The following is a 53,416-nucleotide window of genomic DNA, read 5'->3' as shown; positions in this document are numbered from 1 at the left end:
TTCATTCAAAAATTGTAAAACTTTTTTTGCCTCATCGTTCAGTTTTCAAAGACCAATCGTTGTCGTGTTAGCGACTTTTTAATAATAGCGATTTGACTTATTAAAGTCAACCACTTTTTATTATTTTTTTCGCTTCCTGAAGTTTGTTTCGTGAACAATATCAGCGACGTTTATTAATATATCAGCATCCTAAAAAACCGTCAACTATTTTTCTAAAAAAACTTTAATTTTTCTTTGTTTTGTTGAAATGAATAAAAAATGGTTGGCGGATCACCCAAAACACTTCGGATTATCCACACAACCATTTACTTTTTACGATGATTTAGACGACATCTGTTTCTTCGTTTTTTTCTTTCTAACTTCGGGTGAAGCGACTTGAACCGCTTGTCCTGTCTGTTGGAAGCGATGAAGCATTAATACCTGATAAGCGTTCGCAAACACCAATGTGGCTAGTGCCGGCCAGAGCAATGGAATCTCGTCCGTTGTTTGCAGAGCTGGAATCCATTCAATTAACGTAATGACAGTCATTAAGAAAAGTGTCGGGATGAAAGCACTCCTATTTGTTTGTTTCGCCTTACTCGCAGCAACGACCCAAGCGACAATGAGTAACACAAGCATCTCACCGATATAACGCCACATGTGATCATTACCGAATGCGAGCATCCGTAAGTAGACGGCATCAAAAATCGCAAAAGCGATTAGTAACACTTGAACGCGATTCCATAGACGTGGCCCTCTAAACAAGTCGAGTCCGACTCGATGAATAATCAAATAGGCAAAGAAACCCATCATGCTGATTCCCGTCCATGTACTCGAATAACTAAGCGCCGTGACAATTGCCTCCCAGGACTGACTGACCAAATAACCCGGGTTCGCCAATAAATTCATCAGGAACCCGAACAACGTCCCGAATACGAGCGTTGTCCAAAACAAACGTAAAAAACCTTGTACTTTCATCTCTCACCGATTCACCCTTCTATTTGTTTAATGACTGCTTGCGCCAACTCATCATACGTATGCTCGAACGGATGTCCATCCCGATAGACAGAAGGTGCAAAGTCCTCTTCATTGTCGTACGGTTGGCCGAGCGGGATTTGAGCAAGTAGCTTACTCTTCAATGCTTCTGAAAGCTTTTCTCCACCACCGTAACCGAATACGTATTCTTTTTCACCAGTTAGCTTACTTTCGAAATAAGCCATGTTTTCAATGATACCTAATAGTTTGTGGTTCGTTTTGATTGCCATCGCTCCGGCACGAGCCGCAACGAATGCTGCTGTCGCATGAGGTGTCGTGACAATCAATTCCTGACATGATGGGAGCATCGAATGGATATCGAGCGCGACATCCCCCGTTCCCGGCGGTAAGTCGAGCAAGAGATAGTCAAGATCGCCCCACTCGACGTCATTGAAGAAGTTATTTAACATCTTCCCGAGCATCGGTCCACGCCAGATGACCGGCGCATTGTCTTCAACGAAGAATCCCATTGAGATGACTTTTACGCCAAAACGCTCGACTGGAATGATCTTCTCGCCGCGAACAACCGGTCGTTCCTCAATACCAAGCATATCTGGAACACTGAAGCCGTAAATATCCGCATCAATCAACCCGACCTTTTTACCCGCTCGCGCAAGCGCGACAGCCAAGTTGACGGATACTGTCGATTTTCCTACGCCACCCTTACCAGAAGCGATAGCGATAAACGTCGTCCCTGAGTTTTCACGGAGGATTGCCGGTTTCGTCGCCTCTTTCAAACTTTCATCATTCAATGCCTCAAAGCGAAGCCCGACCGTCTTAAAGCCTTTCCCCTTGAGCAACGTGACGATTTCTTGTTGTAACTGAAGCTGTTCCCCGCTCCCTGTTTGTCCGAGTGCCACTTTTACACTGACATAGTCTTCTTTGATTCGAATGTCTTTTACTCCTGCTGTATCTCCAAGCGTTCGGTTGATCGTCGGATCAACAAGCCCCGCCAATTCCTCGCGTACTTGCTCTACTGTAAGCATATTGCTTCCCCCTTCTAACTGTTTCGATATCAGTATATCAAAAAAAGCGTTTTCTTGACGGGTTCGGAATCGACTATTTCAAACAAAAAACTCTCCACCCGAAAGGATGGAGAGTTCGAACCACATCGCGAAGATTAACGCTTCGAGAATTGTGGTGCGCGACGTGCTGCTTTAAGACCGTATTTTTTACGTTCTTTCATACGAGCGTCACGAGTTAAGAAGCCTTTTTCTTTGAGGCTTGGACGGAATTCTGGGTCCGCTTGAAGAAGCGCACGTGATACGCCGTGGCGAATTGCTCCAGCTTGTCCAGTGTATCCACCACCGTTAACGTTAACGATTACATCGTATTTACCTTCTGTTTCAGTCAATACGAGTGGTGATTTAGCCATCATGATCAAAGTCTCATGACCGAAGTATTCTGAGATATCGCGGCCATTTACAACAACTTTACCGTCACCTGCAACGAGGTGAACGCGAGCCACCGAGTGTTTGCGGCGGCCTGTTCCGTAGTAACGTACATCTGCCATCGTTTAGTTCCTCCCTGTGTCTCGATTAACCGCGAAGTTCGTAAACTTCTGGTTTTTGTGCTTCGTGCTTGTGTTCAGCTCCAGCGTAAACGTGGAGTTTGTTGAATTGTTGACGACCGAGTGATCCTTTTGGAAGCATCCCTTTGATCGCGAGTTCAAGCATACGCTCTGGACGTTTTGCGAGAAGCTCTTTTGCAGTTTGTGATTTCAAACCGCCTGGATGACCTGAATGACGGTAGTAGATCTTGTCATTCAATTTGTTACCAGTCAATTTGATTTTCTCAGCGTTGATGATGATGACGTGGTCTCCGCAATCAACGTGTGGTGTGAAAGTCGGCTTGTGCTTACCGCGAAGAAGTGAAGCTACTTCACTAGTCAAACGACCAAGTGTTTTGCCTTCTGCGTCGATAAGGAGCCATTTGCGTTCTACTTCAGATGCTTTAGCCATGAATGTTGTGCGCATGTGGAATACCTCCTAGAAATGTCTGTTCACTTAATTTTTTGATGCTTTATCATAATCCTAGTTTACGGGGCTAAGATTGTGGTTCATCTCTAAATTTGAAAATGAAATGCCAATGAATATAATACGATTTTATAAGGGGAATGTCAATCTACTTTTTCATAATTCACATTCCACAAATACAAACCGTGTGGGGGGGCGGTAATCCCCGCTACGCGGCGGTCCTTCGCCTCTAGCATTTGTGTGATATCTCCGGGCTGATACTTGCCTCTCCCTACCTCGATGACCGTCCCTACCATGATGCGGACTTGGTTGTATAGAAAACCTGATCCAACGAAACGGAATATGATCTCGTCTCCCATCTCGAGCACTTCTGCTTCATAGATGGTACGGACCCGATCTTCGACTTCTGCCTTTGTCACAGAGAACGACGTAAAGTCGTGGGTCCCAATCAACCGCTCCATCGCTTGACGCATCGCCTCAAGGCTCAGCTTATACGTCACGGTCGCAGCATAGTGCCGACGAAACGGATCCTCGGTCTGACGGATATGATAGCGATACTCTTTTCGCTTCGCACCGTAACGTGCGTGGAACGTATCGTCTATTTCTTCCGCCTGTTTAACGAGGATATCGTCTGGTAGCATGGCGTTTAACGCTTTGACGAAGCGCTCAGCGGGCATCTCTAACGACGTGTCAAAGTGAATCACCTGTCCTAAAGCATGGACGCGAGCGTCTGTACGACCTGAGGCGACGATTTTTACCGGATATCGATGCATACGTGCCAAGACAGATTCAATCTCCGCTTGAATGGTATTGCCATTCGGCTGCACTTGATATCCCGCATAATGTGTCCCATCATAGGCGACAATCAGTTTAATTCGTCTCATCCAATCCCTCTCAATCCAAACAAAATGAGCGTCAACGCGATAAAGATGAGTAATACGGCTGTGTCACGCATTTGCCATTCCATTTCACGCAACCTCGTCCGCCCTTCTCCCCCTCGGTAACCACGGGCTTCCATAGCCGTAGCGAGGTCCTCAGCACGCTTAAACGCAGAAATGAACAATGGAATCAAAAGAGGGATAACCCCTTTTAGACGGGATTTCCAAGGTCCACTCATCAAATCGACCCCACGCGCCTGCTGAGCTTTCATGATCCGGTCCGTCTCATCCGCAAGCGTCGGTAGGAAACGGAGTGAAATGGAAAGCATCAACGCAATTTCGTGGGCCGGCACACGAATCCGTTCGAATGGCCGTAGCCCCGCTTCAATCGAATCGGTCAATTCCATCGGTGTCGTCGTCAACGTCACGAGTGTCGTCAACATGACGAGATAAAAGAAGCGAAGCGAGACAATCAGTCCCATTCGAATTCCTTCCGAATAAATCGCAATCGGTCCTAATTCGAATAGAAGTGTGCCGTCTCGATTGAATAACAGTTGTAAGATCAACGTGAAGACGATCAAAAATAAGATCATGCGAAGACCATTCCATAAATAGCGCCACGATAACTGTGACAGTTTGACCGCAAACAACGTGAACGCGAGTAAAAATAAATTCGTCCATAAGTTGTCAGCTAAAAAAACAACTGGGATGAACCCTAAAATGAAGAGCGTCTTGGCACGCGCATCAAGGGAATGAAGCCATGAATGTCCGGGTATATATTGACCGATAATCATGTCGCTCCCCCTTTCAGCCGTTCCGCCACCCAATCCGCCAGCTCGCCCTCGGTTCGTACGAGCGGGATGGACGTTTCTCCAAGAACCGGTGCCATGTCACGAGCGAATCGTAAGACGTGCGGGATGTCGAGCTGGAGACGTCGCACCAGTACCTCGTCTTGGAACAATTCAAACGGGTCCCCATCAAACGCCACCTGGCCACGCTCCATCACGATGACGCGCTCCGCATAGGCGAGTACATCATCCATGTCATGCGAGACAAGGATCAACGTAAGGTTCAACTCTTCTCGTAAACGTTTGAATAAGGCGAGCATGTCTCGTCTCCCAATTGGGTCGAGACCCGCTGTCGGTTCATCGACAATGAGCACATCAGGCCGGCTCGCTAAAACACCTGCAATCGCGACACGGCGCATCTGCCCTCCTGAAAGATCAAACGGCGAACGGTCCCATAACGTTTCATCCAAGCCGACGAGACGAAGGGCCTCGTGGGCTCGCTCTTTCGCTTCGGCATCTGTCGCGCCAAAGTTGCGCGGACCGAACATGACGTCGCGTTCGACCGTCTCTTCAAACAATTGGTGCTCTGGATATTGAAAGACGAGCCCAACGCGACGCCGAAGCGGCAAAAGATTCTGTTTCTTGTCACGGCGCGTCCGAATCGGGGTGACAATGATATCATCGACCACCACACGTCCGTCAGTCGGGCGCAATAAGCCGTTCATATGTTGAACGAGTGTCGATTTCCCTGAGCCAGTATGCCCAAGAAACGCAACAAGCGCTCCCGACGGAATGGTTACATTCACATCGCGCAGCGCGGTTCGTTCAAACGGAGTATTCATTTGGTATTGATATGTTACTTCTTCAATGCGTATCGGCATAGATGGTTCACCAACTCCGAATGTTGTAGCATCAGACGATCGAGTGGAATGCCACGTGCCTTCAGTTCGAGTTGCATCCGAACGATAAACGGGACATCTAGTTGAATGTCACGAAGCGTATCTGGATGTTGAAACACGTCTTCAGGTGTGCCGGTCATCGCAATCTTGCCTTTCGACAATGCAATGATACGGTCAGCAAACAACACTTCGTCGAGCTCGTGTGTAATGGCGACAACGGTCATCCCTTCCGAGACGAGCTGTCGTACCGTTTGTAATACCTCTTGTCGCCCAATCGGGTCGAGCATGGAGGTCGCTTCATCGAGCACGAGGACACGCGGGCGCATTGCGAGAGCCGCAGCTATCGCAACGCGCTGCTTTTGTCCACCGGATAACTGATGCGGTTCACGGTCCGCTAGTTCCGATAATCCAACGCGCGCTAGACTGTCATCAATTCGACGAACCATTTCTTGACGTGGAAGTCCCATGTTTTCGAGAGAAAATGCCACATCATCGCGCACGGTCGCCCCGACAAATTGATTGTCGGGATTTTGAAAGACGACCCCGATTCGCGTTCGAACGTCCCACACGTCTGCGGCGTTCGACGGATCGAGTGTCTCGACGCGAACTTCCCCCTGTTCAGGAATGAGAAGTCCGTTCCACAACTTCGTCAGTGTCGACTTGCCAGAACCATTATGGCCGACAATCGCAAGCCATTCCCCTTTATATACATCGAGCGATAGGCCGTTAAGCGCCGGCTCAGACTGTCCAGGGTAATGAAATACGACATCCCGTACCATAATTTGTGATTCCATAGGTCGACTCCTTTCTGATGTGGAAACAGGGCAATACGTCACCGCATGCCCTGTTGACTGCCTAATGAATTAGACGAGTTCGATGATTACAACTTCTGCACCATCACCGCGGCGTGGGCCGACTTTCATGATGCGCGTGTATCCACCTTGACGTTCAGCGTAGCGTGGTGCCACGTCTTCGAACAATTTTTGGATTGCGTCTTTTTCTCCAGCGTTCTCCTTGCGAACGAATGAAGCTACTTGACGACGGGCATGAAGATCGCCACGTTTCCCAAGAGTGATCAATTTTTCAACGACTGGGCGAAGTTCTTTCGCTTTTTGTTCAGTTGTTTGAATGCGCTCGTTGATGATTAGGTCAGTTGCAAGATCACGCAAAAGCGCCTTGCGTTGCGAGCTTGTACGGCCAAGTTTCGAATAAGCCATTACATTTCCCTCCTTCGGTTGAACTTAGTCTTCTTTACGCAAGCCCAAACCGAGTTCGTCCAACTTGTGTTGAACTTCTTCGAGTGATTTACGTCCGAGGTTACGAACTTTCATCATCTCTTCCTCTGATTTGTTTGCGAGTTCTTGAACAGTGTTGATGCCAGCGCGCTTCAAGCAGTTGTACGAACGAACTGAGAGATCGAGTTCTTCAATCGTCATTTCGAGTACTTTTTCTTTTTGGTCTTCTTCTTTCTCGACCATAATTTCTGCGTTGAGAGCCTCATCTGTCAAACCAACGAAGATGTTCAAGTGTTCAGTCAAAATTTTAGCCCCTAATGATACAGCTTCTTCCGGACGAATTGAACCATCTGTCCACACGTCTAACAAAAGCTTATCGAAGCTAGCGTCTTGACCGACACGTGTTTTATCTACTTCGTAGTTCACGCGTTGAATCGGTGTATAGATCGAATCGATTGGAATGACCCCAATCGGCATATCATCACGTTTGTTATCTTCTGCCTGGACGTAACCACGACCACGGCGAGCAGTCAAACGCATGCGAAGCGTCGCATTGTCAGCGAGAGTCGCGATGTGGAGCTCAGGATTCAAGATTTCAACGTCGCTATCATGGGTAATGTCTGCCGCAGTGACAGCACCGGCACTTGAAACGTTAATCTCAAGCGTTTTCTCTTCTTCCGAGTACACTTTGAGTGCCAACTTCTTGAGGTTGAGTACGATTTGAGTGACGTCTTCGACAACACCGTCAATCGTAGAGAACTCGTGAAGCACGCCATCGATTTGAACCGCTGTTACCGCTGCACCTGGGAGCGATGACAATAGAATTCGACGTAGTGAGTTACCGAGAGTAGTGCCATATCCACGTTCAAGCGGTTCTACTACGAATTTACCAAACGTAGCGTCCTCGCTGATTTCGACCGTTTCGATCTTTGGTTTTTCAATCTCGATCATCTGAACCCCTCCTTGAGTATATCCTGCCGTGCAGTTTGAGCTGCTAAAGTATAAGCTGTCGTGCTAGGTAAACCCCTCACACGCTCAAGCGATTATACGCGGCGACGTTTTGGAGGGCGGCAACCGTTGTGCGGAACTGGAGTTACGTCACGGATTGCAGTAACTTCGAGACCAGTAGCTTGGAGCGCACGGATAGCCGCTTCACGTCCAGCACCAGGACCTTTAACGTTAACTTCTACTGTACGCATACCGTTGTCCATTGCAACTTTCGCTGCAGTTTCAGCAGCCATTTGCGCTGCGAACGGAGTCGATTTACGTGATCCTTTAAATCCAAGGTTACCAGAAGTAGCCCATGAGATCGCGTTACCTTGCGTATCAGTGATTGTGATAATTGTGTTGTTGAATGTAGAACGGATGTGTACCACACCGACTTCAACATGTTTTTTAACTTTACGTTTAGAACGTACGTTTTGCTTACGTTTCGCCATTGTTCAATTCCCTCCTTTACTTCTTCTTGTTCGCTACTGTACGGCGTGGGCCTTTACGAGTACGCGAGTTGTTCTTCGTGTTTTGACCGCGAACAGGGAGACTACGGCGATGACGGATACCGCGGTATGCGCCGATCTCGATCAAACGTTTGATGTTAAGTGAAACTTCACGACGAAGGTCACCTTCAACTTTGATTCCGTCAATTGCTTCACGGATACGGTTGAGTTCATCTTCAGTAAGGTCGCGTGTGCGTGTCTCTTCAGATACGTTAGCAGCCTTCAAAATTTCTTGTGCTTTTGTTTTACCAATACCATAGATGTATGTGAGCGAAATAACGATACGTTTTTCGCGTGGAATATCTACACCAGCAATACGTGCCATGTGTGCACCTCCTCTGAAATTAACCTTGTTTTTGTTTGTGTTTCGGGTTTTCGCAAATTACCATTACTTTACCCTTACGGCGAATAACTTTACATTTTTCGCAAATCGGTTTTACCGACGGTCTTACTTTCATGAGTATACCCTCCTCCTGGAAAAATCGGAGTTACTTATAACGGTACGTAATCCGCCCGCGAGTCAAGTCGTATGGAGACAACTCAACAGTTACGCGGTCACCTGGAAGGATCCGAATGTAGTGCATCCGAATTTTCCCTGAGACGTGCGCGAGCACCGTGTGGCCGTTTTCTAACTCCACTTTAAACATTGCGTTCGGAAGTGGTTCGACAACAGTGCCTTCCACTTCAATGACATCTTGTTTCGCCATCATTTATTCCCCTTTCTATATGAAAATCTTTAGGAGCACAGACGATCTATTGCCATCTACTGTGAGAGAAGGATCCAGAACGGATCAGTATGAAACAATAGAGCCTCATTCACCGGAATCGAGTTTCGTTAAAATCTCGTATCCATCGTCTGTGATGGCGATGGTGTGCTCAAAGTGGGCGCACATGCTACCGTCCACGGTGACAACTGTCCAGTTATCAGCCAGTGTTCGAACATAGCGTTGACCAGCATTAACCATTGGTTCAATGGCTAACGTCATCCCAGTCTTCAGGCGTGGCCCTTTCCCCGGTGGACCATAGTGTGGAATTTGCGGTTCTTCGTGCAAATTTTGTCCAACACCATGACCGACGTATTCGCGGACGACAGAAAAGTCATGTGATTCGACATATGCTTGAATCGCATGGGAAATATCTGTCAATCGCCCTCCAGCCTTGGCGTGCTCCAATCCTTTATACAGACTTTCTTCGGTTACGTCAAGTAGCCGCTGTGTCTCTTCTGTGATTGTTCCCACTGGATAAGTCCAAGCGGAATCTCCATGGTATCCATTATAGTAGGCACCGATATCGATTGAGATAATATCTCCATCTTTCAATACCCGTTTTCCTGGAATGCCATGAACAAGCTCTTCGTTCACCGAAGCGCAAACACTACCGGTAAAACCGTTATAGCCTTTGAACGATGGCGTCGCACCTTGGCTGCGAATGTAATCTTCCGCAATCCGGTCGAGCTCAAGCGTCGTGATTCCTGGTTTAATGTGCTGTTTGAGCACCTGGTGCGTTCGAGCAACAATTTGCCCAGCCTCACGCATAATCGCAATTTCACGAGGCGTCTTCGTGATGATCATTCAGTATCACCGAGTAATGCTTTGACATCGGCATATACGACATCGATTGGACGATCTCCATCCAATGTACGAAGATACCCTTTTTCAGCGTAAAAGTCAATGAGTGGTTTCGATTGCTCGATGTTGACGTCAAGGCGACGGCGAACCGTTTCCTCTTTATCGTCTTCACGTTGCATGAGTGCCGACCCATCCACATCACAGATGCCTTCCACTTTTGGTGGGTTGAAGATCACGTGATATGTCGCACCACACGTTGGGCAGATCCAACGACCTGTCAAGCGTGGAACGAGAATTTCCGCATCCACATCGATGTTGACGACGTGGTCAATCTGTTTCCCCAAATCTTTAAGCAAACTTTCGAGTGCCTCTGCTTGAGCAACAGTACGCGGGAATCCATCGAGTAAGAAACCTTTTTCTGTGTCATCTTGGCTAAGACGTTCACGTACGATTCCGATTGTTACCTCGTCCGGTACGAGTTCACCTTTATCCATGAATGACTTGGCTTCTTTACCGAGTGGCGTTCCGCCTTTGATTGCCGCACGAAACATGTCGCCTGTCGAAATGTGAGGGATTTGGTACTCTTCTACGATTTTAGCAGCTTGAGTCCCTTTCCCAGCACCCGGTAAGCCCATGAGTACTAGATTCATCTCGGTTAGCCTCCAGTTTTGATTTTCACGAAGGGCTTGTAAACACGACAGGAAGGAAGGGTCAACCCTTCCTTCCGCTTTAACGGATAAAGCCTTTATAGTGTCGTTTTACAAGTTGACTTTCGATTTGTTTCATCGTTTCGAGGGCTACCCCGATGACGATCAACAAGCTCGTTCCTCCGATTTGAACGGAAGTTGGAAGACCGGCAAGCTTAATGAAGATTGTCGGCATGATCGCCACGAGCGATAAGAAGATCGCTCCGAAGAAAGTCAATCGATACAGCAACTTCGTGATGTACTGTTCTGTTTGCGCCCCAGGACGAATCCCAGGAATATAACCACCTTGCTTCTGCAGGTTTTCTGCCATTTGCTCAGGGTTGACCTGAATAAATGTATAGAAGTAGGCAAACGCAATGATTAACGCAACGTAAATCGACATTCCGATTGGCGCCGTCGTGTCAAAGTACGTCTGTAATTTTTGCGTTGTCTCCGGCGAAGCAATGAAGCTTGCAACAGTTGGTGGTGTTACCATGAAGGAAATCGCGAAGATAACCGGGATAACACCTGCTGCGTTTAGTTTGATTGGCAAGTGCGTTGACTGACCGCCCACTGGGGTACGGTTCGCCGTGCGTTTTGCATATTGGATTGGAATTTTGCGTGCCGCTTGTTGAACATAAATGATCCCAACCGTCACAGCCAAAATAACAAGTGCCAATACAACCAAGTAAACGATATTAATGAACAATGCATCTCCAGCGTTTTGGAGTTTTGTTTCATAAATCTGCGTGAAGATTCTTGGGAACCCGGCGACGATACCGGCGAAGATAATGATGGAAATACCATTCCCAACACCTTTCTCCGTTGTCATTTCACCAAGGAACATCAAGAACGCTGTACCCGCAGTGAGTACAATCGCGATCACAAAGTAAGTTGCCGTTCCCCACGTCTCATTGACGAGACCTGGGTAGAGGCGGTTAAATCCAAACGACAGTGAAGTCGCTTGGACAAAGCCTAAGATGATCGTCCCATAGCGCGTGACCGTCGCTAACTTTTTACGGCCCGCCTCTCCTTGTTTAGCCCATTCGGCAAACTTTGGAACGACGTCCATTTGTAAAAGTTGCACAACGATCGATGCCGTAATGTACGGCATGATCCCCATTGCGAACAAGGAGAAGTTCTGTAAAGCATTTCCTCCAAACAAGTTCAAGAAGTCAAGAAGACCTCCTGAGTCAAAACGCAACACATCCGTATTCACCATCGGCACCGGGATATGAGCCCCGATGCGGAAAATGATGATGATTGCGAGTGTGAAGAGAATACGCTGTCGAATATCTTTCACGCGCCACATATTGGAGATCGTCTGAAACATCAGATCACCTCAACTGTACCGCCAGCTGCTTCGATTGCTTCTTTCGCTGCACCCGAGAACTTGTTGGCTTTTACAGTCAATTTAGTTTCAAGCTTGCCGTTAGCAAGGACCTTGATTCCGTCTTTAGCAGAGCTGACAACACCAGTCTCGATTAAGAGTTCTGGAGTAACTTCAGTACCTGCTTCGAAACGGTTAAGCGTGTCTAGGGAAACAACCGCGTACTCTTTACGAGTTGGGTTGTTGAAACCGCGTTTTGGAAGACGACGGTAAAGTGGGTTTTGTCCACCTTCAAATCCTGGACGAACGCCACCGCCCGAACGAGCTTTTTGACCTTTGTGTCCACGACCAGAAGTTTTACCGTTACCAGTCGCCATACCGCGACCGACACGGTTACGTTCGTGACGTGAACCTGGAGTTGGCTTCAATTCATGGAGTTTCATAGTGGCACCTCCTTATTTATTAAAATCTTTATTATTCGTTGATTTCTTTTACAGTCACAAGGTGCGACACTTTATTGATCATACCGCGCATCGCGACGTTGTCTGGGACAACGACCGTTTGATGCATTTTGCGAAGACCGAGTGTACGTACAGTAACACGCTGACCTTCCGGACGACCAATTGTGCTGCGTGTGAGGGTGATTGCGAGTTTCGCCATGTCTAGTTCCCTCCCTTAGTTAAGAAGTTCTTCTACGCTTTTACCACGTAGTTTAGCAACTTCCTCTGCTTTTTTGAGCTCAGTCAAGCCCTGTACCGTCGCACGGACGATGTTGATCGGTGTGTTTGAACCTAGCGATTTCGAAAGGATGTCACCTACACCTGCAAGTTCGAGCACCGCACGAACTGGACCACCAGCGATAACCCCAGTACCTTCAGAAGCTGGTTTCATGAATACACGACCTGCTCCGAATACTCCTGTGATTTCGTGTGGAATTGTTGTACCAACCATAGGTACTTGTACCATGTTTTTCTTAGCGGCTTCAATAGCCTTGCGAATCGCTTCTGGCACCTCTTGTGCCTTACCTGTACCGAAACCGACGTGACCATTTTTGTCACCTACGACTACGAGAGCAGCAAAACGGAAGCGGCGGCCACCTTTTACGACTTTCGCGACGCGGTTTACGGTAACAACGCGTTCTTCAAGTTGTTCCATGTTAACGTCTAACTGGCGCATCGAGTGTCCCCTCCTTTTTATTAGAATTTAAGACCTGCTTCACGAGCTGCTTCTGCAACAGCTTTGACGCGGCCATGATAGAGGTATCCACCACGGTCGAACACAACTGTGTCGATACCTTTCTCGAGTGCACGTTCTGCAGCAAGTTTACCAACAGCTTTCGCTGCTTCAACGTTACCGCCATTTGTAAGATCGAGAGCTTTATCTTTCGAAGATGCAGACACAAGCGTTGTTTGTGCCGCGTCATCGATAAGTTGAACGTAAATGTGCTTGCTCGAACGGAATACGTTCAAACGTGGACGAGCTGCTGTCCCCGTGATCGTACGACGTACGCGAGCATGACGTTTTTTACGAACTGCATTTTTATCTGCCTTTGTGATCATTTATGCCACTCCTTTCCGTTCATTTCGTGACGAATTACTTACCAGTCTTACCTTCTTTACGGCGAATACGTTCATCAGAGTAACGAACACCTTTACCTTTGTAAGGTTCTGGAGCACGGTACGAGCGGATTTGAGCAGCAACGTGACCGACGCGCTCTTTGTTAATCCCTTTTACGATGATTTGCGTGTTTGAAGGAACTTCGATTTCGATACCTTCCTCAGCAACGTACTCGATTGGGTGCGAGTAGCCGAGGTTGAGGACGAGTTTGTTACCTTGCTTCGTAGCACGGTAACCAACCCCCGAGATCTCAAGTGTTTTTTGGAATCCGTTCGACACACCTTGTACCATGTTGGCAATAAGGGCACGTGTCGTACCGTGAATTGTACGGCTTTCTTTCGATTCGTCTGGACGAACAACCGTCAATTCGTTCTCTTCAACTTTGATTTCCAATGCCGGGTTAGCTGAAAGCGAAAGTTCACCTTTAGCACCTTTTACTGTGACCGTGTTGTCATTAGCAACTGTTACAGTAACGCCAGCAGGAATCGTAACTGGTTTTTTACCAATACGTGACATTGATTACACCTCCGTTCTTGTTAGAAAAGTGACTTACCAGATGTAGGCGAGCACTTCGCCGCCGACTTGTTGTTGGCGAGCTTCTTTATCAGTCATAAGACCTTTAGATGTCGAAAGAACTGCGATCCCGAGTCCTCCGAGTACTTTAGGTACTTCATCAGCTTTTGCGTATACGCGAAGACCTGGTTTCGAAATACGTTTGAGACCAGTGATTACACGTTCGTTGCTTGCTCCATATTTAAGGAAAAGACGAAGTGTACCTTGTTTAGCGTCCTCGATATATTCAACATCGCGAATGAAACCTTCACGCTTAAGGATTTCAGCGATCTCACGTTTAATGTTCGAAGCTGGAAGCTCCATTTTTTCATGGCGAACCATGTTAGCGTTACGGATACGTGTAAGCATATCTGCAATAGGGTCTGTCATTACCATGCGATGTACCTCCTTTCACACTGTTAGTGGATTACCAGCTTGCTTTTTTAACACCAGGGATTTGACCTTTGTATGCAAGATCACGGAACTTGATACGGCTGATCCCGAATTTACCCATGTAACCATGCGGACGACCTGTGATGCTGCAACGGTTGTGCAAGCGTACAGGTGACGAGTTACGTGGCAATTTGCTGAGTCCGATATAATCGCCTTCAGCTTTCAACTTCGCACGCTTTTCAGCGTACTGGGCAACGAGTTTCTCGCGTTTAAGTTCGCGATTCACCATTGACTTTTTAGCCATGTTGTCGACCTCCCTCTAGATTATTTTTGGAATGGCATACCGAGAAGTGTGAGCAATTCACGTGCTTCTTCGTCTGTGTTTGCTGTTGTAACAACAACGATGTCCATACCGCGTACTTTAGATACTTTATCGTAATCGATCTCAGGGAAAATAAGTTGCTCTTTCACGCCAAGCGTGTAGTTACCGCGTCCGTCGAATGCTTTCTTCGATACACCGCGGAAGTCACGTACACGTGGAAGTGAAACAGTTACCAATTTGTCGAGGAAATCGTACATGCGCTCGCCACGAAGTGTAACCTTCGCACCGATTGGCATACCTTCACGAAGTTTGAAACCAGCGATTGATTTCTTCGCTTTCGTTACGAGTGGTTTTTGACCTGAAAGAATTGTTAATTCTTCAACTGCCATATCAAGTGCTTTCGAGTTCGAAACAGCGTCACCTACACCCATGTTGATGACAATCTTTTCGACTTTCGGTACTTGCATGACCGAGTCATAGTTGAATTTATCCATCATCGCTTTCACGATGTCGCTTTTATACTTCTCTTGCAAACGGTTCATAGTCGAATGGACCTCCTTTCGTCACGTTCTTCTTATTTATCGAGTGATTCGCCCGATTTCGCGACACGAACTTTTTTACCATCGACTACTTTGAAACCAACACGAGTTGGTTTGCCAGTTTTAGGGTCGAGTGGCATTACGTTCGAGACGTGAATTGGTGCTTCGATCTCAAGGATCCCGCCTTGTGGATTCGCTTGTGAAGGTTTCGCGTGTTTTTTCATCACGTTTACGCCTTCAACCACTACGCGGTTTTTGCTTGGCATAGCTTTGAGGATAACCCCTTGCTTGCCTTTATCTTTACCAGACATTACCTGGACTGTATCGCCTTTTTTAACATGCATCGTTTGCGCACCTCCTTATAGGATTGAAATTGGAAATTAAAGTACTTCCGGTGCCAACGAAACGATCTTCATGAATTCTTTTTCACGAAGTTCACGTGCAACTGGCCCGAAGATCCGTGTGCCGCGTGGGCTCTTGTCATCTTTGATAATGACTGCTGCGTTCTCATCGAAACGGATGTACGAACCATCTTTACGACGAGCGCCGCGTTTTGTACGAACGACAACTGCTCTGACAACGTCACCTTTTTTAACAACGCCACCTGGTGTTGCTTGTTTTACCGTTGCGACGATGATGTCACCGATGTTTGCAGTCTTACGACCAGAACCACCGAGGACTTTAATTGTCAACAGTTCACGCGCGCCAGAGTTGTCTGCTACTTTCAAGCGAGATTCTTGTTGAATCATGCGAGTGTACCTCCCTCCGGATGTTTAATAAATCCGAACTGTTATTAGATGATTACTGATTCTTCTACTACTGTTACAAGACGGAAACGTTTGTCTTTAGAAAGAGGACGTGTTTCCGCGATGCGAACGATATCGCCCACTTTAGCGACGTTGTTCTCATCGTGTGCTTTATATTTCTTCGTGTAGTTTACACGTTTGCCATAAAGTTTATGACGAACCTTTGTTTCTACTGCGACGACGATCGTTTTGTCCATTTTGTCAGACACGACGCGACCAGTGAACACTTTACGGTTGTTGCGTTCCATGAGTGTTACCTCCTCTCAAGAATCCGATGTAATTAGCCGTTGTTGATGCCGAGTTCGCGTTCACGAAGAATCGTTTTAGCACGCGCAATCGACTTGCGTACTTCACGGATACGAGCAGGATTCTCAAGCTGACCTGTAGCAAGTTGGAAGCGAAGGTTAAAGAGTTCTTCTTTCCACTCGCCCACTTTACCGTTGAGCTCTTCAGTTGTTGATTGACGGAGATCAGTTGCTTTCATTCGTATCACCACCATTTTCTTCACGTTTCACGAACTTACATTTTACTGGAAGTTTGTGCGATGCAAGACGAAGTGCCTCACGTGCCACTTCCTCAGATACACCTGCGATTTCGAACATTACTTTGCCAGGCTTAACTACAGCTACCCAGCCTTCTGGAGCACCTTTACCCGAACCCATTCGGACTTCGAGAGGCTTTTTAGTGTACGGCTTGTGTGGGAAGATCTTGATCCACACTTTACCACCACGTTTCATATAACGTGTCATTGCAATACGTGCTGATTCGATTTGACGGTTTGTAATCCAGCTCGCTTCGAGAGCTTGGAGACCGAACTCACCGAAGTGTACAGTTGTGCCGCGTTTAGCGTTCCCGCGCATTTTACCACGGTGTACACGACGATATTTCACGCGTTTAGGTAACAACATAGTGTGTTGCCTCCTTCCTGAAAGAGTGTTTATTATTCAGCGTTTTTCGCTGTGTTGTTTTTTGTTGGAAGAACTTCACCGTGGTATAACCAAACTTTTACGCCGATTTTACCGTAAGTTGTGTCAGCTTCAGCTGTTCCGTAGTCGATGTCGGCACGGAGTGTGTGAAGTGGAACTGTTCCTTCCGAGTACTTCTCTGAACGAGCGATATCAGCGCCACCAAGACGACCAGAAACTTCTGTTTTGATCCCTTTGATGCCAGTACGCATCGAACGTTGAATAGATTGTTTCATTGCACGACGGAATGATACGCGACCTTCCAATTGACGAGCAATGTTTTCTGCTACAAGCTTCGCAACAGCGTCAGCGTTTTTCACTTCAACAACGTTGATGTGAACGCGTTTTCCGTCAGCGATTTTTGTAATGTGTTTACGGAGTGATTCGATTTCAGAACCACCTTTACCGATTACCATACCTGGCTTCGCAGTGTGAAGCGAAATGTTCACGCGGTTTGCAGCGCGTTCGATTTCAACTTTAGAAACACTAGCATCCTTCATTTTGTTTTCGATGTATTCACGAATAACGAAGTCTTCATGAAGGAGATCAGCGTAGTCTTTCTCAGCGTACCAACGCGAATCCCAGTCTTTGATAACACCAACGCGAAGACCGTGCGGATTTACCTTTTGACCCACTACATATCCCTCCTTATTTCTCAGTTACCACGATGTGGATGTGGCTTGTGCGTTTGTTAATACGGCTTGCGCGACCCATCGCACGTGGGCGGAAGCGTTTGAGTGTTGGACCTTCGTTTACGTAAGCTTCTGTTACAACGAGGTTCTCAATGTTCATATCGTAGTTGTGCTCTGCGTTAGCAATCGCTGATTTTAATACTTTTTCAACGACTGGCGATGCTGCCTTGTTCGTGTGAGCAAGGACAGAGAGCGCTTCGCCGACTTGTTTCCCGCGAATTAAGTCTACAACGAGACGTGCTTTGCGAGGAGCAAGACGGACCATATTAGCTGATGCTTTAGCTTGCATGGATTTGACCTCCCCTCAAATTACCGTTTCGTTTTCTTGTCTGATCCGTGACCTTTGTACGTGCGTGTTGGAGCGAATTCACCAAGTTTGTGACCAACCATGTCTTCTGTCACGAATACTGGTACGTGTTTACGACCATCGTGCACACCGAACGTGTGACCCATGAATTCTGGGAAGATCGTCGAGCGACGTGACCAAGTTTTGATGACTTGCTTCTCACCAGATTCGTTGAGTTTGTCAACTTTAGCGAGTAAGTGGTGATCTGCGAATGGACCTTTTTTCAAGCTGCGACCCATGTTAGAACCTCCCTTTGGAATGATTCGGGAACGGCCCTTTCGAACCGCCCGAGAATCATGTAGTAATTATTTCTTACGGCGACGAAGGATGTACATGTCGCTCGATTTGTTTTTCTTACGAGTCTTAAGACCAAGAGCTGGTTTACCCCAAGGAGTAAGTGGGCCCGAACGACCGATTGGCGCACGACCTTCACCACCACCGTGTGGGTGATCAACCGGGTTCATTACAGAACCACGTACTGTTGGGCGTTTGCCTAACCAACGTGAACGTCCTGCTTTACCGATGTTTACGAGTTCGTGTTCTTCGTTACCAACTGAACCGATTGTCGCGCGGCAAGTGCCGAGGAACAAGCGTGATTCACCTGATTGAAGACGAACGATGACGTACTTGCCGTCACGTCCTTGGATTTGTGCCGATGCACCAGCCGCACGAACTAGCTGACCGCCTTTACCAGGCTTAAGCTCGATGTTGTGGATTGTTGTACCGACAGGGATGTTTACGAGTGGAAGAGCGTTCCCCACTTTGATATCCGCTTCAGGACCAGACATGATTTCCATGCCTACTTTGATGCCCTTAGGAGCGAGGATGTAACGTTTCTCACCATCTACATAGTTGATGAGTGCGATGTTTGCTGAACGGTTTGGATCGTATTCGATCGTTGCTACGCGTCCTGCAACGCCATCTTTGTTACGTTTGAAATCGATGATACGGTATTTACGCTTGTGACCGCCACCTTGGTGACGAACAGTCAAGCGACCTTGGTTGTTACGTCCGCCTTTTTTCGAAAGCTTTTCAGTTAACGATTTTTCAGGGCGATTCGTTGTGATCTCTGCAAAGTCGAGAGATGTCATGTTACGACGACCGTTAGTGGTCGGCTTAAACTTTTTGATTGCCATCGAGGATTCCCTCCTTTTCTTCTAAGGTAGTTAATTAACCGAGGAAGTCGATTGTGTTGCCTTCAGCAAGGGTTACGATCGCTTTTTTACGACGAGCTGTGTAACCAGAGTGACGACCGACACGTTTCGCTTTCGGTTTGTAGTTCATTGTGTTTACCGAAGCAACTTTCACGTTGAAGATTGTTTCGATAGCGTGTTTCACTTGCGATTTAGTCGCTTTTACGTCGATTTCGAAAACGTATTTGTTAGCTTCCATGAGGCTAACTGAACGCTCAGTGATGATCGGACGTTTGATGATATCGTATGCTTGAGCCATTATGCAAGCACCTCCTCTACCTTCGCAACCGCATCTTTAGTGAAGATGACTTTGTCGTTAGCAACGAGGTCAAGAACGTTTACGCCTGCTGCGTCGATCACAGTCACTCCTGGGATGTTACGAGCTGCGAGAGCGATAGTCTCATTGTAGTCCGCTGTGACTACAAGAGCCTTACGTTCTACTGATAAGCTGTTGAGTACAGCAGCCATATCTTTTGTTTTTGGTGCATCGAAAGCAAGGCCTTCGAGGACGATGATTTCGTTGTTTTGTACTTTCGACGAAAGAGCCGAGAGAAGTGCTAAACGACGAACCTTCTTAGGAAGTTTGTAAGAGTATGAACGTGGTGTTGGACCGAAGACTGTACCACCACCAACCCATTGTGGTGAGCGGATAGAACCTTGGCGCGCACGACCAGTTCCCTTTTGTTTCCATGGTTTACGGCCGCCACCGCGTACTTCCGAGCGACCTTTCGTATCGTGAGTACCTTGACGGCGTGATGCTTGTTGCATGACGATTGCGTCGTAAAGTACTGATTCGTTTGGCTCGATTCCGAAGATGGCTTCTGCCAATTCGATTTCGCCAACTTGTGAACCTGTTTGGTTAAGCAAAGCTACTTTAGGCATTCGTAATTCCTCCTTTCCGTGCAGTTAATTAGTTACCTTTGACCGCTGATTTGATGATGACGTTCGATTTACGAGCGCCTGGGATAGCACCTTTCACGAGGAGAAGGCCACGTTCCACATCAACTTTAACGACTTCAAGGTTTTGAATTGTTTTACGCTCTCCACCCATTTGACCAGGAAGAAGTTTCCCTTTAAATACGCGGTTAGGAGCGACAGGACCCATCGAACCAGGACGACGGTGGTAGCGCGAACCGTGAGCCATTGGTCCACGTGATTGTCCGTGACGCTTGATCGCACCTTGGAATCCTTTACCTTTCGATGTACCTGTTACGTCTACTAATTCACCTGCAGCGAAAATGTCTGCCTTAATCTCTTGACCGATTTCGTATCCTTCTACTGAAGTACGAACTTCTTTGATGAAGCGCTTAGGTGTCGCGTTTGCTTTCGCAGCGTGACCTTTTGATGGTTTGTTTTGACGTGATTCTTTGATGTCTCCGAAACCAAGTTGAACTGCTTCGTAACCGTCTGTGTCAACTGTTTTAAGTTGAAGAACGACGTTACCTTCTACAGCAACTACTGTTACTGGTACAACTTCGCCTGCTTCGTTGAAGATTTGAGTCATACCAAGTTTTGTTCCTAAGATTCCTTTAGCCATGAGATACACCTCCTGTTAATAATTAATTGTCTCTTCTGGCTAGTATCTACTATATGAAGAATTAAAGTTTGATTTCGATGTCTACACCTGATGGTAACTCGAGACGCATAAGCGAATCGACTGTTTTCGGTGTTGGGTTTACGATGTCGATCAAGCGTTTGTGTGTACGCATTTCGAACTGCTCACGAGCATCTTTATACTTGTGAACCGCACGAAGAATCGTGTAAACCGATTTTTCAGTTGGGAGCGGGATTGGACCCGATACCTTTGCACCTGAACGCTTCGCAGTGTCAACGATCTTCTCAGCTGATTGATCGAGAACGCGATGGTCATATGCTTTTAAACGAATACGAATTTTTTCATTTGCCATGTTTGTTTCCCTCCTTTGTCGCCTACTTTAAAAATAGACAATTCTCCGCGGAAATTTCCACACCGGCCATGGCAATGCTGCCTGGCGTGTCATAACCTCCCGCTTCAACGCAGCGTGCTTGTGTCAGCAGAGGCATCCGATCATTGCAAATCAACGATTGGACCCGTTTTCTGCTGTAAAGTCTCTCACCACTCGCACAAACACTTAATCATTATATCTAATCTGGTCATGGAATGCAAGATTAGATTTTTGAAGTTGCTGATTGTCTGATGAGTTGCTCAACGTTCCCTAATGTAACAAGATTCGCGAGCTTTTGCAAGCAAAAATTCATTCTTTTATTGAACTATTTTTTAAACGAACTCCCATGTCAACTCGACCTAGCGTTCCATCACCTCTCCAAAACGCTCTGTCACCCCTTCTATGACCGATTGTGGCGCTCGTTTTAAACAGTCTTGAACAATTCCTTCATTAACACTGTGCGTCTTGAAATAGCGGAGCAATGACGCTAATTTATCCTCTCGTCCGATGACCGTGTAAAGGACGACCCACTCTTCTAGGTGCATCCATTGTCCATCTGGTTCAATGAAAGGATGCGTATAGATTCCGTCGGTACACTTCATTCGGAAACTAGACATGACGTCCACATCTGTTCCCTCGAATATATACTCTCCAAAGTAGGTCGTTACGTATGCGTCGTGAGGGTCTGATGATTTCTTCTCCCCGGCGCGACTGAGTACGCGATCCATTTTTTCAAACTGGTCCGGTTCAACAAAAACATCGATGTCATTCGTTACCTCGACGATGCCATGATGCTTTAACAGCTCAGAACCGCCAATGCGATACGCAATCCCATTCAAGCGACAAATGGTCTCTAGTTGCTTCAACATGACGCCACTCCTTTCTCGTATGCCTCATCTTAACATGTTGTGATGAAAACACAAAAAAGCAGCCCGCATATTGCGGACTGCTTCATGTTGTTCAGTTGAACCAATCGATTACTCGATGATTTCTGTTACTGAACCAGCACCTACAGTACGGCCACCCTCACGGATAGAGAAACGTGTACCGTCTTCGATCGCGATTGTAGAAATCAATTCGATCGTCAACTCGATGTTGTCTCCTGGCATTACCATTTCAGTACCTTCTGGAAGGTGAACGATACCTGTTACGTCAGTTGTACGGAAGTAGAACTGCGGGCGGTAGTTCGCGAAGAATGGCGTGTGACGGCCACCCTCTTCTTTAGAAAGAACGTAGATTGATGCTTTGAATTTAGAGTGTGGTGTGATTGAACCTGGCTTAGCAAGTACTTGTCCACGCTCGATGTCGTCACGTGATACACCACGGAGAAGTGCACCGATGTTGTCGCCAGCTTCAGCATAGTCAAGAAGCTTACGGAACATCTCTACACCAGTACATACAGTTTTCTTCGTTTCTTCTGTAAGACCAACGATTTCGATCTCGTCGTTGACGCGGAGAACACCACGCTCAACACGACCAGTCGCTACAGTACCACGACCAGTGATTGAGAATACGTCCTCAACAGGCATCATGAAGTCTTTTTCAGTGTCACGAACTGGTTCTGGGATGTACTCATCAACAGCGTTCATGAGTTCCATAACTTTTTCTTCCCACTGAGCTTCACCGTTAAGTGCGCCAAGTGCAGAACCTTTGATTACAGGGAGGTCGTCGCCTGGGAAGTCATATTCAGAAAGAAGTTCACGGATTTCCATTTCAACGAGTTCGAGAAGCTCTTCGTCGTCTACCATGTCAACTTTGTTCATGAATACTACGATGTAAGGAACACCTACTTGACGTGAAAGAAGGATGTGCTCACGTGTTTGTGGCATTGGGCCATCTGTTGCAGATACAACGAGGATCGCGCCGTCCATTTGTGCAGCACCAGTGATCATGTTTTTAACATAGTCAGCGTGTCCTGGGCAGTCAACGTGTGCGTAGTGACGCTTGTCAGTTTCGTACTCGATGTGAGCTGTTGCGATTGTGATACCGCGCTCGCGCTCTTCTGGAGCACCATCGATTTGGTCGAACTTAGTAGCTGCTTTACCTTGTGCTTTTGAAAGTACAGCAGAGATTGCTGCAGTCAAAGTTGTTTTACCGTGGTCGACGTGGCCGATTGTACCAACGTTAACGTGCGGTTTAGAACGGTCGAATTTTTCTTTACCCATTCTAGATTCCTCCTCTATTAAACGATTAGTTTTATTTAACTAGGAAGACGTAGGCTACTTTTAACATACGTCCTCCTTAGCTTACAACAATCAATCTAGCGATACAACCGTTATTAGCCGTTCGCTTTTTTGACGATTTCTTCAGCGATTGATTTCGGTACTTCTTCGTAGTGATCGAAGTGCATCGAGTACGTTCCACGTCCTTGTGTACGTGAACGAAGTGATGTTGCGTAACCGAACATTTCTGAAAGTGGAATCATCGCTTTAACGACTTGTGCGTTACCGCGAGCTTCCATACCTTCTACGCGTCCACGGCGTGACGTAACGTCACCCATGATGTCACCCATGTATTCTTCTGGGATAACAACTTCAACACGCATCATTGGCTCAAGGATGACAGCTTTCGCTTGGTCCTTAAGTTGTTTAACCGCCATCGAAGCAGCAACTTTAAACGCCATCTCGTTCGAGTCGACATCGTGGTACGATCCGAATACGAGACGAGCTTTAACGTCTACTACTGGGTAACCAGCGAGGATACCGTTTTCGAGAGCTTCTTCAATCCCGTTTTGAACAGCAGGGACGTATTCACGTGGTACAACACCACCGACGATCTTGTTCTCGAACTCGAATCCAGCGCCTTCTTCGTTCGGCTCGAATTCTACGACAACGTGACCGTACTGACCGCGTCCACCAGACTGACGAACGAATTTCGAATCGATCTTCGCAGCGCCACGGATTGTTTCACGGTAAGCAACTTGTGGTGCACCAACGTTAGCTTCTACTTTGAATTCGCGACGCATACGGTCAACGAGGATGTCAAGGTGAAGCTCACCCATACCAGAGATGATCGTTTGACCAGTCTCAGGGTTTGTTTCAGTGCGGAATGTTGGATCTTCTTCTGCGAGTTTCGCAAGAGCTTGACCCATCTTATCTTGGTCTGCTTTCGATTTAGGCTCGATTGCAACCGAGATAACTGGTTCTGGGAACGTCATTGACTCGAGAACGATGTTATCTTTCTCAGAGCAAAGCGTGTCACCAGTAGTCGTGTCTTTGAAACCAACAGCAGCGGCGATGTCACCAGCGAATACCATTGGAATCTCTTCACGGCTGTTTGCGTGCATTTGAAGGATACGACCGAGACGCTCACGCTTCCCTTTAGTCGAGTTCTTCACGTATGATCCCGCTTCAGCTGTACCAGAGTACACGCGGAAGAACGTCAATTTACCGACGTAAGGGTCAGTCATAACTTTGAACGCAAGTGCTGAGAATGGAGCTTCGTCAGAAGGCTCACGTGTGATTTCTTCTTCTGTATCGAGGTTGATCCCTTTGATTGACTCTACATCAACTGGTGATGGGAGGTAATCAACAACGGCGTTAAGCATGAGCTGAACACCTTTGTTCTTGAAGGCAGAACCAACGAGTACAGGGTAGAATTCAACGCTAAGTGTCGCTTGACGGATTGCAGCTTTCAATTCATCGATTGAAATCTCTTCACCTTCAAGGTACTTCATCATCAACTCTTCGTTGAAGTCAGCAACACCTTCGATCAATTGACCGCGAAGTTCTTCAGCTTGGTCAGCCATGTCAGCTGGGAAGCCATCTGTTACTTCGATGTCAGTACCGAGGTCGTTGTTGTACATGTAAGTCTTCATTTCAACGAGATCGATGATCCCTTTGAAATCGTCCTCTGCTCCGATTGGGAGTTGGATCGCGTAAGCGTTCGCTTGAAGACGATCGTGGAGCGTCTTCACAGAGTACAAGAAGTCTGCGCCGATTTTATCCATCTTGTTGACGAATACGACACGTGGTACACCATATGTCGTCGCTTGACGCCATACAGTTTCTGTTTGTGGTTCTACACCTGACTGAGCGTCAAGTACAGCAACCGCACCATCAAGTACACGGAGTGAACGTTCAACTTCTACAGTGAAGTCTACGTGTCCAGGTGTATCGATGATGTTTACACGGTGGCCATTCCACTGTGCAGTTGTCGCAGCCGAAGTGATCGTGATTCCACGCTCTTGCTCCTGCTCCATCCAGTCCATTTGTGAAGCACCTTCGTGCGTTTCACCAATTTTATGGATACGACCTGTGTAATAAAGAATACGTTCAGTTGTTGTCGTTTTACCGGCATCGATGTGAGCCATGATCCCGATGTTACGAGTATTCTTTAGGGAGAATTCTCTTGCCATACTGGGTATTCTCCTTCCGCATGTTTGATTTTCGTGTGCGCGCACACGATATGATTATACCCGAAAGCCACTCCGTTAAGCCATGCTTGGCGGAGTGGACTTTACGATTAAATTACCAACGATAGTGAGCAAACGCTTTGTTAGCTTCTGCCATCTTATGCATGTCTTCGCGTTTCTTAACAGATGCACCAGTGTTGTTGGCTGCATCCATGATTTCGTTCGCGATACGTTGCTCCATCGTTTTTTCGTTGCGGAGACGAGCGTAGTTCACGAGGTAACGAAGACCAAGTGTTGTACGGCGCTCTGGACGAACTTCTACAGGAACTTGGTAGTTAGCTCCACCTACACGGCGTGCTTTAACTTCAAGTACAGGCATGATGTTGTTCATTGCTTCTTCGAACACTTCCATAGGCTCTTTGCCTGAGCGTTCAGCGATGATGCCAAATGCGTTGTAAATGATAGTTTGAGCTGTACCTTTTTTACCGTCTAACATGACACGGTTAATGAGGCGAGTTACCAATTTCGAGTTGTAGATCGGATCTGCGATAACGTCACGACGTTCTGCACGGTTTTTACGCATCCGAGTACCCTCCTTTCAAAATTTCAATTGTAGTTTAGTTGGCGAGAATTACTTCTTCGCAGCTTTCGGACGTTTCGTACCGTATTTAGAACGGCCTTGCATACGTCCATCAACACCTGCAGTGTCAAGCGCACCACGAACGATGTGGTAACGTACCCCTGGTAAGTCTTTTACACGTCCTCCACGGATAAGAACAACGCTGTGCTCTTGAAGGTTGTGGCCAATACCTGGGATGTACGCAGTCACTTCGATTTGGTTAGTCAAACGAACACGAGCATACTTACGAAGCGCCGAGTTCGGTTTCTTCGGAGTCATTGTACCAACACGTGTACAAACACCACGTTTTTGTGGTGAGCTCACGTTTGTTTGTGACTTGATGAAACTGTTGTAACCTTTGTTAAGTGCTGGAGAGTCAGATTTCACGACTTTCGATTTACGTCCTTTACGGACTAACTGGTTAATAGTAGGCATCTTTGAAGATCCTCCCTTCCTGAATGTTGCTATTTTCTAGTCCCACCGACCCGGGTGGTTCATTTAAGGTCATAACGAAACGTTTTTACGAGGCGTAGGCATTCCATGACCTCGCAAAAACGTGAGTTATACCTTGAAAGTGGCAATTGTAGCAGCCAAACCTTCCCGTAGAAAGTTCGGATGGACGTCCAAGTAGCTTGCCGACTGCTGGACATCGTTGTCATCGACAACAACCGATTGGCGGCACTAAATCATAGTAGCACCGCCAACCTGCGCTGTCAAGACGTATTTTACTCGACTGTTGTATCTTCGAGCGCAACTGGCGCCTCATCTTCTTTGAGTTCCACATCACGGTAGACGGCCATTCCAGTACCAGCTGGAACGAGTTTACCGATGATGACGTTCTCTTTGAGTCCGAGGAGATAGTCACGTTTCCCTTTGATTGCTGCATCTGTCAAGACGCGAGTCGTTTCTTGGAACGAAGCCGCTGAGAGGAACGAATCTGTCTCAAGTGAAGCTTTCGTGATTCCGAGAAGGACTGGTTTCGCAGTCGCTGGGTGTTTTCCATCACGAATCGCATCTTTACACGCTTCTTTGAAGACGCTGATGTCGACGAGTGATCCAGGGAGAAGTGGTGTGTCACCTGATTCGATAACTTTGACACGACGAAGCATTTGGCGAACCATGACCTCAACGTGCTTATCACCGATTTCTACCCCTTGCATCCGGTAAACTTTTTGAACTTCTTGGAGAAGATAGTTCTGAACACCAGATACACCACGGACGGCGAGCAATTCTTTCGGATCGATCGAACCTTCCGTGAAGACTTCACCGGCTTCTACTGTGTCGCCGATTTGAACGCGGAGACGCGCTCCGAATGGAATCGTGTATGAGCGAGTCTCACTGAATCCTTCGACCGTGAGTTCACGCTTGTCACGCGATTCTGTGAAGTCGATGACCGTACCAGAGATTTCCGAGATGACCGCTTGACCTTTCGGGTTACGGGCTTCGAATACCTCTTGGATACGTGGAAGACCTTGTGTGATATCGTCTCCGGCAACCCCACCTGTGTGGAAGGTACGCATTGTAAGCTGCGTTCCTGGCTCACCGATTGATTGTGCGGCAATGATACCGACGGCTTCCCCGACTTCAACATTTGATCCAGTTGCCAAGTTGCGTCCGTAACACTTCTTACATACGCCGTGTGACGTGTTACATGTGAAGGCTGTACGGATTTCAACTTTTTCAACACCCGCATCAACGATGATGCGCGCGATGTCTTCTGTGATCAATTCGTTCTTATCGATCAACACTTCGCCCGTTTCAGGGTGTGTCACCGTTTCGAACGATGTACGTCCGACGAGACGGTCGTACAAGCTTTCGATTTCTTCCGTACCTTCGCGGAGTGCAGAAACACGGATCCCGCGGTCTGTTCCACAATCTTCTTCACGGATGATGACATCTTGTGCTACGTCAACGAGACGACGTGTCAAGTAACCTGAATCGGCTGTCTTCAAGGCTGTATCGGCAAGACCTTTACGAGCCCCGTGAGTCGAGATGAAGTACTCTTGAACCGTCAGACCTTCACGGAATGACGATTTGATTGGAAGTTCGATGATGCGACCAGATGGAGCGGCCATCAAACCACGCATACCCGCAAGCTGCGTAAAGTTCGATGCGTTACCACGGGCACCTGAGTCAGACATCATGAAGATCGGGTTCAAGCGGTTGAGGGATTTCATCAATCGAGATTGAATTTCATCCTTCGCTTCGTTCCAAGCACGGACAACGCGCTCGTAACGCTCATCTTCAGTGATGAGACCACGACGGAACGACTTCATGATTTGGTCGACTTGTTTTTGTGCTTCATCAAGGATTTCTTGTTTATCCGGAAGTACGATGATATCGGCAATCCCAACCGTCACACCCGCTTTTGTCGAGTGCTTGAAGCCAAGATCTTTCATCCGGTCAAGCATGCGGCTTGTTTCCGTCGTTTCAAACTTCTGGAACACTTCCGCGATGACTTTTCCAAGGAACCCTTTTTTGAACGGGTCGATGATTGGACGTGATGCGATTTCTTCCGCAACGTTCGCCCCTTTGTCGATGAAGTACTTATCAGGCGTTGCTTCCTGTAAGTTTTCCATCGTCGGCTCGTTCAAGTATGGGAACGTATTTGGCAAGATTTCGTTGAAGATCATCTTACCAACTGTCGTAATGAGCAATTTCTCGTTCTGTTCGTCTGTGAACGTCGGGTTGTTGAGCGTACGTGCCGGAAGTGCCACACGCGAGTGCAAGTGGACATAACCGTTTTGGTAAGCAATCAACGCTTCGTTGACGTTCGAGAACACTTTCCCTTGACCGACGGCATCTTCACGTTCGAGTGAGATGTAGTAGTTACCGAGGACCATATCCTGCGATGGTGTAACAACTGGTTTTCCGTCTTTCGGGTTCAAGATGTTCTGCGCAGCGAGCATGAGAAGACGTGCTTCCGCTTGTGCTTCTGCAGAGAGCGGAACGTGGACGGCCATTTGGTCACCATCGAAGTCGGCGTTGTATGCCGTACATACGAGTGGGTGAAGGCGAATCGCACGACCTTCAACAAGAATCGGTTCGAATGCTTGAATACCAAGGCGGTGAAGTGTCGGGGCACGGTTCAAGAGGACCGGATGCTCACGAATGACTTCTTCAAGGACGCCCCAGATTTCAGGTTGCATCTTCTCGATTTTGCGTTTGGCGTTCTTGATGTTTGAAGCGATGCCGCGACCGACAAGCTCTTTCATCACGAACGGTTTGAAGAGTTCAAGCGCCATCTCTTTTGGAAGACCACACTGATACATCTTCAAGTTCGGACCTACGACGATAACCGAACGTCCTGAATAGTCGACCCGTTTACCGAGAAGGTTTTGACGGAAACGACCTTGTTTCCCTTTCAACATGTGTGAAAGTGATTTAAGCGGACGGTTACCAGGACCTGTTACCGGACGACCACGACGACCGTTGTCGATGAGGGCGTCAACCGCTTCTTGAAGCATACGCTTCTCGTTTTGCACGATGATGTTCGGCGCGCCGAGGTCGAGCAAACGTTTGAGACGGTTGTTCCGGTTGATGACTCGACGATACAAATCGTTCAAGTCAGATGTCGCAAAGCGTCCACCATCAAGCTGTACCATCGGGCGAAGCTCTGGTGGGATGACAGGAAGTACTTCAAGGATCATCCAGTCTGGATTGTTTCCTGAAGTGAAGAATGCATCGAGAACTTCCAAGCGCTTAATCGCACGTGTACGACGTTGACCTTGGACTGTTTTCAACTCTTCACGAAGCTCGCCTACTTCTTTTTCAAGATTAACGTCTTGAAGAAGTGTACGGATGGCTTCAGCACCCATGTCTGCTTTGAAGTCGCTACCGTATTTTTCACGATAGAGACGGAATTCTTTTTCCGAGAGAAGTTGTTTCTTCTCAAGCGGAGTATCACCTGGCTCTGTGACCACGTAAGATGCGAAGTAAATGACTTCTTCAAGCGCACGTGGTGACATGTCGAGAACAAGCCCCATGCGGCTTGGAATCCCTTTGAAGTACCAGATGTGCGAAACTGGTGCCGCGAGCTCGATATGGCCCATTCGCTCGCGACGCACTTTCGCTTTCGTCACTTCAACGCCACAGCGGTCACAAATGACTCCTTTATAACGGATACGTTTGTATTTCCCACAGTAACATTCCCAGTCTTTCGTAGGACCGAAGATTCGTTCACAGAATAATCCGTCCTTCTCTGGTTTAAGTGTACGATAGTTGATCGTTTCCGGCTTTTTGACTTCACCGTAAGACCACGAACGGATCTTCTCTGATGAAGCCAAGCCGATTTTCATATATTCAAATCGATTAACATCTACCAAGGGGCCGACCTCCCTTTTCGCCTTATTCCTCTTCCGTAACAGTCGGTTGAACGACTTGTTCTAACGCCGATGTTGCGTTCGGGATGTTGTCGTCATCTTCATCTTTCATTTCGACTTCTTCATCATCCGCTGACATCATCTTGACTTCCATACCGAGCGCTTGAAGCTCTTTGATCAAGACGCGGAATGATTCAGGAACGCCCGCTTTCGGAACGCTCTCGCCTTTCACGATGGCCTCATATGCTTTCACACGACCGACCGTGTCATCCGACTTGATTGTCAAGATTTCTTGGAGCGTGTAGGCTGCACCGTACGCTTCAAGAGCCCAAACTTCCATCTCCCCGAAGCGCTGACCACCGAACTGTGCTTTACCACCGAGCGGTTGTTGCGTAACGAGTGAGTATGGTCCTGTCGAACGAGCGTGAAGTTTGTCATCAACCATGTGCGCGAGTTTGATCATGTACATGACACCGACCGAGACGCGGTTATCGAACGGTTCACCCGTACGACCGTCATAGAGACGCGTTTTCGCATCTTTATCCATACCAGCCTCTTCAATCGTTGCCCATACGTCTTCCTCACGCGCTCCATCGAATACAGGTGTTGCCACTTTGATACCGAGCTTCTTCGCCGCCATACCAAGGTGGAGTTCAAGTACCTGACCGATGTTCATACGAGATGGTACCCCAAGCGGGTTGAGCATGATGTCAACCGGTGTACCGTCTGGCATGTATGGCATATCTTCTTCAGGGAGGATTCGCGAGATAACACCTTTGTTACCGTGACGTCCCGCCATCTTATCCCCTTCGTGAATCTTACGTTTTTGAACGATATAGACACGTACCATTTGGTTGACGCCTGGAGACAACTCGTCACCGTTTTCACGGTCGAACACTTTGACATCCAAGATGATTCCGTCTCCACCGTTTGGTACACGAAGTGACGTATCACGTACTTCACGTGCCTTCTCACCGAAGATTGCGTGCAAGAGACGCTCTTCCGCCGTCAATTCTGTAACGCCCTTAGGTGTTACTTTACCGACGAGGATATCGCCATCCTTGACTTCAGCTCCGATGCGGATAATTCCACGATCGTCCAAGTTACGAAGTGCGTCATCTCCGACGTTTGGAATATCACGTGTGATTTCCTCTGGTCCGAGTTTCGTGTCGCGTGACTCTGACTCGTACTCTTCGATATGAATCGACGTGTACACGTCATCTTTCACGAGACGCTCACTCATGATGATCGCATCCTCATAGTTGTAACCATCCCATGTCATGAAGGCAACGACGACGTTACGGCCGAGCGCGAGCTCACCCATATCCATCGATGGACCGTCTGCAAGGATTTCTCCTTTTTCGACACGGTCACCAGCTGCGATGATTGGTTTTTGGTTATAGCATGTCCCTTGGTTCGAACGGACATATTTTTGAAGTTTGTAACGGTCAAGGTCACCTGAAACCTCAGAACCGTTCACGTCAGACGTGCGACGGATCAAGATTTCACGCGCTGTGACGCGTTCGACGACACCTGGGTATTTCGCAACAATAGCTGCCCCAGAGTCTTTCGCAGATACGTACTCCATGCCGGTACCGACAATCGGTGAATCCGGTTGAAGGAGTGGTACTGCTTGACGTTGCATGTTCGCTCCCATGAGGGCACGGTTCGAGTCATCGTTCTCGAGGAACGGGATACATGCCGTTGCGGCAGAAACAACCTGTTTCGGCGAAACGTCCATGTAGTCCACTCGGCTTGGCTCGACTGACAAGTTTTGTCCGCGGAAACGGCAAAGAACTTGTTCGTCTGCAAAGTGGCCATCTTCTGTGAGCGGCATGTTTGCCTGTGCGACGACATAGAGGTCTTCCTCATCAGCCGTCATATATTGAATGTCGCCAGTGACAAGACCTGTTTCTGGGTCAACACGACGGTATGGTGCTTCGATGAAACCGTACTCGTTCACTTTCGCATAAGACGAGAGTGAGTTGATGAGTCCGATGTTCGGCCCCTCTGGTGTTTCGATTGGACACATCCGACCGTAGTGCGAATAGTGAACGTCTCGAACTTCGAAACCAGCACGCTCACGTGTCAAACCACCCGGTCCAAGTGCAGAGAGACGACGCTTGTGCGTGAGCTCTGCGAGCGGGTTCGTTTGGTCCATGAACTGTGACAATTGCGAGCTACCGAAGAACTCTTTAAGTGATGCGATAACCGGGCGGATGTTGATGAGCGCCTGTGGTGTGATCGCATTTTGATCTTGAATCGACATACGTTCTTTTACGACACGTTCCATACGGGAAAGCCCGATCCGGAATTGGTTTTGGAGAAGTTCTCCGACTGAACGAAGACGACGGTTTCCTAAGTGGTCGATGTCATCTGTTGTTCCGACTTCGTGAAGTAAGTTGAAGAAGTAGTTGATTGAAGCGATAATATCGGCTGGCGTAATATGTTTTACGCTGCGATCGATATTGCCATTTCCGATGATGTTCAAGATACGCTCTCCATCTGGGTCATCCGGTGAGATGACTTTGATTGACTGAAGACCGAATGGCTCACCTTCAGCGACACCACCAGTTGGTTCCGCATCGATATAGCCAAGGCCGTTCTCCAAGTGCGGGAGGATACGATCTAAGTTGCGGCGGTCGAGGATTGTTCCAGCTTCGGCGAGTACTTCGCCTGTTTCCGGGTCCACGAGCGTTTCCGCTAATTTTTGACCGAACAAACGGTTCTTAAGATGAAGTTTTTTGTTCATCTTATAGCGACCGACGTTCGCTAAGTCGTAACGTTTCGGGTCGAAGAAACGTGATACGAGAAGAGATTTCGCATTTTCTACCGTTGGTGGTTCACCAGGGCGGAGACGCTCATAAATCTCGATCAACGCTTTCTCTGTAGACTCCGTATTATCTTTTTCAAGGGTGTTACGAAGGTATTCGTCATCCCCGAGAAGGTCGATAATTTCTTGGTCCGTACCGAATCCGAGGGCACGCAACAACACCGTTACCGGAATTTTACGGGTACGGTCGATACGAACATAAACGATATCTTTGGCATCTGTCTCGAGTTCGAGCCAAGCACCACGGTTCGGGATGACAGTTGCGCCAAATCCACGTTTACCGTTTTTATCGAGTTTAGCGTTATAGTACACGCTCGGTGAACGGACAAGCTGGGAAACGATGACGCGTTCTGCACCATTGATGATAAACGTTCCCGATTCTGTCATGAGCGGGAAATCCCCCATGAACACTTCTTGTTCTTTGAGCTCACCTGTCTCTTTGTTTTGGAGACGCACTTTTACGCGAAGTGGCGCAGAATAAGTAACGTCGCGCTCCTTCGATTCATCGATAGAATACTTCGGCTCACTGAGCGAGTAATCGATGAACTCCAATACGAGGTTTCCTGTGAAGTCGGAAATCGGTGAAATGTCTGTGAACATTTCCTTCAATCCTTCACGCAAGAACCACTCATAAGAAGCAGTTTGAATTTCAATCAAATTCGGAAGCTCTAATACCTCACTGATACGGGCAAAGCTTCTTCTCTGACGGTGACGACCGTACTGAACAAGTTGACCAGTCAACTGATTCACCTCTCAGACCCCCAATTCTTTAGCGAATTTTTCGGGCGTAATAATCGAACATTGTCATTGAATGTCGCTCGTTTTCCGTCTCTAAAAAGCGGCAGACACGGCAGTTTCAAGCGAATTCCATTCCAATGGCATTTTATAATGTTAGCATATACGTTATAGCGAGTCAACAAGACTTCACCGTTTGTCAAGACCGAATTGCTCGGAAAATAAAGTAACCTTTTTCTTTCGCGATCGTTTCAACTTGACCAAACACCTCTTCTAATAACTTTTTAGCAGAAGGTGCTCCTTGTTTCTTTTGAATGACGACATAGATTGCCCCTCCATCGACGAGGTGCGTATGTGCTTCACGCAAGATCGTATGGACGACTTGTTTCCCCGCACGAATCGGCGGATTGGTGACGATGGCGGCAAACCGTTCTCCCCCCACCGCGTCATACGCGTGAGAAAGCCGTGTTTCGACCGTCACTCCATTACGGGCGGCGTTTTGCTCAGAGAGCGCCAGCGCACGCTCATTCACATCAATGAGCAAGGCCTCACGCCCAGAGGCATCGGCAAGCGAGATCCCCATCGGACCATAGCCGCAGCCTACATCTAAAATACGTCCCGACACATCAGGCATCTCAAACGTTTCAATTAAAAGACGTGACCCAAAATCGACCGACCCTTTCGAGAACACACCGCGGTCCGAAGTGAAATGATACTGTTTCCCTCGCAACTCGTACGTCCATGTCTCCGGGGCACTTTCCGAACGTGGATCGTTCGTATAGTAATGATCTCCCATGCGTTGAACCTCCTAACCCATTCTTCAAGGAAATAAAAGAAGCTCGCCATGGCGAGCTTCTATAGGTTGTGAAGTAGAATTACTTAACTTCAACAGATGCGCCAGCTTCTTCAAGCTTAGCTTTGATTGCGTCAGCGTCTTCTTTAGAAACGCCTTCTTTGACTGGAGCTGGAGTTCCGTCAACGAGTGCTTTTGCTTCTTTAAGACCGAGACCTGTGATTTCACGAACAGCTTTGATGACGTTGATTTTACCAGCGCCAGCGTTTGTGAGGATTACGTCGAATTCAGTTTTCTCTTCAGCTGCTGCGCCTGCGCCAGCACCTGCAACTGCTACTGGAGCTGCTGCTGATACGCCGAATTCTTCTTCGATTGTTTTTACGAGTTCGTTAAGTTCGAGAACCGTCATTGATTTGAGGTCTTCGATGAATTGCTCTTTGTTGAAAGCCATTATGGTTTTCCTCCTTTGATGTTGTGAAAAAGTTTTTTTGAGTTACGCTACGCGACAAAAATTAAGCTGATTGCTCTTCTTTTTGTTCTGCGATTGCATTTGTTGCGACTGCGAGCCCACGGATTGGAGCTTGAAGTACGCTGAGAAGCATCGAGAGAAGACCATCGCGTGATGGAAGTTCTGCAAGGGCTTTGATTTCTTCGAGTGAAGAAACTTTACCTTCGATGATTCCGCCTTTAAGTTCGAGCGCTTTGTGCTCTTTCGAGAAGTCGTTCAAGATCTTCGCTGGAGCAATAACGTCTTCTTTAGAGAAGGCGATTGCTGTAGGACCAGTGAAGACTTCGTCAAGACCTTCGAAGTTCGACTGAGTAGCTGCGCGGCGAAGAAGACCGTTCTTGTAAACTTTGAACTCGATTCCAGCGTCACGGAGTGATTTACGGAGTGTAGTCACTTCTTCAACTGTAAGTCCACGGTAGTCAACAACAACTGTTCCAACGCTCGCTTGCATTTTCTCAGCGATTTCATCGACGAGTGCCGATTTCTGAGCTACGATTTTTTCGTTTGCCATGTGTTTGCACCTCCTAGTCAATTCTTATACCGGACGAGAGGCTGCTCTCCAAAAGAAATCCCTCGTATGAAGACATACGAGGGCGTAATTGTTTGAAAGTAAACCTGTGACAACAGGCTCAAGTTCGAGCAAAGACACCTCGGAAGGGTTTACGGACCGATGTCCACCTTCTGTCTACGGTAATCCAACATATTCGGTTGAACGTGTATTACTTTATCAGCGGTGTCACACGTTGTCAACAATTTATTTCAACAAGATTACTTAAGGAAATCTGCAGTCGCTACACGGATCCCAGGACCCATTGTAGATGAAAGCGAGATATTTTTAAGGTAAGTTCCTTTTGCAGTAGCAGGCTTCACTTTCATGAGTGTTTCGAGAATTGTCTCGATGTTCTCAGAGAGTTTAGATGCTTCAAATGATTTCTTACCAACTGGAACGTGGATGTTACCAGCTTTATCAACACGGTATTCAACTTTACCAGCTTTGATATCCGCGATTGCTTTTTCTACGTCGAAAGTAACTGTTCCTGTTTTCGGGTTAGGCATGAGGCCTTTAGGTCCGAGAACACGACCAAGTTTACCAACCTCACCCATCATGTCAGGTGTCGCAACGATTACATCGAAGTCGAACCATCCTTGTTGGATTTTGTTGATGTACTCAGCGTCGCCAACGTAGTCTGCTCCAGCAGCTTCCGCTTCTTTCACTTTCTCACCTTTTGCGAAGACGAGAACTTTTTGTGTTTTACCAGTACCGTGTGGAAGTACAACGGCACCACGGATTTGTTGGTCTGCTTTCTTCGGATCTACGCCGAGACGGACAGCAACTTCGATTGTTTCATCGAATTTAGCAGTAGCTGTTTTTTGAACGAGCTCGACAGCTTCAGCGAGGTCGTATGACTTCGTGCGGTCAACAAGCTTAGCTGCTTCTTGGTGTTTTTTACCCATGATCTTTTCCTCCTTGTGGTTAGCGGAATTTCCTCCCACATAATGAAGGGATTGAAGGTGAGCAGTATTCACCGACAACCCCAGAGACTAGCAATTAGTCTTCGATTACAATACCCATACTACGTGCAGTACCTTCAACCATAAGCATCGCTGTTTCTACAGATGATGCGTTAAGGTCAGGCATTTTAAGTTCAGCGATTTCGCGAACTTTGTCACGCTTAACCGTTGCTACTTTCTTACGGTTTGGTTCACCAGAACCACTCTCGATACCAGCAGCTTTCTTCAAGAGAACTGCAGCTGGTGGAGTTTTCGTAATGAATGTAAACGAACGATCTTCGTATACCGTGATGACTACAGGAATAATCAATCCGGCTTGGTCTTGTGTACGAGCGTTGAACTCTTTACAGAATCCCATGATGTTAACACCTGCTTGACCAAGTGCTGGACCTACTGGTGGAGCTGGGTTTGCTTTACCAGCTGGGATTTGAAGTTTAACGAGTTTAGAAACTTTTTTCGCCACGAGACACACCTCCTTAAGTCTAAAATGTGGTTTCTTGGACGTTGTGCGCCCTCCCACTCAATCTATTAGGTCGAGTTTGTACCGAAATAAAGCACAACATCAAACATTTTCGATTGTACCATCCGTTTTACGGATTAGCAAGTGGGTTTAGTTAATTTTCTGAACTTGTTCGAAATCAAGTTCAATTTTCGTTTCACGACCGAACATGTCGACCACGACTTTGAGCTTCTCTTTGTCGGCCTCAATCTCGTCGATTGTTCCTTCAAAGTTCTCAAATGCGCCTTCTTTCACGCGGACAAGGTCACCGAGTTCATAGTTGTAACGATCTTTCTTCTCGATGAGTCCCATTTGTGACAAGACGTTTGTCACTTCGTCCGGTTGGAGTGGGATCGGTTTTGCCCCACCACCCGTTGAACCGAGGAAGCCGGTGACGTTTGGCGTGTTGCGGACAACATACCATGAATCGTCAGTCATGACCATCTCTACGAACACATAGCCCGGGAAACTTTTGACTTCACGTTCTTTGATTTTCTTCTCGCCACTCTTCAATGTGACTTCTTCTTGCGTCGTTTCAGTCGGGACGAGGACGCGGAAAATTTTATCTTCCATGTTCATCGAACCGATTCGACGTTCTAGGTTTTCTTTGACGTTATTCTCAAAACCTGAGTACGTCTGGACAACAAACCATTGTTTCTCCACGGCTTTCACCTCTTCCTTAGTTAATCAATAAATTGACGAGATAACTGACGCCAGTATCTACGCCGAACACGAACAGGCCAATCACGACAACAGTCGCGATGACAGTAATGGTATATTTCGTGAGTTCTTTACGAGTCGGCCAACTCGTTTTCTTCAACTCTTTCCATACGTCGCGCAAAAAGTTCATGGTAGCTTCCTCCTACATTGAATGCCAATCTACGTTACTTTGATTCCCGATGCAGCGTATGCGCGTTACAGCGGCGACAAAACTTCTTCATTTCAAGCCGTGTCGACACGCCGTCTTTTTTTGTCGTCGAGTACTCTCGAGACCCGCATTCTGAGCAAGCGAGACTTACTTTCTTTGCCATTCATAAGCGCCCCTTTCGACTACTCTCTCTTAAAAAAGAGCGAAAAAAAAACGCCTCCTGTAAATGGCGTCTACGGACAAGGCGCTGCTTTTAAAGTATCACATAGGAGGCACGCGGTCAATAATCGGTTAGCTCGTGAGCATCCGGACGTCGACATGACGCTCGAATTTCTTCTTCACGCGCTGTAACGCATTATCGATCGATTTGACATGACGATCGAGGTCGTCTGAAATCTCTTGATAAGAGCGCCCGTCTAAATAAAGACGCAAGACTTTCCGTTCGAGGTCACTCAAGATCTCATCCATCTTCGCTTCCATGAACGACTGTTCTTCCTGTGTCACGATTAATTCTTGTGGGTCAGTCGGATGTGGTGGCAAGATGACATCGAGCAACGTCCGGTCAGACTCTTCATCAAAAATTGGTTTATCGAGTGACACATATGAATTGAGCGGAATATGTTTTTGGCGTGTCGCCGTCTTGATTGCCGTGATCATCTGGCGGGTAATGCACATCTCGGCAAAGCTTTTGAATGACGCAAGTCGCTCGTCTTTATAATCACGCACACCTTTATAAAGGCCGATCATCCCCTCTTGGACGATGTCCTCATGATCTGCACCAATCAAAAAGTATGAACGTGCCTTCGCCCGCACAAAATACCGGTATCGTTCAATCAAAAACTCGAGCGCGTCGCTATCCCCTTCGTTGCGCGCCAATAAGACCAACTCTTCGTCTGACATTTTTTCAAACTGTTCGTACGGCCATCCGTTCATGCTCGTTACCCCCCGGCGATTGATCCTGAACTATGTAAGGTTGTGTCCCATTATAGGGCTCCCTACTCCTATGCGTCAAACAAATTTCTAAAAATTCCGTCAATTGAATACTGTGTAACTCATATATGTAATAGTATACAACATTCCTTTGCAAAAAAATGTCAAAATCGAAACAAAGACGAGTCCATTTCATGAACTCGTCCGTGATTTCAATCACCTTTTGATTTGCGACGTCGCATTTCTTCAAACTTTGCTTGAATATGTGGTGGAATATCAATCGTCTTCCGATTTGCTTGTTCTTTCTCTAGCGACACGCGCTGTTGCTCAATCAGTGTTTTCGCATGCTTCCAATCTTTCAACAGTTCGGTTGCCGGAACGCGCAATGCGCCTTGACCAAAGATGACCCACTGCTCCGTGAAATCGTTCGTCGCAACGAATAATGTAATGAGCCGGTCATCCACTAATTCATGGGCACGCCGCTCAATCCATTCGTCCGCTGTCTCATTTTCTTTCGTATAGACAACGTCGACCCGACTCCGCTTCTCTTTGGATTCACGACCATATCGCATGTGGGCGTCAAACACGATGGTGACCTCTTTGCCGGACACAGCCTGATATTCTGCCATCGCCTCAATCAACAGATTCCGTGCTTGTTCAAAATCTACGTCGCGGAGACTTCTCAAGTGAGGCCACGCGCCGATGATATTATATCCGTCGACAAGAAGGAGCTCGCGCTTCAGGATACTCATGCCAATGGATGACGTGAGCGATGCACCTCATACAGGAGGAGCGCCGCTGCAACAGATGCATTGAGTGACGTGACATGACCGACCATCGGTAAATGAACAAGGAAGTCGCACGATTCGCGCACGAGTCGGCTCATCCCCTTGCCCTCACTTCCAATGACCACAACGAGTGGCATATTTCCATCCAATCGACGATAGTCCTGACTTTCTTTCGCATCGGTCCCGACGACCCACAATCCTTTTTCCTTCAACTCTTCAAGTGTCCGTGTCAAGTTCGTCACACGCGCCACCGGAATATGCTCAATGGCCCCGGTCGAGGCTTTGGCAACCGTTTGAGTCAAACCGACCGAGCGACGCTTCGGAATGATGATCCCATGTGCGCCAACGGCATCGGCGGTCCGTAGAATCGAACCGAGATTGTGCGGGTCTTCGAGCTCATCTAGCAAAATGAAGAGCGGTGTCTCCTCTTTTGAAGCTGCGAGAGCGAACATGTCTTCGACTGTTTTGTATTCATAAGCCGCAACCGCCGCAACGACTCCTTGGTGATGTTCACTGCCAGCCATCTTCTCAAGTTTCGTTTTTGGGACGAATGACACTTGGACCGATGCTTCGTTCGCCATCGCGATGATTTGAGCGAGTGGTCCCTTTTGCTGACCTTCCATAATGAATACTTTATTCATATCACGACCACTTCGCAGTGCCTCGAGTACCGGGTTACGACCGTAAAGGAAGTCAATCCCTTCCTCCATCACATCGACTTCCTTATAGTCAGGGCGTTCTGCCTTTTGGCGACGCGTGCGATCTGGTCGTTCCCCACGAGGGCGGTCAAACGTTCGTTTCTCCGCTCCCCGATTTCCGTCATGTCGTTTCGGTCGACTCGGCTTCGAGTCGTTCGAACGCTTGTTTGATGAGTTCTTCAAGACGATCCCTTCTTTCTGTCAAATAGATATACCCAATCAGTGCCTCAAACGCCGTGGAATAACGATACGTGTGCACATCGACCCGTTTCGGAACCGATCCTGATTTCGCATTCTTTCCACGTCTGACGACAGCCTGTTCCTCTTCCGTCAACGCATCCGTCTCTAACCAAAATGTCACGACGCTCGCCTGCGCCCGTGCATTGACGTAGCGGACCGCGCCCCGGTGCAAGTCATTCGGGCGCGTCAATCCTTTCTCGAGCAGGCGTCTCCGTACAGCCATTTCGTATACCACGTCTCCCATGTAAGCGAGCGCAAGGGCATTCATTTGTTTCGGTTGCATCATAACCGCTTCCACCGAACCCCTTGGGCCGTGTCTTCGAGTTGGATGTTTTGTTCTTTTAGTAAATCACGAATCTCGTCAGCCCGGGCAAAATTACGTGCCGCCCGTGCGTCGTTCCGTTCTTGAATCAATTGGTCGATCTCGGCATCCAATAGTTCTTTTTCTTCTGCCAACGTCAAGCCGAGGACACCCGTCAATTCATCAAATAGCGACAGGACCTGTTCTAGCGTCGCTTTTGCCACATGATCGGCCTTCGCATAAATGTTCGCTTCCCGTGCCAAGTCAAAGAGGACGGTCACGGCGTTGGCCGTATTGATATCATCATCCATTGATTCGATGAAAGACGCTTTGATGGATTCAAGCTTCCGTTCCATCGACTCGCTCGCCTCTCCAAGTCCAGCCGTTACCGACAAGCGATATTCAATATTTTGATAAGCTTCCTTGATTCGGCTCCAGCCGTTCGCCGCTTGTTCAATCAATTCTCGGCTATAGTTGATCGGATGACGATAATGGACAGACAACATGAAGAAGCGCAGGACCATCGGGTCGACTTCTTTCAACGCCTCATGGACGAGGAGGAAGTTTCCGAGCGACTTAGACATCTTCTCATTTTCAATGTTAATGAAGCCGTTATGCAACCAATAGTTGGCGAACTTCGCATGGTTGCAAGCTTCTGACTGAGCAATCTCGTTCTCGTGGTGTGGGAATTTCAAATCATGCCCGCCCGCGTGAATATCAATTGTTGTCCCGAGATGTTTTTTCGCCATCGCCGAGCATTCGATATGCCAGCCCGGACGTCCTTTGCCCCACGGACTATCCCATGATGGTTCATCCGGTTTAGCCGCTTTCCATAAGACGAAGTCGAGCGGGTCTTCTTTCTTCTCCCCGACATCGACACGTGACCCGGCCCGCAAATCTTCAATCGATTGCTGACTCAATTTTCCGTAAGTCTCAAACTTCTTCGTCCGGAAATACACGTCTCCTTCTGATTCATAAGCGAACCCTTCCGTCTCTAATTGACGAATGAATTCGATGATTTCTACCATCGTATCGGTAACACGCGGATGCACGTCTGCCGGTTGAACGTTAAGTGCCCCTGTATCTGCTAAATACGCCTCGATATAGCGATTCGTCAGCGTCTCCGTGTCTTCTCCTAATTCATTCGCCGTACGAATGATCTTGTCATCCACGTCTGTGAAGTTCAAGACGTATTTGACCTCGTACCCACGATACGTCAAGTAGCGACGAACCGTATCGAAGGCGATCGCCGGACGGGCGTTTCCGACATGAATGTAGTTGTAAACGGTCGGACCGCATACGTACATCGATACTTTACCCGGAACAATCGGGACAAACGGTTCTTTTTTATTCGTGAGACTGTTGTACAGCTGAATCATGTGTCTTCTCCTCCATCCGCTTTTCAAGCGTTGCTAATTTTTGTTGTAGTTCATCCACTGCCGCTTCTAAGCGTTCTTGGCATTCGCGGTCCGGATCTGGGAAACGATGATCTAGATCATGTTGCTTCACACGCTTACCGTTTCGGATGACGACACGACCTGGAATTCCGACCACGGTCGAATCAGACGGCACATCGTTCAATACGACCGAGCTCGCTCCGATTTTGACGCAATCGCCGACCGTGATGTTACCAAGTACTTTCGCCCCCGCTGAAATAAGCACGTCACTCCCGATTGTCGGGTGACGCTTCCCTTTCTCTTTCCCCGTTCCACCCAGGGTGACGCCTTGATAGATAGTGACGTCATTCCCGATAATCGCCGTCTCACCGATGACGACACCGAAACCGTGATCGATGAACACGCGGTCCCCAAGCACCGCCCCCGGATGAATTTCAATCCCGGTCAACCAACGACTGAATTGGGCTAATAATTTGGCCACCAGTTTCATGTTACGTTTCCATAATCCGTGCGCGATGCGATGTGCCCATATGGCGTGAAGGCCTGGGTAAGTCAGTGCCACTTCTACTTTCGAACGAGCGGCAGGGTCTAGTTCCAGGACAGTCCGCAAGTCTTCGCGTACACTGCTCCAAAATCCCATAATCGATATCTCCTTTTCTTATACAAAAACAAAGACGCCCCTGTGCCAAGGCACAGAGACGCCGTAAGCGCGGTTCCACTCTGTTTGGGAAAATGCGTTCCCCTCTCAAGTCTCGTTAACGCCGAGTCACGGTCTCGACTACATATCACCGAGACGGCTCAGAGGTGCACTTCTTCGGGGGACACATCTAGAACTCCCAGCCTAGGTTCTAGTCTCTGCAACGTGTCGTACCGCTTACTTTCCTCATCAATGCCTTTATTACGCTAATAGAGTTGTCAGACGCTTCAACACACGCTCTTTTCCGATTAACGAAATGGCGTTCGGGAGTTCTGGTCCATGTGTTTGTCCTGTCGTCGCGACACGGATTGGCATGAACAAGTTTTTCCCTTTTTGACCGGTAGCTTTTTGCGTCGCTTTTGTCGCCGCTTTAATCGCTTCCGGAGTGAAGTCTTCGATTGCTTCGAGCTGCTGTTTGAACTCTGCAAGAACAGCAGGTACCGTTTCACCTGAAAGGACAGCGTTCGCTTCCTCGTCATACTCGATTTCATCTTTGAAGAACAAGTCTGTCAACGCGACGATTTCTGCTCCGTGCGTCATTTGTTCTTTATACAATGCAATCAAGTTTGTCGCCCAATCCGCTTCCTCAATAGATACCGCCTCGGGTAATCGTCCTGCTTCTTGTAAGAATGGTAAACTGAGTGCCACCACTTCGTCAAGCGTGGCCTTCTTCATGTATACACTGTTGATCCAAGAAAGTTTTTGTTGGTCAAAAACTGCCGGACTCTTCGACAAACGTTTCGCATCAAACATTTCAATGAACTCTTCTTTCGAGAAGATTTCTTCTTCCCCGACGGGTGACCAGCCAAGGAGCGAAATGAAGTTGAAGAGCGCTGCTGGCAAGTAGCCGAGATCCGCATATTGTTCGATGAACTGAATGATCGATTCGTCCCGTTTTGATAACTTTTTATGTTGGTCGTTGTAGATGAGCGTCATGTGACCGAATTCAGGATAGTCCCAACCAAGTGCGTCATAGATCATCATCTGTTTTGGTGTGTTCGCGATATGGTCGTCCCCGCGCAACACGTGACTGATCTTCATCAAATGGTCGTCCACGACAACTGCGAAGTTGTACGTTGGAATGCCGTCCTGTTTCACGATGACCCAGTCACCGAAATCTTTCGATTCAAACGAGACGTCTCCTTTGACGACATCTGTCCATTTATACGTCACGCCTTCCGGCACACGAATCCGAATAGACGGTTTACGCCCTTCCGCTTCAAACGCTTCACGTTCTTCAACAGTGAGGTTACGGTGCGCACCCGAGTAACGTGGTGCCTCCCCACGTGCGATTTGTGCTTCACGCTCTGCTTCAAGCTCCTCCGAGGTCATGTAGCATTTATAAGCAAGGCCTTTGCTCATCAACTCATTGACGTATTTCTCATAAATCGCAAGACGCTCCATTTGGTAATACGGACCGTAGTCTCCGTCACGCCCTGGACCTTCATCCCAGTCGATGCCGAGCCATTCCAAGTATTTCATCTGACTCTCGACACCGTTCAACACATTCCGTTTCTGGTCAGTGTCTTCAATCCGAAGAATCATTTTTCCGCCAGCATGGCGAGCAAATAAGTAGTTAAACAACGCCGTCCGCGCATTTCCGATATGGAGATGCCCCGTCGGACTAGGCGCATAGCGTACACGCACTTCACTCATAATAGTTCCACCTTTCTTCTCTTCTGCCCAAATAGTATACCATTTCTGTCAAGCCCGGTTGAGTAAGATGACCGCTTGCGCCGCAATCCCTTCTTCGCGTCCCGTGAAGCCCAGTTTCTCCGTCGTCGTCGCTTTCACGTTCACCTGCTCGATGTCCGCCTCAAGAAGTTCGGCAATGACCGCGCGCATCTCATCAATGTAAGGACGAAGTTTCGGACGTTGAGCCATGACCGTCGCATCTACATTTCCGAGAACGTAGCCTTGATCTTTCACGAGCTGCCAGACGTGACGAAGCAATACTTTCGAATCTGCATCTTTAAATTCCGGATCCGTATCCGGGAAGTGTTTCCCGATATCACCTGCCGCAATTGCTCCAAGTGCCGCATCCGCAATGGTATGGAGTAACACGTCCGCATCAGAATGACCGAGAAGTCCACGCTCATGTGGGATTTCGATTCCCCCTAAGATTAACGGACGTCCTTCTGCAAATGCGTGTACATCAAAGCCTTGACCAATTCTCATTGTAATTCCTCCTTCGCTAAAATCGCGTCGCCGAACAATAAATCTTCGGGCGTCGTCATTTTGATGTTGTGATAGTCCCCAAGGACCACTTGTACCGATTCGCCGAGCCACTCAAACAAACTGGCATCATCCGTTCCCATCACCTGTTGTTCGACCGCTCGTTCATGTGCCGCCAAAATCGCTTTCGCCTGAAAGGCTTGCGGCGTTTGTGCCAACCATAAGTTTTCACGGGGAACGGTGCGTTCGATGTGATGACGTTGAACTTGTTTGACCGTATCTTTAACGGGTACCGCCAAGATGGCACCACCTTGCAGTGCCGCTTCAGCCACTTGATGCAACTGTTCACGTTTTACAAACGGACGCGCACCGTCATGAATCATCACAATCGTATCGGGTGCAACAACCTTCAGTCCTGCATGGACACTCTGTTGTCGTTCTTCCCCCCCTGCTACGTATGTAACCGGCGTCTTCATCTGTGACGTCATCGCCTCGAACCAGTCACGTTCTTCTGGCCGGATGGCTAACACCATTCGTTCGCACCACGGATCGGTATCGAACGCCTGTAACGTCCAAGCAATAATCGGTTTGTCACGGAGCGTCAGCATCAACTTATTCGCATCCGCACCCATCCGCTTCCCTCTTCCCGCAGCCGGGATGACAACTGTATAAGCTACCATGTTAATACCTCTCTTCGTGAAAAAAGAGAGCGCTCTCGCGTCTCTTTTTGATCCGTTATTCCGGACGGGCAAAAATCATACGGCCTGCAGACGTTTGTAAGACACTCGTCACAACGACAGGAAGCGTCTTCGAAATCAATTTACGTCCGCCCTCCACGACAACCATTGTCCCATCCTCAAGGTAAGCAACCCCTTGATTCTGCTCTTTTCCTTCTTTAATAACTGTCACGACCATCTCTTCACCAGGAATGACAATCTGTTTGACGGCGTTCGCCAAATCATTGATGTTCAAGACCGGTACATTTCGTACCTCACACACTTTATTTAAGTTGTAGTCATTCGTAACAACAATCCCGTTTTTCAGTTCAGCTAGTTTAATCAATTTGATGTCGACTTCCGGTACGTCTTCGAAGTCTCCATCATAGATTTCAACCTGGATGCGCTTGTTCTCTTGTAGTTCCTTCAAGATGTCCAGTCCACGACGTCCACGATTCCGCTTCAACGTATCCGAGGAGTCGGCGATGTATTGCAGTTCGCCGATGACGAACTGGGGCACAATCAATGTTCCTTCCACGAATCCAGTCGTCGCAATATCCGCGATTCGACCATCGATGATGACGCTCGTGTCTAAAATCTTATCATTAGAGCGTTGGACTGGTTCAGCCGCAGGCTTTTCCCGTTCGCTCTTCACAAATAGTTTGATCCATTCGTTACGCTTCCGATAGCCGACCGCGAAACCAAAGTAACCAAACAGGGCCGTGACAAAAATCGGAACGATTTTACTCAGTAAGAAAATATTCGTGACTTCAAGCGATACACTAATCAAAAAGGCAATCAAGAGCCCGATGATGAGACCGATCGAACCGAATAAGATATCCCCTACCGGTAAACGGACGAGCCGTTCTTCGACAAAACGAATAAATGCAACAACACCATCTGTTAAGAATAAACTAAGAATGAAGAAGATAAGTCCACCAATCAAACTTGCTACGTATGGAATCGTTAACCACTCCGGCACATTCATGCCAAGGTCTGCTAATAAAAGCGTCGCTTCGATGATTCCGAACCAACCCACGACGAGTCCAATCAAAATAAATCCGATTCGTACAGCAATCTTCACTCATTCCACCTCCTTCTATATGAAATAAAATTTCAAAAAATAACACTTTCATTGTAACATGATTTTTTCAATCACGTTCGTTACAAAGCGTTAAAAACTGCCAGTGGCGACCCGTTAGAACGGAATCGCCAACTGGAGTGCTTCGTCCACTGTTCGACCCCGACGACTTCAATCCCTGCCGGAGCGGTCCATCCCCCCATGTTATTTTTCGGGATGATGGCCCGTGTAAAACCTAGTTTTGCCGCCTCGGCGACACGTTGCTCGATTCGGGAAACCCGTCGCACTTCCCCAGTCAATCCGACCTCACCGATGCAGACATCCGTCGGACGAGTCGGACGATCACGGAAACTCGAGGCAATCGAGATACAAATCGCAAGGTCAATCGCCGGTTCGTCCAGTTTGACGCCACCGGCTGCTTTCAAGTACGCATCCTGCGTCTGAAGCAAGAGACCGGAACGTTTTTCGAGCACGGCCATGAGCAGCGCGACTCGGTTTTGATCAATGCCCGTGGCCATACGTCTCGGGTTGCCGAACGATGTCGGAGAGATGAGTGCTTGGAGTTCCACGAGTACCGTCCGCGTACCTTCCATCGAGGCGACAACGGTCGAACCCGATACGCCCGCCGTGCGTTCCTCCAAGAATATTTCAGATGGATTAAGCACTTCCTCTAGTCCACTCTCTTTCATCTCGAAAATGCCAATCTCGTTCGTCGATCCAAAACGGTTTTTCACCGCCCGTAAAATACGGAACGTATGATGACGCTCCCCTTCAAAATAAAGTACCGCATCGACCATATGTTCAAGTAAGCGCGGGCCGGCAATCGACCCTTGCTTCGTCACGTGACCGACGATGAAGACCGCAATCCCTCGCGTTTTCGCAATTTTCATGAGGGCGGCCGTACATTCTCGAACTTGTGACACGCTCCCTGGCGCCGATTGAATCTCATCCATATATACCGTTTGAATCGAGTCAATGATGACAAATCCAGGTTGCTCCTCATCAATAACCCGTTCGATCATCAACATATCCGTCTCAGCGAGCACGAACAAGTCATCGGTCGGTAAACCGAGCCGTTCCGCACGAAGTTTTGTCTGTTTGAGAGATTCCTCCCCCGAGATGTATAACACCTTTTTACCACTATGGGCTAAGTGAGCGCTAACCTGTAACAGAATGGTCGACTTCCCGATTCCCGGGTCCCCGCCGACTAAAACGAGTGAACCTGGGACAATCCCACCGCCTAGGACACGGTCAAATTCACGACTATTCGTATGCACGCGCGTCTCTTCTTGTGAGACGACGTTCGCTAAGCGTTCCGGTTTCAATTGTCGCGATGAACTATGCACAAAGGCCGCTCCACGTTTGGCTTTCTTCTCTTCTACAAACTCTTCGACGAGCGTATTCCATTCATTACAACCCGGACAACGCCCCATCCACTTGGCTGATTCATATCCGCACGATTGGCAGACGTATTTCGTTTTAATTTTGGCCATAAGTTCCCTTCCTGTCTAAAAAAAGCTCCCTCTAAACGACGAGGGAGCTGAATGTTTTACTGAACTACACCTTCGTTACGAACGACGAACTCTCCATCTTGTACGTCGAGCGCAACTTTACTGCCTCTAGCGATTGTGCCGCCGAGCATTGCTTCTGAGAGGCGGTCCTCCACTTCCCGTTGAAGGGCACGACGGAGAGGACGAGCCCCGTATTCCGGATCGTAGCCGACATCGGCAATTTTATCGAGTGCCGCATCCGTCAAGCTGAAATCAACACCTTGTTCGGCGAGACGTTTCTTAAGTGTCTCTGCCATAAGTTTGATGATTTCTTGAATGTGCTCTTTTTGAAGTGAATGGAATACCGTGATTTCATCAATCCGGTTCAAGAACTCAGGTCGGAACGCTTTCTTCAATTCCTCGAGTACTTTGTCCTTCATTTCCGTATATTCACGTTTCACATCATCTTCCACTGTGAATCCTACATATTTGTTTCGTTGAAGCGCTGCGGCTCCGACGTTAGACGTCATGATGATGACTGTGTTTCGGAAGTCGACTGTGCGACCTTTCGAATCCGTCAAGCGACCGTCGTCTAACACTTGAAGCAAGATGTTGAATACTTCTGGGTGCGCTTTTTCGATTTCATCGAGTAGGATAACCGAGTAAGGTTTCCGACGCACTTTTTCAGTCAATTGACCGCCTTCTTCGTAACCAACATAACCAGGAGGCGAACCGACGAGACGGCTCGTCGCATGTTTTTCCATGTACTCGGACATGTCGATTCGAATGATGGCATCTTCATCGCCAAACATCGCTTCGGCAACTGCACGGGCGAGCTCTGTTTTCCCGACTCCGGTCGGTCCGAGGAAGATGAATGACCCGATTGGACGTTTCGGATCTTTCAATCCGGCCCGGGCTCGACGGATCGCACGGGAAATTGATTTCACCGCATCGTCTTGACCGATGACACGGTTGTGAAGAATCGATTCGAGTTTGAGGAGACGGTCTGTCTCTTCTTCGGCAATCTTCGTGACCGGTACACCTGTCCAGTTCGCAACAACTTGAGCGATATCTTCTTTCGTCACTTCAAGTTTTTCGTTACCTTGCTTGTTCTGCCATTCTGCTTTCAACTCTTCTAACTCATCGCGTAACTTCTGTTCCGTATCGCGAAGGGAAGCTGCTTTTTCAAACTCTTGGCTTTGTACGGCAGAGTCTTTCTCTTTACGAATCGATTCGAGACGGGATTCCAACTCTTTCAAATTCGGTGGTGCCGTGAATGAGCGAAGTCGTACTTTTGATGCCGCCTCGTCGACGAGGTCGATCGCCTTATCCGGCAAGAAACGATCGGAGATGTAACGGTCAGAAAGGACGACCGCCTCATGAATCGCCGTATCTGTAATTGTCACACGGTGGTGTGCTTCATAGCGATCGCGTAACCCGAGTAGGATTTGTTCAGCTTCTTCTGTTGTCGGTTCGTTCACTTGAATCGGTTGGAAGCGGCGCTCAAGCGCTGCATCTTTTTCGATGTACTTCCGGTATTCATCTAGTGTAGTCGCCCCGATACATTGAAGTTCACCGCGAGCCAATGACGGCTTAAGAATGTTAGAGGCGTCGATTGCACCTTCTGCACCACCCGCACCAATCAATGTGTGTAACTCATCGATGAAGAGAATGACGTTACCAGCTTGACGAATTTCGTCCATCACTTTTTTCAAGCGATCTTCGAATTCACCACGATATTTCGTGCCTGCGACAAGCGTTCCCATATCGAGCACCATGACGCGTTTGTTTCGAAGCGTTTCAGGTACCTCGTTGTTGATGATTTGCTGAGCGAGACCTTCGACGACCGCTGTTTTCCCGACTCCTGGTTCCCCAATTAGAACCGGGTTGTTCTTCGTCCGACGCGACAACACTTCGATGACACGTTGAATTTCGCCTGCGCGTCCGATGACCGGATCCAAACGAGACTCGCGCGCTTGTTGTGTCAAATCGCGTGCCAATCCGTCAAGCGTTGGTGTTGCGGCGCTCGCCCCAGGTTGCGAAGCATTTGAAGATGACTCCGTGTTCCCGAGAAGTTGCAACACTTGTTGGCGTGCTTTCGTCAAACTGATTCCAAGGTTATTGAGGACGCGTGCCGCGACCCCTTCTCCTTCACGAATCAATCCTAGAAGGATGTGTTCCGTTCCGACGTAAGAGTGTCCCAATTTCCGAGCCTCATCCATCGAGAGCTCAATGACCTTTTTCGCACGCGGTGTGTAATGAATTGTCGATCCATTCTCTGAACCACGTCCAATCAATGATTCTACTTCTTGTTGGATTTTTTCAGAGGTCAATCCGAGGGCGAAGAGCGCTTTTGCCGCGATTCCTTCTCCTTCACGAACCAATCCTAATAAAATATGTTCTGTACCAATATTATGATGGCCAAGACGTACGGCTTCCTCTTGTGCTAAAGCTAATACGCGTTGTGCTCGTTCTGTAAATCGTCCAAACATCATTGACATAACCTCCTTATAGTTGGATCAAACTAAGCCTTGATCTAACGTCCGACGAACAAGTGTCGCTCGTTCTCGATCCCGTTCTTGCGTAGATAATGTTTTCCCGAAATGTTTTTGTAGAAAACCTGATTGTAACCGAACGATGAGTTCATGGAACTTCGGCGGACTCCAATCAGACAAAATCCCTAAGTCACTCGCTAAATGTAAATCAGATAGTCGCTCAATGGCTTCCGTAGAAGAAAGAAGTTTGGCATATCGTAAAATACCATATGACCGATAAAACCGATCCTCTAACTCTTCTTGTCGATGTGCGATGAGCTCTTCACGCGCATGACGTTCTGCTTGAATCACTTGTTCTGTCACTTCCATAAAGTCAGCTAACAGTTGTGATTCATGACTGCCTAATGTCCGCTGATTTGACAGCTGGAACAACCGTCCTGCCGTATCGCTACCTTCTCCGTAACGACCTCGAATCGTATAGCCGAGTTTTCGAAGCTCTCGCAAAATGGGGCTGATTCGACCCGTTAACGTGAGACCCGGTAAGTGTAACATGACCGAGGCCCGGAGTCCTGTTCCGATATTGCTTGGACATGTCGTCAAGTAGCCTAACTGTTCGTCAAAGGCGTATGAGAGTGATTCCGCGCACAGTGCGTCTACTTGAGTCGCTAATTCAAACGCCTCTTTCACTTGATAACCTGGGAGTAAGGTCTGAATTCGTAAATGATCTTCCTCGTTAATCAACACACTGATAGTTTCATCTTCACTTAAAAAGACTGCACTTTCTTCGTTGGTCGCAATGGCCGGACTAATCAAATGTTTTTCCATCAATGCCTGTCGGGTGACTTCATCATAATCACGCATATGAAGATATTCAAATCCCTTTAACCCATGTAACCGTCCTTCGAGACGATCACATAGTTGACGTTCTCCTTCTTTAGAAAGGACTGGCGAAAATACAGTGTCTTTGACGTTACGTGCCAGTCGGATTCTTGTGGAGACAACCAGGTCATCCAATTTGGCACGCTCTTTCATTTTGGGACCAAGTGGATGTGTTAGGAACGTTTCCATTAGACATCACCTTGCCCTTCTAATTGCTTCATTTCTTTTTGAATGCGTGCTGCTCGTTCATAATCTTCTTGTTCGACAGCACGGGTCAACTCCCCTGCCAATTTTTCGAGCCGCTCTTCGATTCGTTCATGTGGTGTACGTAACTGGTCAGGGACCGAACCGATATGATGATCATGTCCTTGTTGATATTGACGTGTGATTTTAATCAGTTCATCACGAAATACGGTATAACACATAGCACATCCTGCTTTTCGTACACGCAATAAATCTTGACGCGTCATCTGACAGGTTGGGCAGCGCTTTACGACCGGCACATAGCCCGTCATAAGTTCTACCGTACATTGTCGACATAGCCGTTTTTTTACGGGTACGTCCTGTTCCATGACAACGACTTCATTGACAGCCGGTCGCTGTTTACAACGTTCGCATAGCATACGACTTACCCTCCATTACGATAACGAAGTACTTTCATCAGCGCGAGTAGTTGCTGACGTCGAATATAGGAGCGATCGTCAACTTGTAAGTTCAATGCTTCATCTGATAAGAGATGATAGATCAACTGCGCCTCTTGTTCGTGCATCATCTGTTCTTCAACCAATCGAATCAGAACATTTTCAACGAGCTGTTCGTTCAAACGTGGATGTTCATGAATGATATCCATCAAACTAGAGAGAACATCTTGCTTTTCGTGTAAAATAACGCGTCGAATACGAATATATCCGCCACCGCCACGTTTACTTTCTACTAAATATCCTTTTTCGACGGTAAAACGTGTGTTGATGACGTAATTGATTTGGGATGGGACACATTCGAATCGTTGTGCGATATCTTGACGTTTGATTTCAATTGCGTTTGCCTGACTTTCCTTCAAGACTTGCTTCAAATACTGTTCGATGACATCCGAAATATTTCTCATCTCCACCACCCTCTGACCATCTTTGACTTTTGACTATATTTTATCATTGATTTAAAAAAAGGCAAACGAAAAGCGATGCCTCTATGTCGAGAGCATCGCTAAAACAAAAAACGACCGAGCGTATGCTCGGTCGTCCTGCGTTGTTGCCTGGCAACGTCCTA

The 53,416-nt window shown here is 47.7% G+C and carries 68 protein-coding genes and 2 other annotated features; all 68 genes read right to left on the bottom strand.

Annotation, left to right across the window (positions count from 1 at the left end; all coding sequences use genetic code 11):
- Window positions 1-312: 312 nt before the first annotated feature.
- The 68 genes from BBB58_RS03060 to BBB58_RS02725 all read right to left on the bottom strand — a co-directional run bounded on the left by BBB58_RS03060 (window position 313) and on the right by BBB58_RS02725 (window position 53,255).
- Window positions 313-957, bottom strand: a complete 645-nt coding sequence (locus tag BBB58_RS03060) for a KinB-signaling pathway activation protein (RefSeq protein ID WP_074035368.1) — start codon at window positions 955-957, stop codon at window positions 313-315.
- 11 nt (window positions 958-968) lie between these two features.
- Entirely contained in the window at window positions 969-2,000 is a 1,032-nt protein-coding gene (gene salA / locus BBB58_RS03055; protein WP_026824853.1) for an iron-sulfur carrier protein/transcriptional regulator SalA, read from the bottom strand.
- Between the two features lie 134 nt (window positions 2,001-2,134).
- Window positions 2,135-2,527: a 30S ribosomal protein S9 gene (rpsI, locus tag BBB58_RS03050; RefSeq protein ID WP_012727644.1), complete on the bottom strand. Its 393-nt coding sequence runs from the start codon at window positions 2,525-2,527 to the stop codon at window positions 2,135-2,137.
- A 25-nt stretch (window positions 2,528-2,552) separates the two neighbouring features.
- Window positions 2,553-2,990 (bottom strand): 50S ribosomal protein L13, encoded by a 438-nt coding sequence (gene rplM, locus BBB58_RS03045; protein WP_012727645.1) that lies wholly within the window; start codon window positions 2,988-2,990, stop codon window positions 2,553-2,555.
- A 143-nt stretch (window positions 2,991-3,133) separates the two neighbouring features.
- Window positions 3,134-3,874 (bottom strand): tRNA pseudouridine(38-40) synthase TruA, encoded by a 741-nt coding sequence (truA, locus tag BBB58_RS03040; RefSeq protein ID WP_074035367.1) that lies wholly within the window; start codon window positions 3,872-3,874, stop codon window positions 3,134-3,136.
- Window positions 3,871-4,662, bottom strand: coding sequence for an energy-coupling factor transporter transmembrane component T family protein (locus tag BBB58_RS03035; protein WP_074035364.1), 792 nt, complete (start codon window positions 4,660-4,662; stop codon window positions 3,871-3,873). The genes truA and BBB58_RS03035 overlap by 4 nt, the downstream gene beginning before the upstream one ends.
- Window positions 4,659-5,537: an energy-coupling factor transporter ATPase gene (locus BBB58_RS03030; protein WP_074035361.1), complete on the bottom strand. Its 879-nt coding sequence runs from the start codon at window positions 5,535-5,537 to the stop codon at window positions 4,659-4,661. Before BBB58_RS03030 ends, BBB58_RS03035 begins: the two co-directional genes overlap by 4 nt.
- The gene (locus BBB58_RS03025) at window positions 5,513-6,349 is read right to left on the bottom strand and encodes an energy-coupling factor transporter ATPase (protein ID WP_031421869.1); all 837 of its coding nucleotides are present in this window, start codon (window positions 6,347-6,349) and stop codon (window positions 5,513-5,515) included. The genes BBB58_RS03030 and BBB58_RS03025 overlap by 25 nt, the downstream gene beginning before the upstream one ends.
- A gap of 69 nt (window positions 6,350-6,418) precedes the next feature.
- Entirely contained in the window at window positions 6,419-6,772 is a 354-nt protein-coding gene (gene rplQ / locus BBB58_RS03020) for a 50S ribosomal protein L17 (RefSeq protein WP_012727650.1), read from the bottom strand.
- 24 nt (window positions 6,773-6,796) lie between these two features.
- The gene (locus BBB58_RS03015) at window positions 6,797-7,741 is read right to left on the bottom strand and encodes a DNA-directed RNA polymerase subunit alpha (protein ID WP_012727651.1); all 945 of its coding nucleotides are present in this window, start codon (window positions 7,739-7,741) and stop codon (window positions 6,797-6,799) included.
- Between the two features lie 92 nt (window positions 7,742-7,833).
- Window positions 7,834-8,229, bottom strand: a complete 396-nt coding sequence (rpsK, locus tag BBB58_RS03010) for a 30S ribosomal protein S11 (RefSeq protein ID WP_012727652.1) — start codon at window positions 8,227-8,229, stop codon at window positions 7,834-7,836.
- 16 nt (window positions 8,230-8,245) lie between these two features.
- Entirely contained in the window at window positions 8,246-8,611 is a 366-nt protein-coding gene (gene rpsM / locus BBB58_RS03005; RefSeq protein WP_012727653.1) for a 30S ribosomal protein S13, read from the bottom strand.
- 19 nt (window positions 8,612-8,630) lie between these two features.
- Window positions 8,631-8,744, bottom strand: coding sequence for a 50S ribosomal protein L36 (rpmJ, locus tag BBB58_RS03000; protein ID WP_003156543.1), 114 nt, complete (start codon window positions 8,742-8,744; stop codon window positions 8,631-8,633).
- 30 nt (window positions 8,745-8,774) lie between these two features.
- Entirely contained in the window at window positions 8,775-8,993 is a 219-nt protein-coding gene (infA, locus tag BBB58_RS02995; RefSeq protein ID WP_021066622.1) for a translation initiation factor IF-1, read from the bottom strand.
- Window positions 8,994-9,098: 105 nt separating this feature from the next.
- Complete coding sequence (map, locus tag BBB58_RS02990) at window positions 9,099-9,857, bottom strand: type I methionyl aminopeptidase (RefSeq protein WP_031421863.1); 759 nt, start codon at window positions 9,855-9,857, stop codon at window positions 9,099-9,101.
- Window positions 9,854-10,504: an adenylate kinase gene (locus BBB58_RS02985; RefSeq protein WP_012727656.1), complete on the bottom strand. Its 651-nt coding sequence runs from the start codon at window positions 10,502-10,504 to the stop codon at window positions 9,854-9,856. Before BBB58_RS02985 ends, map begins: the two co-directional genes overlap by 4 nt.
- A 79-nt stretch (window positions 10,505-10,583) precedes the next feature.
- The gene (secY, locus tag BBB58_RS02980; protein ID WP_012727657.1) at window positions 10,584-11,873 is read right to left on the bottom strand and encodes a preprotein translocase subunit SecY; all 1,290 of its coding nucleotides are present in this window, start codon (window positions 11,871-11,873) and stop codon (window positions 10,584-10,586) included.
- On the bottom strand, window positions 11,873-12,313 hold the full coding sequence (gene rplO, locus BBB58_RS02975; protein WP_012727658.1) for a 50S ribosomal protein L15: 441 nt from the start codon (window positions 12,311-12,313) through the stop codon (window positions 11,873-11,875). Before rplO ends, secY begins: the two co-directional genes overlap by 1 nt.
- Before the next feature lie 31 nt (window positions 12,314-12,344).
- Window positions 12,345-12,530, bottom strand: coding sequence for a 50S ribosomal protein L30 (gene rpmD / locus BBB58_RS02970; RefSeq protein WP_012727659.1), 186 nt, complete (start codon window positions 12,528-12,530; stop codon window positions 12,345-12,347).
- Between the two features lie 15 nt (window positions 12,531-12,545).
- Window positions 12,546-13,046, bottom strand: coding sequence for a 30S ribosomal protein S5 (rpsE, locus tag BBB58_RS02965; RefSeq protein WP_012727660.1), 501 nt, complete (start codon window positions 13,044-13,046; stop codon window positions 12,546-12,548).
- A gap of 20 nt (window positions 13,047-13,066) precedes the next feature.
- On the bottom strand, window positions 13,067-13,429 hold the full coding sequence (rplR, locus tag BBB58_RS02960; RefSeq protein WP_012727661.1) for a 50S ribosomal protein L18: 363 nt from the start codon (window positions 13,427-13,429) through the stop codon (window positions 13,067-13,069).
- A gap of 34 nt (window positions 13,430-13,463) precedes the next feature.
- Complete coding sequence (gene rplF / locus BBB58_RS02955) at window positions 13,464-14,003, bottom strand: 50S ribosomal protein L6 (RefSeq protein ID WP_012727662.1); 540 nt, start codon at window positions 14,001-14,003, stop codon at window positions 13,464-13,466.
- A gap of 33 nt (window positions 14,004-14,036) precedes the next feature.
- Window positions 14,037-14,435: a 30S ribosomal protein S8 gene (gene rpsH / locus BBB58_RS02950; protein WP_026824842.1), complete on the bottom strand. Its 399-nt coding sequence runs from the start codon at window positions 14,433-14,435 to the stop codon at window positions 14,037-14,039.
- A 31-nt stretch (window positions 14,436-14,466) separates the two neighbouring features.
- Window positions 14,467-14,736 (bottom strand): 30S ribosomal protein S14, encoded by a 270-nt coding sequence (gene rpsN, locus BBB58_RS02945; RefSeq protein ID WP_012727664.1) that lies wholly within the window; start codon window positions 14,734-14,736, stop codon window positions 14,467-14,469.
- A 20-nt stretch (window positions 14,737-14,756) separates the two neighbouring features.
- Window positions 14,757-15,296: a 50S ribosomal protein L5 gene (gene rplE / locus BBB58_RS02940; RefSeq protein WP_074035359.1), complete on the bottom strand. Its 540-nt coding sequence runs from the start codon at window positions 15,294-15,296 to the stop codon at window positions 14,757-14,759.
- A 32-nt stretch (window positions 15,297-15,328) separates the two neighbouring features.
- Entirely contained in the window at window positions 15,329-15,637 is a 309-nt protein-coding gene (rplX, locus tag BBB58_RS02935; RefSeq protein ID WP_012727666.1) for a 50S ribosomal protein L24, read from the bottom strand.
- A 36-nt stretch (window positions 15,638-15,673) separates the two neighbouring features.
- Window positions 15,674-16,042, bottom strand: coding sequence for a 50S ribosomal protein L14 (gene rplN / locus BBB58_RS02930; protein WP_012727667.1), 369 nt, complete (start codon window positions 16,040-16,042; stop codon window positions 15,674-15,676).
- Between the two features lie 44 nt (window positions 16,043-16,086).
- The gene (gene rpsQ, locus BBB58_RS02925; RefSeq protein WP_012727668.1) at window positions 16,087-16,347 is read right to left on the bottom strand and encodes a 30S ribosomal protein S17; all 261 of its coding nucleotides are present in this window, start codon (window positions 16,345-16,347) and stop codon (window positions 16,087-16,089) included.
- Window positions 16,348-16,379: 32 nt separating this feature from the next.
- Window positions 16,380-16,583 (bottom strand): 50S ribosomal protein L29, encoded by a 204-nt coding sequence (gene rpmC, locus BBB58_RS02920; RefSeq protein ID WP_012727669.1) that lies wholly within the window; start codon window positions 16,581-16,583, stop codon window positions 16,380-16,382.
- On the bottom strand, window positions 16,570-17,007 hold the full coding sequence (gene rplP, locus BBB58_RS02915; protein ID WP_012727670.1) for a 50S ribosomal protein L16: 438 nt from the start codon (window positions 17,005-17,007) through the stop codon (window positions 16,570-16,572). Before rplP ends, rpmC begins: the two co-directional genes overlap by 14 nt.
- Window positions 17,008-17,039: 32 nt before the next feature.
- Window positions 17,040-17,699 carry a 30S ribosomal protein S3 gene (rpsC, locus tag BBB58_RS02910; RefSeq protein ID WP_012727671.1) on the bottom strand — a complete coding sequence of 220 codons (660 nt, stop codon included), beginning with the start codon at window positions 17,697-17,699 and terminating at the stop codon, window positions 17,040-17,042.
- Window positions 17,700-17,712: 13 nt separating this feature from the next.
- Window positions 17,713-18,045 (bottom strand): 50S ribosomal protein L22, encoded by a 333-nt coding sequence (gene rplV / locus BBB58_RS02905; RefSeq protein ID WP_012727672.1) that lies wholly within the window; start codon window positions 18,043-18,045, stop codon window positions 17,713-17,715.
- A gap of 20 nt (window positions 18,046-18,065) precedes the next feature.
- Window positions 18,066-18,341: a 30S ribosomal protein S19 gene (rpsS, locus tag BBB58_RS02900; RefSeq protein ID WP_012727673.1), complete on the bottom strand. Its 276-nt coding sequence runs from the start codon at window positions 18,339-18,341 to the stop codon at window positions 18,066-18,068.
- A gap of 66 nt (window positions 18,342-18,407) precedes the next feature.
- Window positions 18,408-19,238, bottom strand: coding sequence for a 50S ribosomal protein L2 (gene rplB, locus BBB58_RS02895; RefSeq protein WP_012727674.1), 831 nt, complete (start codon window positions 19,236-19,238; stop codon window positions 18,408-18,410).
- A gap of 34 nt (window positions 19,239-19,272) precedes the next feature.
- On the bottom strand, window positions 19,273-19,554 hold the full coding sequence (gene rplW / locus BBB58_RS02890) for a 50S ribosomal protein L23 (protein ID WP_012727675.1): 282 nt from the start codon (window positions 19,552-19,554) through the stop codon (window positions 19,273-19,275).
- Window positions 19,554-20,177: a 50S ribosomal protein L4 gene (gene rplD / locus BBB58_RS02885; RefSeq protein WP_012727676.1), complete on the bottom strand. Its 624-nt coding sequence runs from the start codon at window positions 20,175-20,177 to the stop codon at window positions 19,554-19,556. Before rplD ends, rplW begins: the two co-directional genes overlap by 1 nt.
- 28 nt (window positions 20,178-20,205) lie before the next feature.
- On the bottom strand, window positions 20,206-20,832 hold the full coding sequence (gene rplC, locus BBB58_RS02880; protein WP_012727677.1) for a 50S ribosomal protein L3: 627 nt from the start codon (window positions 20,830-20,832) through the stop codon (window positions 20,206-20,208).
- A 61-nt stretch (window positions 20,833-20,893) separates the two neighbouring features.
- Window positions 20,894-21,202 carry a 30S ribosomal protein S10 gene (gene rpsJ / locus BBB58_RS02875; protein ID WP_074032438.1) on the bottom strand — a complete coding sequence of 103 codons (309 nt, stop codon included), beginning with the start codon at window positions 21,200-21,202 and terminating at the stop codon, window positions 20,894-20,896.
- 377 nt (window positions 21,203-21,579) lie between these two features.
- On the bottom strand, window positions 21,580-22,089 hold the full coding sequence (locus tag BBB58_RS02870; RefSeq protein WP_074035356.1) for a hypothetical protein: 510 nt from the start codon (window positions 22,087-22,089) through the stop codon (window positions 21,580-21,582).
- 108 nt (window positions 22,090-22,197) lie between these two features.
- Complete coding sequence (tuf, locus tag BBB58_RS02865; RefSeq protein ID WP_012727680.1) at window positions 22,198-23,385, bottom strand: elongation factor Tu; 1,188 nt, start codon at window positions 23,383-23,385, stop codon at window positions 22,198-22,200.
- A 113-nt stretch (window positions 23,386-23,498) separates the two neighbouring features.
- Window positions 23,499-25,577, bottom strand: a complete 2,079-nt coding sequence (gene fusA / locus BBB58_RS02860) for an elongation factor G (protein ID WP_012727681.1) — start codon at window positions 25,575-25,577, stop codon at window positions 23,499-23,501.
- A 112-nt stretch (window positions 25,578-25,689) separates the two neighbouring features.
- Window positions 25,690-26,157, bottom strand: a complete 468-nt coding sequence (gene rpsG, locus BBB58_RS02855) for a 30S ribosomal protein S7 (protein ID WP_012727682.1) — start codon at window positions 26,155-26,157, stop codon at window positions 25,690-25,692.
- Window positions 26,158-26,205: 48 nt separating this feature from the next.
- Window positions 26,206-26,628: a 30S ribosomal protein S12 gene (rpsL, locus tag BBB58_RS02850; protein ID WP_012727683.1), complete on the bottom strand. Its 423-nt coding sequence runs from the start codon at window positions 26,626-26,628 to the stop codon at window positions 26,206-26,208.
- Window positions 26,629-26,918: 290 nt separating this feature from the next.
- Window positions 26,919-30,518 carry a DNA-directed RNA polymerase subunit beta' gene (rpoC, locus tag BBB58_RS02845; RefSeq protein WP_012727684.1) on the bottom strand — a complete coding sequence of 1,200 codons (3,600 nt, stop codon included), beginning with the start codon at window positions 30,516-30,518 and terminating at the stop codon, window positions 26,919-26,921.
- Between the two features lie 22 nt (window positions 30,519-30,540).
- The gene (rpoB, locus tag BBB58_RS02840; protein WP_074037866.1) at window positions 30,541-34,089 is read right to left on the bottom strand and encodes a DNA-directed RNA polymerase subunit beta; all 3,549 of its coding nucleotides are present in this window, start codon (window positions 34,087-34,089) and stop codon (window positions 30,541-30,543) included.
- Window positions 34,090-34,282: 193 nt separating this feature from the next.
- On the bottom strand, window positions 34,283-34,879 hold the full coding sequence (locus BBB58_RS02835; RefSeq protein WP_012727686.1) for a class I SAM-dependent methyltransferase: 597 nt from the start codon (window positions 34,877-34,879) through the stop codon (window positions 34,283-34,285).
- 79 nt (window positions 34,880-34,958) lie between these two features.
- Window positions 34,959-35,327, bottom strand: a complete 369-nt coding sequence (rplL, locus tag BBB58_RS02830) for a 50S ribosomal protein L7/L12 (protein ID WP_012727687.1) — start codon at window positions 35,325-35,327, stop codon at window positions 34,959-34,961.
- A gap of 61 nt (window positions 35,328-35,388) precedes the next feature.
- Window positions 35,389-35,895, bottom strand: coding sequence for a 50S ribosomal protein L10 (gene rplJ / locus BBB58_RS02825; protein ID WP_012727688.1), 507 nt, complete (start codon window positions 35,893-35,895; stop codon window positions 35,389-35,391).
- 44 nt (window positions 35,896-35,939) lie between these two features.
- Window positions 35,940-36,093 (bottom strand) — a sequence feature (ribosomal protein L10 leader region).
- 59 nt (window positions 36,094-36,152) lie between these two features.
- Window positions 36,153-36,839, bottom strand: a complete 687-nt coding sequence (gene rplA, locus BBB58_RS02820) for a 50S ribosomal protein L1 (RefSeq protein ID WP_012727689.1) — start codon at window positions 36,837-36,839, stop codon at window positions 36,153-36,155.
- 94 nt (window positions 36,840-36,933) lie between these two features.
- Window positions 36,934-37,359, bottom strand: coding sequence for a 50S ribosomal protein L11 (gene rplK / locus BBB58_RS02815; protein ID WP_012727690.1), 426 nt, complete (start codon window positions 37,357-37,359; stop codon window positions 36,934-36,936).
- A gap of 147 nt (window positions 37,360-37,506) precedes the next feature.
- Window positions 37,507-38,058 carry a transcription termination/antitermination protein NusG gene (nusG, locus tag BBB58_RS02810; protein WP_012727691.1) on the bottom strand — a complete coding sequence of 184 codons (552 nt, stop codon included), beginning with the start codon at window positions 38,056-38,058 and terminating at the stop codon, window positions 37,507-37,509.
- Between the two features lie 16 nt (window positions 38,059-38,074).
- Window positions 38,075-38,245 (bottom strand): preprotein translocase subunit SecE, encoded by a 171-nt coding sequence (gene secE, locus BBB58_RS02805; RefSeq protein WP_012727692.1) that lies wholly within the window; start codon window positions 38,243-38,245, stop codon window positions 38,075-38,077.
- Between the two features lie 34 nt (window positions 38,246-38,279).
- A complete protein-coding gene (gene rpmG, locus BBB58_RS02800) occupies window positions 38,280-38,426 on the bottom strand; it encodes a 50S ribosomal protein L33 (protein ID WP_012727693.1) in 147 nt (48 codons plus the stop codon).
- A gap of 128 nt (window positions 38,427-38,554) precedes the next feature.
- Window positions 38,555-39,196: an RNA polymerase sporulation sigma factor SigH gene (gene sigH / locus BBB58_RS02795; RefSeq protein WP_012727694.1), complete on the bottom strand. Its 642-nt coding sequence runs from the start codon at window positions 39,194-39,196 to the stop codon at window positions 38,555-38,557.
- 209 nt (window positions 39,197-39,405) lie between these two features.
- Entirely contained in the window at window positions 39,406-39,945 is a 540-nt protein-coding gene (locus tag BBB58_RS02790) for a YacP-like NYN domain-containing protein (RefSeq protein ID WP_012727695.1), read from the bottom strand.
- A complete protein-coding gene (rlmB, locus tag BBB58_RS02785) occupies window positions 39,942-40,691 on the bottom strand; it encodes a 23S rRNA (guanosine(2251)-2'-O)-methyltransferase RlmB (RefSeq protein WP_031421850.1) in 750 nt (249 codons plus the stop codon). The genes BBB58_RS02790 and rlmB overlap by 4 nt, the downstream gene beginning before the upstream one ends.
- Window positions 40,692-40,800: 109 nt before the next feature.
- On the bottom strand, window positions 40,801-41,205 hold the full coding sequence (locus BBB58_RS02780; protein WP_074035355.1) for a Mini-ribonuclease 3: 405 nt from the start codon (window positions 41,203-41,205) through the stop codon (window positions 40,801-40,803).
- Window positions 41,202-42,599 carry a cysteine--tRNA ligase gene (gene cysS, locus BBB58_RS02775; protein ID WP_074035353.1) on the bottom strand — a complete coding sequence of 466 codons (1,398 nt, stop codon included), beginning with the start codon at window positions 42,597-42,599 and terminating at the stop codon, window positions 41,202-41,204. Before cysS ends, BBB58_RS02780 begins: the two co-directional genes overlap by 4 nt.
- Window positions 42,568-43,257, bottom strand: coding sequence for a serine O-acetyltransferase (cysE, locus tag BBB58_RS02770; RefSeq protein WP_074035352.1), 690 nt, complete (start codon window positions 43,255-43,257; stop codon window positions 42,568-42,570). The genes cysS and cysE overlap by 32 nt, the downstream gene beginning before the upstream one ends.
- Window positions 43,258-43,308: 51 nt before the next feature.
- Window positions 43,309-43,516, bottom strand: a binding site (T-box leader).
- Complete coding sequence (gene gltX, locus BBB58_RS02765) at window positions 43,516-44,973, bottom strand: glutamate--tRNA ligase (RefSeq protein ID WP_208606723.1); 1,458 nt, start codon at window positions 44,971-44,973, stop codon at window positions 43,516-43,518. Its footprint overlaps the feature before it by 1 nt.
- 45 nt (window positions 44,974-45,018) lie before the next feature.
- Entirely contained in the window at window positions 45,019-45,492 is a 474-nt protein-coding gene (gene ispF, locus BBB58_RS02760; protein ID WP_012727701.1) for a 2-C-methyl-D-erythritol 2,4-cyclodiphosphate synthase, read from the bottom strand.
- Window positions 45,489-46,169: a 2-C-methyl-D-erythritol 4-phosphate cytidylyltransferase gene (gene ispD / locus BBB58_RS02755; RefSeq protein WP_012727702.1), complete on the bottom strand. Its 681-nt coding sequence runs from the start codon at window positions 46,167-46,169 to the stop codon at window positions 45,489-45,491. Before ispD ends, ispF begins: the two co-directional genes overlap by 4 nt.
- Before the next feature lie 55 nt (window positions 46,170-46,224).
- Window positions 46,225-47,289: a PIN/TRAM domain-containing protein gene (locus BBB58_RS02750; protein WP_012727703.1), complete on the bottom strand. Its 1,065-nt coding sequence runs from the start codon at window positions 47,287-47,289 to the stop codon at window positions 46,225-46,227.
- An 80-nt stretch (window positions 47,290-47,369) separates the two neighbouring features.
- On the bottom strand, window positions 47,370-48,779 hold the full coding sequence (gene radA, locus BBB58_RS02745) for a DNA repair protein RadA (RefSeq protein WP_143180213.1): 1,410 nt from the start codon (window positions 48,777-48,779) through the stop codon (window positions 47,370-47,372).
- Window positions 48,780-48,835: 56 nt separating this feature from the next.
- Window positions 48,836-51,271: an ATP-dependent Clp protease ATP-binding subunit gene (locus tag BBB58_RS02740; RefSeq protein ID WP_012727705.1), complete on the bottom strand. Its 2,436-nt coding sequence runs from the start codon at window positions 51,269-51,271 to the stop codon at window positions 48,836-48,838.
- Between the two features lie 24 nt (window positions 51,272-51,295).
- The gene (locus BBB58_RS02735; RefSeq protein WP_074035346.1) at window positions 51,296-52,339 is read right to left on the bottom strand and encodes a protein arginine kinase; all 1,044 of its coding nucleotides are present in this window, start codon (window positions 52,337-52,339) and stop codon (window positions 51,296-51,298) included.
- The gene (locus BBB58_RS02730) at window positions 52,339-52,773 is read right to left on the bottom strand and encodes a UvrB/UvrC motif-containing protein (RefSeq protein ID WP_074035342.1); all 435 of its coding nucleotides are present in this window, start codon (window positions 52,771-52,773) and stop codon (window positions 52,339-52,341) included. The genes BBB58_RS02735 and BBB58_RS02730 overlap by 1 nt, the downstream gene beginning before the upstream one ends.
- Window positions 52,774-52,778: 5 nt before the next feature.
- Window positions 52,779-53,255, bottom strand: a complete 477-nt coding sequence (locus tag BBB58_RS02725) for a CtsR family transcriptional regulator (RefSeq protein WP_074035340.1) — start codon at window positions 53,253-53,255, stop codon at window positions 52,779-52,781.
- Between the last annotated feature and the right edge of the window lie 161 nt (window positions 53,256-53,416).

It is taken from the genome of Exiguobacterium profundum (assembly GCF_001909285.1).
In the GTDB taxonomy this organism is placed as follows: Bacteria; Bacillota; Bacilli; order Exiguobacteriales; family Exiguobacteriaceae; genus Exiguobacterium; species Exiguobacterium profundum.
Note: the sequence above shows the minus strand (reverse complement) of the source record. Positions and strands in the feature narration are given on the sequence as shown.

Excerpts from the sequence above, each read along its gene's own strand:
- rpsQ (WP_012727668.1), bottom strand. The coding sequence starts at position 16,347 with ATGGAACGCAACAACCGTAAAGTGTTCACTGGTCGCGTCGTGTCTGAC.
- rplJ (WP_012727688.1), bottom strand. The coding sequence starts at position 35,895 with ATGGCAAACGAAAAAATCGTAGCTCAGAAATCGGCACTCGTCGATGAA.
- rplQ (WP_012727650.1), bottom strand. The coding sequence starts at position 6,772 with ATGGCTTATTCGAAACTTGGCCGTACAAGCTCGCAACGCAAGGCGCTT.
- rplX (WP_012727666.1), bottom strand. The coding sequence starts at position 15,637 with ATGCATGTTAAAAAAGGCGATACAGTCCAGGTAATGTCTGGTAAAGAT.
- rplM (WP_012727645.1), bottom strand. The coding sequence starts at position 2,990 with ATGCGCACAACATTCATGGCTAAAGCATCTGAAGTAGAACGCAAATGG.
- rplP (WP_012727670.1), bottom strand. The coding sequence starts at position 17,007 with ATGTTGTTACCTAAACGCGTGAAATATCGTCGTGTACACCGTGGTAAA.
- rpsI (WP_012727644.1), bottom strand. The coding sequence starts at position 2,527 with ATGGCAGATGTACGTTACTACGGAACAGGCCGCCGCAAACACTCGGTG.
- sigH (WP_012727694.1), bottom strand. The coding sequence starts at position 39,196 with ATGAACGGATGGCCGTACGAACAGTTTGAAAAAATGTCAGACGAAGAG.
- rplB (WP_012727674.1), bottom strand. The coding sequence starts at position 19,238 with ATGGCAATCAAAAAGTTTAAGCCGACCACTAACGGTCGTCGTAACATG.
- rplO (WP_012727658.1), bottom strand. The coding sequence starts at position 12,313 with ATGAAACTCCATGAATTGAAGCCAACTCCAGGTTCACGTCACGAACGT.
- BBB58_RS02870 (WP_074035356.1), bottom strand. The coding sequence starts at position 22,089 with ATGTTGAAGCAACTAGAGACCATTTGTCGCTTGAATGGGATTGCGTAT.
- BBB58_RS02740 (WP_012727705.1), bottom strand. The coding sequence starts at position 51,271 with ATGATGTTTGGACGATTTACAGAACGAGCACAACGCGTATTAGCTTTA.
- salA (WP_026824853.1), bottom strand. The coding sequence starts at position 2,000 with ATGCTTACAGTAGAGCAAGTACGCGAGGAATTGGCGGGGCTTGTTGAT.
- BBB58_RS02780 (WP_074035355.1), bottom strand. The coding sequence starts at position 41,205 with ATGATGCAACCGAAACAAATGAATGCCCTTGCGCTCGCTTACATGGGA.
- BBB58_RS02725 (WP_074035340.1), bottom strand. The coding sequence starts at position 53,255 with ATGAGAAATATTTCGGATGTCATCGAACAGTATTTGAAGCAAGTCTTG.
- rplA (WP_012727689.1), bottom strand. The coding sequence starts at position 36,839 with ATGGGTAAAAAACACCAAGAAGCAGCTAAGCTTGTTGACCGCACGAAG.
- rplN (WP_012727667.1), bottom strand. The coding sequence starts at position 16,042 with ATGATTCAACAAGAATCTCGCTTGAAAGTAGCAGACAACTCTGGCGCG.
- BBB58_RS02835 (WP_012727686.1), bottom strand. The coding sequence starts at position 34,879 with ATGGGAGATCATTACTATACGAACGATCCACGTTCGGAAAGTGCCCCG.
- radA (WP_143180213.1), bottom strand. The coding sequence starts at position 48,779 with ATGGCCAAAATTAAAACGAAATACGTCTGCCAATCGTGCGGATATGAA.
- rplW (WP_012727675.1), bottom strand. The coding sequence starts at position 19,554 with ATGGCTCAAGCATACGATATCATCAAACGTCCGATCATCACTGAGCGT.
- rpsS (WP_012727673.1), bottom strand. The coding sequence starts at position 18,341 with ATGGGTCGCAGCTTGAAAAAAGGTCCATTCGCAGATCACCACTTACTC.
- BBB58_RS03015 (WP_012727651.1), bottom strand. The coding sequence starts at position 7,741 with ATGATCGAGATTGAAAAACCAAAGATCGAAACGGTCGAAATCAGCGAG.
- rpsJ (WP_074032438.1), bottom strand. The coding sequence starts at position 21,202 with ATGGCAAATGAAAAAATTCGTATTCGTTTAAAAGCATATGACCATCGC.
- rpsH (WP_026824842.1), bottom strand. The coding sequence starts at position 14,435 with ATGGTAATGACAGACCCTATTGCAGATATGCTTACACGTATCCGTAAC.
- BBB58_RS03030 (WP_074035361.1), bottom strand. The coding sequence starts at position 5,537 with ATGCCGATACGCATTGAAGAAGTAACATATCAATACCAAATGAATACT.
- cysS (WP_074035353.1), bottom strand. The coding sequence starts at position 42,599 with ATGATTCAGCTGTACAACAGTCTCACGAATAAAAAAGAACCGTTTGTC.
- rplE (WP_074035359.1), bottom strand. The coding sequence starts at position 15,296 with ATGAACCGTTTGCAAGAGAAGTATAAAAGCGACATCGTGAAAGCGATG.
- ispD (WP_012727702.1), bottom strand. The coding sequence starts at position 46,169 with ATGGTAGCTTATACAGTTGTCATCCCGGCTGCGGGAAGAGGGAAGCGG.
- BBB58_RS02730 (WP_074035342.1), bottom strand. The coding sequence starts at position 52,773 with ATGCTATGCGAACGTTGTAAACAGCGACCGGCTGTCAATGAAGTCGTT.
- rlmB (WP_031421850.1), bottom strand. The coding sequence starts at position 40,691 with ATGGAGGAAGGGATTGACTTCCTTTACGGTCGTAACCCGGTACTCGAG.
- map (WP_031421863.1), bottom strand. The coding sequence starts at position 9,857 with ATGATCATCACGAAGACGCCTCGTGAAATTGCGATTATGCGTGAGGCT.
- rplV (WP_012727672.1), bottom strand. The coding sequence starts at position 18,045 with ATGCAAGCTAAAGCATCAGCTAATATGGTCCGTCTTGCTCCTCGCAAA.
- infA (WP_021066622.1), bottom strand. The coding sequence starts at position 8,993 with ATGGCGAAACAAGATGTCATTGAAGTGGAAGGCACTGTTGTCGAACCA.
- rpsL (WP_012727683.1), bottom strand. The coding sequence starts at position 26,628 with ATGCCTACTATTAACCAGTTAGTCCGTAAAGGACGTAAATCGAAAGTC.
- fusA (WP_012727681.1), bottom strand. The coding sequence starts at position 25,577 with ATGGCAAGAGAATTCTCCCTAAAGAATACTCGTAACATCGGGATCATG.
- cysE (WP_074035352.1), bottom strand. The coding sequence starts at position 43,257 with ATGGGATTTTGGAGCAGTGTACGCGAAGACTTGCGGACTGTCCTGGAA.
- rplD (WP_012727676.1), bottom strand. The coding sequence starts at position 20,177 with ATGCCTAAAGTAGCTTTGCTTAACCAAACAGGTTCACAAGTTGGCGAA.
- BBB58_RS02985 (WP_012727656.1), bottom strand. The coding sequence starts at position 10,504 with ATGAATCTAGTACTCATGGGCTTACCGGGTGCTGGGAAAGGGACTCAA.
- rplL (WP_012727687.1), bottom strand. The coding sequence starts at position 35,327 with ATGGCTTTCAACAAAGAGCAATTCATCGAAGACCTCAAATCAATGACG.
- BBB58_RS02790 (WP_012727695.1), bottom strand. The coding sequence starts at position 39,945 with ATGAGTATCCTGAAGCGCGAGCTCCTTCTTGTCGACGGATATAATATC.
- rplR (WP_012727661.1), bottom strand. The coding sequence starts at position 13,429 with ATGATCACAAAGGCAGATAAAAATGCAGTTCGTAAAAAACGTCATGCT.
- rpmJ (WP_003156543.1), bottom strand. The coding sequence starts at position 8,744 with ATGAAAGTAAGACCGTCGGTAAAACCGATTTGCGAAAAATGTAAAGTT.
- rpmG (WP_012727693.1), bottom strand. The coding sequence starts at position 38,426 with ATGGCAAAGAAAGTAAGTCTCGCTTGCTCAGAATGCGGGTCTCGAGAG.
- rpsK (WP_012727652.1), bottom strand. The coding sequence starts at position 8,229 with ATGGCGAAACGTAAGCAAAACGTACGTTCTAAACGTAAAGTTAAAAAA.
- rpmD (WP_012727659.1), bottom strand. The coding sequence starts at position 12,530 with ATGGCGAAACTCGCAATCACCCTCACACGCAGCACAATTGGTCGTCCG.
- secY (WP_012727657.1), bottom strand. The coding sequence starts at position 11,873 with ATGTTTCAGACGATCTCCAATATGTGGCGCGTGAAAGATATTCGACAG.
- BBB58_RS03035 (WP_074035364.1), bottom strand. The coding sequence starts at position 4,662 with ATGATTATCGGTCAATATATACCCGGACATTCATGGCTTCATTCCCTT.
- ispF (WP_012727701.1), bottom strand. The coding sequence starts at position 45,492 with ATGAGAATTGGTCAAGGCTTTGATGTACACGCATTTGCAGAAGGACGT.
- rpsN (WP_012727664.1), bottom strand. The coding sequence starts at position 14,736 with ATGGCTAAAAAGTCAATGGTGAATCGCGAACTTAAACGCGAGAAACTC.
- BBB58_RS02735 (WP_074035346.1), bottom strand. The coding sequence starts at position 52,339 with ATGGAAACGTTCCTAACACATCCACTTGGTCCCAAAATGAAAGAGCGT.
- rpsE (WP_012727660.1), bottom strand. The coding sequence starts at position 13,046 with ATGCGCCAGTTAGACGTTAACATGGAACAACTTGAAGAACGCGTTGTT.
- secE (WP_012727692.1), bottom strand. The coding sequence starts at position 38,245 with ATGAACTTTTTGCGCGACGTATGGAAAGAGTTGAAGAAAACGAGTTGG.
- truA (WP_074035367.1), bottom strand. The coding sequence starts at position 3,874 with ATGAGACGAATTAAACTGATTGTCGCCTATGATGGGACACATTATGCG.
- rplC (WP_012727677.1), bottom strand. The coding sequence starts at position 20,832 with ATGGCTAAAGGAATCTTAGGAACAAAACTTGGTATGACTCAAATCTTC.
- tuf (WP_012727680.1), bottom strand. The coding sequence starts at position 23,385 with ATGGGTAAAGAAAAATTCGACCGTTCTAAACCGCACGTTAACGTTGGT.
- BBB58_RS03025 (WP_031421869.1), bottom strand. The coding sequence starts at position 6,349 with ATGGAATCACAAATTATGGTACGGGATGTCGTATTTCATTACCCTGGA.
- rpsM (WP_012727653.1), bottom strand. The coding sequence starts at position 8,611 with ATGGCACGTATTGCTGGTGTAGATATTCCACGCGAAAAACGTATCGTT.
- rplF (WP_012727662.1), bottom strand. The coding sequence starts at position 14,003 with ATGTCACGTATTGGTAAAAAACCAGTTACGATTCCTGCTGGCGTTACT.
- rpmC (WP_012727669.1), bottom strand. The coding sequence starts at position 16,583 with ATGAAAGCAACTGATCTCCGTCAATCAACAACTGAAGAGCTCAACGGT.
- rpsG (WP_012727682.1), bottom strand. The coding sequence starts at position 26,157 with ATGCGTAAAAACCGTGCAGAACGTCGTGACGTTATCGCAGATCCGATC.
- BBB58_RS03060 (WP_074035368.1), bottom strand. The coding sequence starts at position 957 with ATGAAAGTACAAGGTTTTTTACGTTTGTTTTGGACAACGCTCGTATTC.